Source organism: Devosia sp., from assembly GCF_035944845.1.
Taxonomy (GTDB): Bacteria; Pseudomonadota; Alphaproteobacteria; order Rhizobiales; family Devosiaceae; genus Devosia_A.
In genome coordinates this window covers 56,637-106,006 of sequence record NZ_DASZAW010000124.1, presented here as the reverse complement: position 1 = coordinate 106,006, position 49,370 = coordinate 56,637, and the positions used below count along the sequence as shown (strand labels likewise).

At 66.2% G+C, this 49,370-nt stretch carries 41 protein-coding genes (1 of these 41 only partly in view); 9 read left to right on the top strand and 32 right to left on the bottom strand.

The genetic code is table 11. The features are described from left to right. From hydA to VGV07_RS24745, 5 genes are all read left to right on the top strand, one after another. The coding region (gene hydA / locus VGV07_RS24765) for a dihydropyrimidinase (RefSeq protein ID WP_326871401.1) at positions 1-1,168 on the top strand (1,168 nt) is incomplete at its 5' end. 4 nt (positions 1,169-1,172) lie between these two features. Then, complete coding sequence (locus VGV07_RS24760) at positions 1,173-1,976, top strand: ABC transporter ATP-binding protein (protein WP_326871400.1); 804 nt, start codon at positions 1,173-1,175, stop codon at positions 1,974-1,976. A 3-nt stretch (positions 1,977-1,979) separates the two neighbouring features. Next, on the top strand, positions 1,980-2,861 hold the full coding sequence (locus VGV07_RS24755; RefSeq protein ID WP_326871399.1) for an ABC transporter permease: 882 nt from the start codon (positions 1,980-1,982) through the stop codon (positions 2,859-2,861). Between the two features lie 236 nt (positions 2,862-3,097). After that, a complete protein-coding gene (locus VGV07_RS24750) occupies positions 3,098-3,973 on the top strand; it encodes an ABC transporter permease (protein WP_414649995.1) in 876 nt (291 codons plus the stop codon). A 109-nt stretch (positions 3,974-4,082) separates the two neighbouring features. Next, positions 4,083-5,057 (top strand): ABC transporter substrate-binding protein, encoded by a 975-nt coding sequence (locus tag VGV07_RS24745; RefSeq protein WP_326871397.1) that lies wholly within the window; start codon positions 4,083-4,085, stop codon positions 5,055-5,057. 228 nt (positions 5,058-5,285) lie between these two features. On the opposite strand, the gene VGV07_RS24740 is transcribed toward VGV07_RS24745, so the two are convergent. The 8 genes from VGV07_RS24740 to VGV07_RS24705 all read right to left on the bottom strand — a co-directional run bounded on the left by VGV07_RS24740 (position 5,286) and on the right by VGV07_RS24705 (position 17,156). After that, positions 5,286-7,259, bottom strand: coding sequence for a PhoX family phosphatase (locus VGV07_RS24740; RefSeq protein ID WP_326871396.1), 1,974 nt, complete (start codon positions 7,257-7,259; stop codon positions 5,286-5,288). 289 nt (positions 7,260-7,548) lie between these two features. After that, on the bottom strand, positions 7,549-9,360 hold the full coding sequence (locus VGV07_RS24735) for a putative bifunctional diguanylate cyclase/phosphodiesterase (protein ID WP_326871395.1): 1,812 nt from the start codon (positions 9,358-9,360) through the stop codon (positions 7,549-7,551). An 87-nt stretch (positions 9,361-9,447) separates the two neighbouring features. Beyond that, the gene (locus tag VGV07_RS24730) at positions 9,448-9,930 is read right to left on the bottom strand and encodes a GNAT family N-acetyltransferase (RefSeq protein WP_326871394.1); all 483 of its coding nucleotides are present in this window, start codon (positions 9,928-9,930) and stop codon (positions 9,448-9,450) included. A 19-nt stretch (positions 9,931-9,949) separates the two neighbouring features. Continuing rightward, the gene (locus VGV07_RS24725; protein ID WP_326871393.1) at positions 9,950-11,887 is read right to left on the bottom strand and encodes a beta-N-acetylhexosaminidase; all 1,938 of its coding nucleotides are present in this window, start codon (positions 11,885-11,887) and stop codon (positions 9,950-9,952) included. Positions 11,888-11,992: 105 nt separating this feature from the next. Further along, positions 11,993-13,045 carry a D-TA family PLP-dependent enzyme gene (locus VGV07_RS24720; protein ID WP_326871392.1) on the bottom strand — a complete coding sequence of 351 codons (1,053 nt, stop codon included), beginning with the start codon at positions 13,043-13,045 and terminating at the stop codon, positions 11,993-11,995. Positions 13,046-13,109: 64 nt separating this feature from the next. After that, positions 13,110-13,445, bottom strand: a complete 336-nt coding sequence (locus tag VGV07_RS24715) for an EscU/YscU/HrcU family type III secretion system export apparatus switch protein (RefSeq protein ID WP_326871391.1) — start codon at positions 13,443-13,445, stop codon at positions 13,110-13,112. Continuing rightward, positions 13,442-15,382: a flagellar hook-length control protein FliK gene (locus VGV07_RS24710; protein WP_326871390.1), complete on the bottom strand. Its 1,941-nt coding sequence runs from the start codon at positions 15,380-15,382 to the stop codon at positions 13,442-13,444. Before VGV07_RS24710 ends, VGV07_RS24715 begins: the two co-directional genes overlap by 4 nt. A gap of 319 nt (positions 15,383-15,701) precedes the next feature. After that, positions 15,702-17,156: an alpha-glucosidase/alpha-galactosidase gene (locus tag VGV07_RS24705; protein WP_326871389.1), complete on the bottom strand. Its 1,455-nt coding sequence runs from the start codon at positions 17,154-17,156 to the stop codon at positions 15,702-15,704. Positions 17,157-17,244: 88 nt separating this feature from the next. Between VGV07_RS24705 and VGV07_RS24700 the strand changes: the two genes are divergently transcribed. Both VGV07_RS24700 and VGV07_RS24695 read left to right on the top strand, forming a co-directional pair. Then, a complete protein-coding gene (locus VGV07_RS24700) occupies positions 17,245-18,108 on the top strand; it encodes an AraC family transcriptional regulator (protein WP_326871388.1) in 864 nt (287 codons plus the stop codon). Between the two features lie 91 nt (positions 18,109-18,199). Next, complete coding sequence (locus tag VGV07_RS24695) at positions 18,200-19,984, top strand: putative bifunctional diguanylate cyclase/phosphodiesterase (RefSeq protein ID WP_326871387.1); 1,785 nt, start codon at positions 18,200-18,202, stop codon at positions 19,982-19,984. Between the two features lie 264 nt (positions 19,985-20,248). Here the strand turns inward: VGV07_RS24695 and VGV07_RS24690 are convergent, their stop codons facing one another. The 23 genes from VGV07_RS24690 to VGV07_RS24580 all read right to left on the bottom strand — a co-directional run bounded on the left by VGV07_RS24690 (position 20,249) and on the right by VGV07_RS24580 (position 46,639). Continuing rightward, positions 20,249-21,070 carry a CoA ester lyase gene (locus VGV07_RS24690; protein ID WP_326871386.1) on the bottom strand — a complete coding sequence of 274 codons (822 nt, stop codon included), beginning with the start codon at positions 21,068-21,070 and terminating at the stop codon, positions 20,249-20,251. Beyond that, complete coding sequence (locus tag VGV07_RS24685) at positions 21,067-22,251, bottom strand: CoA transferase (RefSeq protein WP_326871385.1); 1,185 nt, start codon at positions 22,249-22,251, stop codon at positions 21,067-21,069. Before VGV07_RS24685 ends, VGV07_RS24690 begins: the two co-directional genes overlap by 4 nt. Before the next feature lie 160 nt (positions 22,252-22,411). Further along, positions 22,412-24,508, bottom strand: a complete 2,097-nt coding sequence (locus VGV07_RS24680) for an ADP-ribosylglycohydrolase family protein (protein ID WP_326871384.1) — start codon at positions 24,506-24,508, stop codon at positions 22,412-22,414. Between the two features lie 101 nt (positions 24,509-24,609). Then, a complete protein-coding gene (locus VGV07_RS24675) occupies positions 24,610-25,824 on the bottom strand; it encodes an ADP-ribosylglycohydrolase family protein (RefSeq protein ID WP_326871383.1) in 1,215 nt (404 codons plus the stop codon). 89 nt (positions 25,825-25,913) lie between these two features. Next, positions 25,914-27,335 (bottom strand): extracellular solute-binding protein, encoded by a 1,422-nt coding sequence (locus tag VGV07_RS24670; protein ID WP_326871382.1) that lies wholly within the window; start codon positions 27,333-27,335, stop codon positions 25,914-25,916. Positions 27,336-27,529: 194 nt separating this feature from the next. Next, positions 27,530-27,838, bottom strand: a complete 309-nt coding sequence (locus VGV07_RS24665) for a hypothetical protein (RefSeq protein WP_326871381.1) — start codon at positions 27,836-27,838, stop codon at positions 27,530-27,532. Positions 27,839-27,901: 63 nt separating this feature from the next. Continuing rightward, positions 27,902-28,204: a hypothetical protein gene (locus VGV07_RS24660; RefSeq protein ID WP_326871380.1), complete on the bottom strand. Its 303-nt coding sequence runs from the start codon at positions 28,202-28,204 to the stop codon at positions 27,902-27,904. A gap of 66 nt (positions 28,205-28,270) precedes the next feature. Continuing rightward, a complete protein-coding gene (locus VGV07_RS24655; protein ID WP_326871379.1) occupies positions 28,271-29,182 on the bottom strand; it encodes a carbohydrate ABC transporter permease in 912 nt (303 codons plus the stop codon). Further along, positions 29,182-30,138: an ABC transporter permease gene (locus VGV07_RS24650; protein ID WP_326871378.1), complete on the bottom strand. Its 957-nt coding sequence runs from the start codon at positions 30,136-30,138 to the stop codon at positions 29,182-29,184. Before VGV07_RS24650 ends, VGV07_RS24655 begins: the two co-directional genes overlap by 1 nt. A gap of 4 nt (positions 30,139-30,142) precedes the next feature. After that, positions 30,143-31,186, bottom strand: a complete 1,044-nt coding sequence (locus VGV07_RS24645; RefSeq protein WP_326871377.1) for a LacI family DNA-binding transcriptional regulator — start codon at positions 31,184-31,186, stop codon at positions 30,143-30,145. 128 nt (positions 31,187-31,314) lie between these two features. Beyond that, complete coding sequence (locus VGV07_RS24640; RefSeq protein WP_326871376.1) at positions 31,315-31,533, bottom strand: hypothetical protein; 219 nt, start codon at positions 31,531-31,533, stop codon at positions 31,315-31,317. A gap of 448 nt (positions 31,534-31,981) precedes the next feature. Continuing rightward, positions 31,982-33,733, bottom strand: a complete 1,752-nt coding sequence (locus VGV07_RS24635; protein WP_326871375.1) for a hypothetical protein — start codon at positions 33,731-33,733, stop codon at positions 31,982-31,984. Positions 33,734-33,852: 119 nt separating this feature from the next. After that, positions 33,853-34,989: a chemotaxis response regulator protein-glutamate methylesterase gene (locus VGV07_RS24630; protein ID WP_326871374.1), complete on the bottom strand. Its 1,137-nt coding sequence runs from the start codon at positions 34,987-34,989 to the stop codon at positions 33,853-33,855. Positions 34,990-34,997: 8 nt separating this feature from the next. Then, a complete protein-coding gene (locus VGV07_RS24625) occupies positions 34,998-35,867 on the bottom strand; it encodes a protein-glutamate O-methyltransferase (RefSeq protein ID WP_326871373.1) in 870 nt (289 codons plus the stop codon). Between the two features lie 171 nt (positions 35,868-36,038). Next, the gene (locus VGV07_RS24620) at positions 36,039-36,491 is read right to left on the bottom strand and encodes a chemotaxis protein CheW (RefSeq protein WP_326871372.1); all 453 of its coding nucleotides are present in this window, start codon (positions 36,489-36,491) and stop codon (positions 36,039-36,041) included. A gap of 11 nt (positions 36,492-36,502) precedes the next feature. After that, on the bottom strand, positions 36,503-38,317 hold the full coding sequence (locus tag VGV07_RS24615; RefSeq protein ID WP_326871371.1) for a methyl-accepting chemotaxis protein: 1,815 nt from the start codon (positions 38,315-38,317) through the stop codon (positions 36,503-36,505). 128 nt (positions 38,318-38,445) lie between these two features. Continuing rightward, the gene (locus tag VGV07_RS24610; RefSeq protein WP_326871370.1) at positions 38,446-40,545 is read right to left on the bottom strand and encodes a HAMP domain-containing methyl-accepting chemotaxis protein; all 2,100 of its coding nucleotides are present in this window, start codon (positions 40,543-40,545) and stop codon (positions 38,446-38,448) included. Then, positions 40,542-41,039 carry a chemotaxis protein CheW gene (locus tag VGV07_RS24605; protein ID WP_326871369.1) on the bottom strand — a complete coding sequence of 166 codons (498 nt, stop codon included), beginning with the start codon at positions 41,037-41,039 and terminating at the stop codon, positions 40,542-40,544. Before VGV07_RS24605 ends, VGV07_RS24610 begins: the two co-directional genes overlap by 4 nt. After that, positions 41,036-43,081 carry a chemotaxis protein CheA gene (locus tag VGV07_RS24600; protein ID WP_326871368.1) on the bottom strand — a complete coding sequence of 682 codons (2,046 nt, stop codon included), beginning with the start codon at positions 43,079-43,081 and terminating at the stop codon, positions 41,036-41,038. The genes VGV07_RS24605 and VGV07_RS24600 overlap by 4 nt, the downstream gene beginning before the upstream one ends. Then, positions 43,078-43,446 carry a response regulator gene (locus tag VGV07_RS24595; protein WP_326871367.1) on the bottom strand — a complete coding sequence of 123 codons (369 nt, stop codon included), beginning with the start codon at positions 43,444-43,446 and terminating at the stop codon, positions 43,078-43,080. The genes VGV07_RS24600 and VGV07_RS24595 overlap by 4 nt, the downstream gene beginning before the upstream one ends. Further along, positions 43,443-43,775, bottom strand: a complete 333-nt coding sequence (locus VGV07_RS24590) for an STAS domain-containing protein (RefSeq protein ID WP_326871366.1) — start codon at positions 43,773-43,775, stop codon at positions 43,443-43,445. The genes VGV07_RS24595 and VGV07_RS24590 overlap by 4 nt, the downstream gene beginning before the upstream one ends. A gap of 478 nt (positions 43,776-44,253) precedes the next feature. Further along, the gene (locus VGV07_RS24585; RefSeq protein ID WP_326871365.1) at positions 44,254-45,303 is read right to left on the bottom strand and encodes an HD domain-containing phosphohydrolase; all 1,050 of its coding nucleotides are present in this window, start codon (positions 45,301-45,303) and stop codon (positions 44,254-44,256) included. 562 nt (positions 45,304-45,865) lie between these two features. Further along, positions 45,866-46,639, bottom strand: coding sequence for a glucose 1-dehydrogenase (locus VGV07_RS24580; RefSeq protein ID WP_326871364.1), 774 nt, complete (start codon positions 46,637-46,639; stop codon positions 45,866-45,868). Between the two features lie 147 nt (positions 46,640-46,786). Here VGV07_RS24580 and VGV07_RS24575 point away from each other — a divergent pair, with 147 nt between their 5' ends. Both VGV07_RS24575 and VGV07_RS24570 read left to right on the top strand, forming a co-directional pair. Continuing rightward, positions 46,787-48,007: an MFS transporter gene (locus tag VGV07_RS24575; RefSeq protein WP_326871363.1), complete on the top strand. Its 1,221-nt coding sequence runs from the start codon at positions 46,787-46,789 to the stop codon at positions 48,005-48,007. After that, positions 48,000-48,968 (top strand): GlxA family transcriptional regulator, encoded by a 969-nt coding sequence (locus VGV07_RS24570; protein ID WP_326871362.1) that lies wholly within the window; start codon positions 48,000-48,002, stop codon positions 48,966-48,968. The genes VGV07_RS24575 and VGV07_RS24570 overlap by 8 nt, the downstream gene beginning before the upstream one ends. A gap of 10 nt (positions 48,969-48,978) precedes the next feature. On the opposite strand, the gene VGV07_RS24565 is transcribed toward VGV07_RS24570, so the two are convergent. Further along, positions 48,979-49,370 carry the final stretch of a LysR family transcriptional regulator gene (locus VGV07_RS24565; protein ID WP_326871361.1) on the bottom strand. It continues 484 nt past the right edge of the window, so 392 of the gene's 876 nt are visible here — the last part of the coding sequence; its start codon lies beyond the right edge, outside the window — the gene reads right to left on this strand; the stop codon is at positions 48,979-48,981.

The window sequence follows — 49,370 nt, the reverse complement described above, 5'->3', positions numbered from 1 at the left end:
GCAGCAGTCGCTGCTCGAAGCCTTGCAGATGTGGGACAACAAGACCTCGAAGGCCAGTTGCGACTACTCGTTCCACATGGCGATCACCTGGTGGGGCGAGCAGGTGTTCAACGAGATGGCCGATGTGGTCGATCGCGGCATTACCTCGTTCAAGCACTTCATGGCCTATAAGGGCGCCCTGATGGTGGATGACGACGAGATGTTCTCGTCGTTCCAGCGCTGCGCCGACCTCGGCGCCCTGCCGCTCGTTCATGCCGAGAACGGCGACGTGGTGGCGCAGATGACGGCCAAGCTTCTCGCTGCGGGCAATAACGGGCCGGAGGCGCATGCCTATTCGCGGCCGCCCGAGGTGGAGGGCGAGGCGACCAACCGGGCGATCATGATCGCCGATATGGCAGGGGTGCCGGTCTATATCGTCCACACCTCGTGCGAACAGGCGCATGAGGCGATCCGCCGGGCCCGGCAGGCGGGGAAACGTGTCTATGGCGAGCCGTTGATCCAGCACCTGGTGCTCGACGAGAGCGAGTATTTCAACCGCGACTGGGATTATGCGGCGCGCCGGGTAATGAGCCCGCCATTCCGCAACAAGCAGCACCAGGATTCGCTGTGGGCCGGGCTCGCCTCGGGCTCGCTGCAGGTGGTGGCGACTGATCACTGCGCCTTCACCACGGCGCAGAAGCGCAACGGCATCGGCAACTTCGCCAAGATCCCCAACGGTACCGGCGGGCTCGAGGACCGCATGCCGGTGCTGTGGACCAAGGGCGTCAAGACCGGCCGGCTGACGATGAACGAGTTCGTCGCGGTGACCTCGACCAACATCGCCAAGATTCTCAACATGTATCCCAAGAAGGGCGCCATCCTCGTCGGAGCGGATGCCGACCTCGTGGTGTGGGATCCCAAGCGCAAGAAAACGATCAGCGCGGCAAAGCAACAGTCGGCGATCGACTACAATGTGTTCGAGGGCATCGAGGTCGAAGGGCTGCCGCGCTTCACGCTGACGCGTGGGCAGGTGGCGGTGACCGAGGACACGATCAGCACCGAACAGGGGCACGGTGAGTTCGTGGCGCGAGAAGCGAAGAACCCGGTGAACCGGGCGCTTTCGACGTGGAAAGAGATCACGGCGCCGCGCAAGGTGGAACGCACCGGTATTCCGGCGACGGGGGTTTGAGGGTTTGACGACTGACGGGGGCAAATCGCAGAGCGTGGTCGAGGCCAAGGGTCTCGGCCTGACTTTCAAGACGAGTGATGGCGACGTGGTGGCGCTGTCGGACGTCAACCTGAGCATCAGCCGAGGCGAGTTCGTTTCCTTCATCGGCCCCTCGGGCTGCGGCAAGACCACTTTCCTCAGGGTGATCGCCGACCTGGAGCAGCCGACCTCGGGGACCATCACCGTCAACGGCACCTCGCCGGCCGATGCCCGGGTCAACCGCTCCTATGGCTACGTGTTCCAGGCGCCGGCGCTGTTTCCGTGGCGCTCGATCGAGAGCAATGTGGCGCTGCCGCTCGAAATCATGGGGTATGGCGATGCCGACCGGAAGGCCCGGATCAGGAAGTCGCTGGAGCTGGTGAACCTCGAGGGGTTCGAAAAGAAGTTTCCCTGGCAGCTCAGTGGCGGCATGCAGCAGCGCGCTTCGATCGCCCGGGCCCTGGCGTTCGATGCGGACCTGTTGCTGATGGACGAACCGTTCGGGGCGCTCGACGAGATCGTCCGCGACCATCTCAACTCGGAGCTCCTGAAGCTCTGGGCGGCGACGCGGAAGACCATCGCCTTCGTCACCCATTCGATCCCCGAGGCGGTGTATCTCTCGACCAAGATCGTGGTGATGAGCCCGCGGCCCGGCCGGGTCACCGACATCATCGACAGCACCCTGCCCCGTGGCGAACGACCGCTCGAAATCCGCGAGACGCCGGAATTCCTGCAGCTCGCAGCGCGTGTCCGCGACGGCCTGCGCGCCGGCCACTCGTACGAGGAGTAGCCGATGCGGGGGCTGATGGGGGGCAAGACTGGTCCGGTGCTGATCGTGCTGCTGGCAATCGTCTTGTTTTGGTACGCGATGGCGATTGTGATGAATGCGCCATGGCAGAACACCCTGAACGGACGCGCCAACCTGACCGACGTTCCCTTTACCGAGTTCGCACTCCAGACCTTCGGGCAGGACAAGCCGGTACTGCCGGCGCCACACCAGGTGGTGGGCGCGATCTGGACCGGGCTGTTCGGCGCCGCCATCACGGCCCCCCGCTCGCTGGCCTTTCATGCCGGAATTACGCTCGGCGCCACGCTGCTCGGCTTTGCCTTGGGGACGCTCCTGGGGGTGCTGCTGGCGGTGGCGATTGTTCACAACAACGCCTCCGACCGTTCGCTGATGCCATGGATCATCGCCAGCCAGACGGTGCCGATCCTCGCCATCGCACCGATGGTGGTGGTGGGGCTGGGGGCGGTGGGCGTCACCGGCATGGTGCCCAAGGCGCTGATCTCGATGTATCTGAGCTTCTTCCCGGTCGTGGTCGGCATGGTGAAGGGGTTGAGGACGCCCGAAGCGATCCAGCTCGACCTGATGCGCACCTACAATGCCTCGCCGCTGCAGGTCTTCATGAAGCTCCGCTGGCCGGCTTCGATCCCGTTTCTGTTCGCCTCGATGAAGGTCGGCATCGCCATTTCGCTGATCGGCGCCGTGGTGGGCGAACTCAGCAACAATGCCGGCGGCGGGCTCGGCGTGCGGTTGCTCACCGGTTCCTATAACGGCCAGACGATCCAGATCTGGGCGGCCTTGTTCATCGCCGCGGCACTCGCCGCGATCCTCGTGATCCTCGTGGGCTGGGGCGAAAAGCTTGCCAACCGGCGGATGGGGGTGCGGGCATGAGCCGGCTGCAACGCATTCTCGCTGTCGCGGCGCTGCTGTTTGCCCTGCTGGCGCTGGTGCTGCCGACCGGCAATTTCGGCGGTGTACCGGTCGCCGCGTGGACCAGCGTGCCGACACTGATCTTCCTCGTTGCGACGGTGCTGGCGATCGGCGCCTTCCGGCTGCGCGCGCCGACACTGGCAATCGGCGCGCTGGCGGCAGCAGGCTGCGTCCTGCTGATCGTCTGGGTCGAACCGATGGATAGTGCGCTCGCCGGCTTCTGGGCGCTGCTGGTGCTCAGCTGGCTGTTATGCTGGCTGTTCGCCGAGCAGCTCTCCGCCGATATCCGCCGCGGCAAAGCCAATGACAGGCTGTTCGGCTGGCTGGTGCCGGTGGCGTTCGGCGTCGCGGTGCTGGTGGCCTGGGAAGCCATTACCCGTGGGGCGAACGTGCCGCAGGTGCTGCTGCCGCCACCGAGCATGATCTGGGCCCGGCTCACCGCCTCGGTGCCGACGCTGGCGGCCGATTTCGTCCAGACCTTCAAGGCGGTGCTGGCCGGCTTTGCGCTCGGCTGTGGCTCTGGTTTCATTGTCGCGATCCTCGTCGACCGCTCGCCGTTCCTCAAACGCGGGCTGCTGCCGATCGGCAATTTCGTCTCGGCGCTGCCGATCATCGGCATCGCGCCGATCATGGTGATGTGGTTCGGGTTCGACTGGCCGAGCAAAGCCGCCGTGGTCGTGGCGATGACGTTCTTCCCGATGCTGGTGAACACCGTCGCCGGGCTGAACGCCTCGTCAATGATCGAACGCGACCTGATGCGCACCTATGCTGCAAACTACTGGGAGACGCTGTTCAAGCTGCGCCTTCCGGCCGCCGCGCCGTTCATCTTCAACGCCTTGAAGATCAACTCGACTCTGGCGCTGATCGGCGCAATCGTGGCGGAATTCTTCGGGACGCCCATCGTGGGAATGGGCTTCCGGATATCGACCGAGGTCGGCAAGCTCAATATCGACCTGGTCTGGGCAGAAATCGCTGTGGCGGCGGTTGCAGGGTCTGCCTTCTATGGGGTCATCGCGCTCATCGAGCGCGCGGTGACCTTCTGGCATCCGTCGGTCCGAGGTGGGCGGACATGAAGTCCGCCTGGCCGAGGTGGGCGGACCAAAAGTCAGCCTGGCCGAGGTGGCAGGCATAACGTCCGCCTGGCCGTGGTGGCCGGGCGTAACAGGGGTAAGGGAAACGACAATGAAGAAACTTCTTCTTGCATTGGCCGCGGGCGCGATGGCGCTTACCGCGACCACCGCAATGGCGCAGGACAAGCTGACGCTGCAGCTGAAGTGGGTGACGCAGGCGCAGTTCGCCGGCTATATCGTCGCCAAGGCGAAGGGCTACTACACCGACGAGAAGCTCGACGTAACGATCCTGCCGGGCGGGCCGAACGTGGCGCCGGAGCAGGTGATTGCCGGCGGTGGCGCCGACATCATCGTCGACTGGATGGGCGGCGCAGCCGCGGCCCGCGACAAGGGCGTGCCGCTGGTCAACATCGCGCAGCCGTTCAAGCGCTCCGGCCTCGAGCTGATCTGCCCCAAGGAAAACAACATCAACACCGTCGCCGATTTCAAGGGCAAGACGCTGGGCGTCTGGTTCTTCGGCAACGAATATCCGTTCTTCGCCTGGATGAACAAGGAAGGCCTGTCGACGGCCGAGGGCGGCGACGTGAAGGTGCTGCAGCAATCCTTCGATATCCAGCCGATGATCCAGAAGCAGGCCGACTGCATCTCGGTGATGACCTATAACGAGTACGGCCAGGCGCTCGACGCCGGCTATGGCCCGGAAAACCTCACCATCTTCAACTATACCGAGATGGGCAACGACCTGCTCGAGGACGGCCTCTACGTCATGGAGCCGACGCTGCAGGATGCGGCCAAGGTCGACGCCTATACCCGCTTCGTGAAGGCCTCGATGAAGGGCTGGCAGTACGCGCTCGACAACCCCGATGAGGCGGCGCAGATCGTCGTCGACTCCGACGATACCGGCGCGGCCGAACTGAAGCACCAGCGCTACATGGTTGGCGAGGTTTCGAAGCTCGTCGACGCCACCGACCCGGCGCTCGACATGGCCGCCTATGAGCGCACCATCAAGGCTCTGGTCGACCAGAAGATCATCAGCAAGGCCCCGGAAGGCGCCTACACCACTGTGATTACCGACGCGCTGAAGTAAGCAGCGGTCACGGAGAGTGACGAAGGCGGGGAGCGATCCCCGCCTTTTTTGTTTTTGCTGACTGAGAGAGACGGCCCCCTCCCATCCTCCCCCATAAAGGGGGAGGTGCCCTGCCGGTGTGTTTGGCACGATAGAGGACAGAGCCTCGACTCTTCACCTCCCCCTTTATGGGGGAGGCCGGGAGGGGGCAGTCTGTTTCAGTACGCCACCCGCTTCAGTACGCCGCCCTCAGCTGCCGATCACCCCGCCATCGTCCTTGCTGATCACCACCAGTGACGGACGCGGCCCCTGGCCGTCGACATAGTCCGGCCAGTTGGTGCCGGCGTCGGCGATCGAGGTGGCATCCTCGCCGTCCTCGAGGCGGAGTTCGCCCGGGTGCTGGATGGAGAGGAACATGGTCTTGCCATCAGGGGTGAAGGCGGGCGAGCAGACTTCCGAGCCGACCGGCGGCGAGTAGAACAGTTTCGGCAGCGCCTTGCCGTCGCCTTCGGTGTCGACGGCATAGAGCGCGTCGTTGAACCCGGCATCGGGCGGGCCATCGGTGGTGACCCAGAGGCGGCCGGCGGGATCGATCGACAGGTTGTCGGGGTCGGTGAACCACCCAATGGCCGAGGTTTCGGGGTGGCAGAGGGCGTGCGAGGCCGGATCGGTGGGGTCGCCGCAAAGAATGAAGGCATCCCAGGTGTAGTCGGTCGCGGCATGATCGGGAGCGTCCGGAGCGCCCGGCGGAGTGATCTCGAGGATGTGCCCATCGGGGTTGGGGGCGCGGGTATTGGCGACGTTGACCTGCTCGCCCGCCTCGCCTTCGCCGGCCGGCAGGCGATCCTCGTTTTCGGTCATGGCGATATAGACCCGACCGGTCTTGGGGTGCGGCACAAAACCCTCGGGCGCATCCATCGGGGTGGCGCCGAGCAGGTCGGCGGCCATGCGGGTGCGCAGCACCACGTCGGCCTGGGTGTTGAAGCCGTTCTCGGGAGTGAGCGGACCCTGCCCCTGCACCAGCGGCAGCCAGCTGAGCTTGCCGTCGGCATCGAAGCGGGCGGTGTAGAGCGTGCCCTCGTCGAGCAGGTCCTTATTGGCGGCGCGGTCGGTTGGATTCCAGGGTTTGGACGTCACGAACTTGTAGAGGTACTCGAAGTCGTCATCGTCGCCCATGTAGAGGACGACGCGGCCATCGGGGGCCACCGCGACCTGGGCGCCCTCGTGCGTGAAACGGCCGAGCGCGGTGCGCTTCACCGGCTTTGCCGTCGGATCGAACGGGTCGATCTCGACCACCCAGTCGAACTTCAGCCACTCGTTGGGTTCGTTCTCGAACTTCAGGCGAGGCTCGACCCGGCCCAGCGCGTAGCCGTCATTCTCCTCTTCGTCCCAGCCCTGGCGCTCGACCAGGTCCTGGTCGGGGAGCGTCGTGTAGTCGCCGGCAAAGATATCCATGCCGCCTTCTTCGCCCGAGAGCATGGTGCCCCAGGGGGTGATGCCGCCCGAGCAGTTGGAGATCGAGCCGAAGACGATGGTGCCGGTGGGGTCGATGCTGGTCTTCAGCCGATCGTCGCCGGCGGCGGGACCGCTGAGCCGCATCTCGGTGCCCATATGGACGCGGCGGTTGTACTGGCCATCGGTGACGACCTGCCACTCGGTGCCGGTCTTTTTGACCTCGACGACGGAGATGCCGGTGGAAGCAGCGACGGCGCGGATCTGCGCATCAGTCAGCTTGTCGCGGTAATTCTCATCGGTCAGGCCGGGGAACATCAGGTAGGGCGTGGCATACTCATGGTTGACGACGAGCAGGCCGTGATCGTTCGATTGGCTGCCCTGCGGCAACGACAGGAATGCGGTGAAGTCGTTGTTGTAGCCAAACTGCTTTTCGGCGGCGGCGCCATCGAGGCTCCCCACGTCAAAGGCCGGGCTGTCGGCGAACAGCTTGTCGCCCCACTTGAGGAGAATCTGGCGCGAGTAGCCTTCCGGCCAATGGTCGGTCTTGTCGGTGACGCGGCCGAGCTCGGGGAAGGTGAGGCTCGAGGGCGAGTTGGTGGCGGCAGCGGCGCGGCTGAAGCCGAGGCCGGCGGTAGCGAGCGCCGTGCCGGCAAGCAGCCCCTTCAGCACGGTGCGGCGCGAATAGCCCTCGGCCATCAGGTCGGAATATTTGGTGGTGAACGACTGGCGGCGCGTCGGGCGCGCGCGGGATTTCAAACGATCGGTCATGGTGACGCTCCTGAAATATCGAGAAGCCGTGCACCCGACAGGCGAAGCTGCTGTGACGGATTGGTGACGGTGAGGTGACGGGCGGGCGGGTCGGGCTCGGGCAGGAGTGGCCTTGCGTCCCTCGCCCCTGAAGGGAGAGGGTCAGGGTGAGGGGTAGCCAAGCGCACTGGGCGAGCGGCTGATATTACATGCCGACCAACACCCCATGCCGGCGCGCTTGGCGCCCCTCACCCCAGCCCTCTCCCCAGAGGGGCGAGGGGGCGGTGTGGCACGGCCGGCGATGACGTGCCTACCCCGCTTCGCGCTGGTCGAGCGGGGCTTCGGGCATGGCGTCGGAGGCGAAGACCAGGCGGCGGACAGCGTCGCGGGTCATCGGGCGGGAGATCAGGTAGCCCTGCGCCTCGGTGTAGCCGGCAGCATGGACGCCGCGCAATTGCTCGGCGGTTTCGATGCCCTCGGCGGTGGTCGCCATCATCAGCCGGGCGCCGATATCGGCCACCGCGGCAACGATGGTTTCGGCGCCCTCGGCGCTGTCGAGCGCCTTGATGAACGTGCCGTCGATCTTGATCTTGTCGAACGGGAAGGCCAGCAGATAGCCGAGCGCCGAAAAGCCGGTGCCGAAGTCGTCGAGTGCGATGCGGAGGCCCAGCCCGCGCAACTGGCGCAGGGTCTCGAGGCTCTGTTCGGAATTTTCGAGGAACACCGACTCGGTGATCTCGATCTCGACCCGTTCGTGGGCGATGCCGGAGGCAGCCAGCGCCTGCACCAGGGTGGTGACGAGGCTGCCGCGGACCAGTTGCACCGAGGAGACGTTGACGGCGATCTTCAACTCGCCTGGCCAGCGCGCCGCTTCGGCAAGCGCCTCGCGGATCACCCAATCGCCGATCGGCACGATCAGCCCGGTTTCCTCGGCGACCGGGATGAAGTCGCAGGGCGGCACCAGGCCACGCTCCGGATGCTGCCAGCGCAGCAACGCCTCGAAGCCCGAAAAGGCGTGGGTGCGGAGGTTGAGGATGGGTTGGAAGTGCAGCTCGAACTCGCCGAACTCGATGGCGCGCCGCAGGTCGGCCTCGAGCCGGCGGCGATCGACGCCGATGCGGTTGAGCGCGGGCTCAAAACACCGGATGGAGCCGTGGCTGTCGCGCTTGGCAGCATAGAGCGCCACGTCGGCATTGTGCAGCAGTTCGTCTGGCTCGCTGCCGTCGGTGCCGGCGACGGCGATGCCGATTCCCACCGCGATGGTCACCACCTGGCCGTCGAGATCGTAAGGCGCGACGGTGGCGGCACAGATGCTGGCGGCGAGGTCGAGCGCGCTCTCGGCGTCGCCCCCACGATGCAGCACGGCGAACTCGTCGCCACCCATCCGCGCGGCGCTGTCCATCGGCCCGAGGCAGCCACCGAGCCGACCGGCGAACTGCTTGAGCAGCGCATCGCCCGCGGCGTGGCCCAGGGTGTCGTTGATGGCCTTGAAGCCATCGAGATCGAGGCAGAGCACAGCAAAGCCGCTGGCCCTGCCGACATCACGAAACGCGTTGCCGACCCGCCGGTAGAACAGCGTGCGGTTGGGCAGGCCGGTCAGCGCGTCGTGATAGGCGAGGTGGGTGAGCTCGGCCTGCATGTTGTGCAGTTCGGTCACATCCTTGTGGGTCGAGATCCAGCCGCCATCTTCGATGGGCTGGTGGGTCATCGAAATCACCTGCCCCGAGTTGAGCCGGTGGATACCGCCCAGGGTGCGCTGCTCGTGCACGGCGCTCAGCCGGTCGGCGACATAACCTTCGACATCGTCGCCGACATGGGTATTACCGGCGACGCGGGCCTCGAGAATCTGACGGAAGGTCGTGCCGCGCTTACCCAGTGCCGGCGGCAGCCGATAGATATCAAGGAACTGCCGGTTGCACAGCACCAGCCGGCCGTGACGATCATAGAGCGAAATGCCATGCGCCAGATTGTCGAGGATGGCGCGCAGGTGCAGTTCCTGGGCGCGCAGCTTGCTGCGCGTCGAGCTCAGCGAGCGGCTGAGCTTGAGTCTCGCCGCATCGTCCGCCGGCGCGGCGGTACCCGGGTCGGACGACGGCGCAGCGGTGTTTCCGGTCTTGGGCACGACGCGGGAGTTCCGGAAATCCTGAGGGGATGGAAGTTCAGAGCCTAGTGCCAGCGAGTAAATAGCAGGTTAGTTGCGTAGTGCGATTCACGTCGACTTGGGCGGACGCAGCATCCCCGCATAGATGCCGGGCTCCGACTTTGGGATCACCATGGCGTCGAGCCGCTTCTGGTAGAACTCGACCGGCCCGGCACCGCCGATGACGGCGTAGGCATAGCCCGCCTCGCGCATGCCGCGGAGGGTTGCGATCAGCAGGGCCTCGCCGATGCCCTGCCCGCGCGCCGCCTCGTCGACCCCGGTGGGGCCGAAGAAGCCCTTGGCGGTGGCGTCGTGGCAAGCGAAGCCGAGCAGTTGGTTGTCCTTGATGGCGATCCAGCAGGTGACCGGCAAATGGCTCATCGCCGCCTCGACCTCGGACACCCAGAACGGGCTGAAATGCCGCCCGACCCACGCAGTGACCACATGACGCTCGGGCGGCAGGGCGCGGCGGACGGTGATGCCCGCCGCCTGCACCTTGGCTTCGGAGGCAATGTCCGGCAGGTCATACAGCCGGACCAACAGATCGCCCATGGTCCCAATGGTCCTTCGCTCAGAATCCTTCGTAGCGACCGTAAAGGTTCGGCATCAGGCCGACCAGCGCCTTGAAGCGATTGAAATCGCGATTGGAACTCCAGCCGGTTTCGGCGATGGCCGACAGCCGCGGGAACACCAGCCGATCGAACACGGCGCGGTCGGTCATCGGCTCGGACCAGATGCAGGCCTGGATGCCGAGCAGGTGGCCGCGCTCGGCCTCGGTCCAGCCGGCGGTGGGCTCGAAGCCATAGCTCTTTTCGGGCGACGACCAGCCGGCCCAGGCAGCGCCGCACTCATGCCAATCCTCGGAGTTCGCCATATCGAGATAGTAGGCCTGCGCCGGGGCGACGACGACATCGTAGCCCTCGGCAGCGAGATTCTGGCTGATGGCGGTGTCCTTCCAGCCGACGAGGTAGGAACTGGCCTTGTCGATGCCGCCGCCCAGTGCCGCCTCTTCCCAGGCGCCGGTGATCTTGCCTTTCGAGGTGAGAAACGCCTGGAGGCGCTGCAGGAAATGCGCCTGCAGCGGAGCGGTGCCGGTGGTGCCGAGCTTGGCGGAAAGCGCGCGCGCGGCGGGGGAGCTCTCCCAGGCGTCATGCGGCACCTCGTCGGCGCCGACGTGGAAATAGCGCGAGGGGAAGAGTTCGGCCATCTCGGCAAGGATCGTCTCGACCACGCCATAGGTGGCCTCGACCCCCGGGTTGAGGCAGTTGTTGGGGAAGCTCTGGATCGAGAAATACGGCGCATTCTCGCCCGGGTCGCGCAAAGCCGGGATGGCCTGCAGCAGCGCGTAGCAATGGCCCGGCATGTCGATCTCGGGCACCACGTCGACGCCGACCCCGGTGGCGAAGCCGACGATGGCTCGAATATCGGCCTTGGAATAGTAGCCTCCGGTGCGCTCCGGCCCCGAGCCGAGCAAAGGCGGCACGGGCATGCCGTAGCCGCGCCAGGCGCCTTTGCCGGTGAGCTGCGGGTATGCGTCGATCTCGACCCGCCAGGACTCGTCGTCGCTGAGGTGCCAGTGCAGCACGTTGAGCTTGTTCCAGGCGAGAATGGCGATGAAGCGTTCGACCTCGTCCCTGGCGTAGTAGCGGCGGGCGACATCGAGATGGCTGCCGCGCCACGCCATCACTGGCGCATCCTCGATGCGGCCACTGGTCGGGAAGTTGAGCTGGCGCAGATGGAGGCGGGCGCCGCGCAGGATCTGGCCCAGCGTGATGAGACCATAGAGCAGGCCGGTTTCGGTTTCGGCGATGACGCGGGCGCGGTCGGCCGAGAACTCGATGGCATAGCCTTCCTTGCCGCCGGCGCCGGCCGCCAGCTCAACCGGAAAGCCACCCTCATGGGCAGGACGGAGGAGCCCTTCACCGGGGAACAGCTTGTCGGTCAGCTTGCCGAAAGCCGCGGCTGCGGCCTTGCCGACCGTCGAAGGGATCGGTGCCAGCCCCGCCGGCGCGGTGCGGCGGCCGGAGACGGCGACCTGCCGCGGCCAGGGGACAATCGACACCGGCACCGGCGGGTGCTTGGGCACCTCGTAAATGGCGGTGCCTTTCTTCTGCACCGTGTCACTGCCTTCGCGCCGGGTCGGCACGGTGCGCAGAGAACGCGGGGTTCCGTCGCCCAGAATGAGGAAGCCAGTGGTGGCGCCGTCGGTCCAGTGGCGGATCGGATAGTCGAGCTTCAGCACGTCGACGGTCCAGCTGGCGCCGGGGGCGAGCACGAAGCCGCGTTCGGGCGCCAGTTCGCAGAAGTTCGAGATCTGGGTCACCACTTTGGCGCCAACGATCTCGGCATCGTCGCTGACCCGCGCCGGCCCGGAAATGCCGAGCCGGAAATCGCGCAGCGCCTCGCCCGTATCGTTGGTGAGCGTCAGCCGGTAGCGCGCAACCACGCCTTCGGTGGCCGGACGCCACTCGGTTGCCAGCGTCAAACCATCATACCAATCAGCGACCATTTGAATACCACTCCCTTGCGAGAGGTGTTCTAGAGCATTTCACCGGTGCAGTGAAACGCCGAAATGCCCCGGATTTTCGATTTTGCCGAGTTTTCCGGAAATCGCTCAGTCGACGCGTCCTCGTGCCGCAACGGGGACCACTTCACGCACTTCGTCGCCCGAGATCAGCGTCACGCTGTCGAACAGGTTGGAGATGACGCAGGCGTGGTTGGGAATGATGCGGAGCCGCTCGCCGACGCGCGGCCAGTCCGAGGCGACAGGCAGTTCGATGACCCCATGCTCCTCGGACAACCCCTTTATGGTGAGATCGGTACCCATGACGAGGCCGAACCCCTCCATGCCGAGGAGATCGGAAGTCAGCGACTTGGATCCGGCATCGATGACGACGCGGGTGGCGGTCGGGCGGCTCACCACGGTGACGAGCACGCTGAGCGCGCAATCGTCGAGGCTGGCGGCGCGCTCCTTCACCTGGAAGCGATCGTAGTAGATGTAAGTGCCGGGGCGACGCTCGGTGACCGGGGCGCTGGCCGGCGCCCACATATCCGGGCTGTTGCCGGAGGAAACCCGCGGCACGGCGATGCCGGCCTCAGCGAACAGCGCCACCGCCTCGGTGAGCCAGGCGTTGGACTTTTCGACGCCGTGCAGCGGCGGATAAGTCATCAGGCCGCCGAAGCGGAGGCCGGGGGCCAGCGCGATCTGCCGGGCCAGCGCCAGGGCCTGGGCCGGGGTCTGTACGCCGCAGCGGCCACCGCCGGAATCGCATTCGATCAGGACGGTGAGCGGCTTGCCGTCGGTGAAGGTGGCGGCGTAACCGAATAGCGTGTCCGGGCTGTCGGCGGTGACCGACAGGGTGAGGCGCTCGTTCAACGCCTTGAGCCGCGCCAGCTTCTTGGCCCCGAGGATGTTGTAAGGCAGGAAGATATCGGTGATGCCGGCATCGGCCATCACCTCGGCCTCACCCAGCTTCTGCGCGGTGATGCCGACGGCGCCGAGCTCGACCTGGCGCTTGGCAAAGCGCGGCAGCTTGTGCGTCTTGATGTGCGGACGCAGCGCATAGCCGTGCGCGTTGGCATGCGCCTGGGCCCGCTGCAGATTGGCCTCGACACGATCGATGTCGATCAGGACGGTGGGGGTATCGAGGTCGGCAATGGTCGGCATGACGCAGGGCTCCGGAAAGTGGCGCGTCACTTCGCCCGGAGCCGGGTGGGAATGCAAGGTGGTGTCAGACGGCGCGTCTTGCTGCTCCCTCCACCGGCTTCGCCGGTCCCCCTCCCCCGCCCCGCGGGGGAGGATAAGCACTCGCCCTAAGGACAAAACCGATGATCTCGGCCACTGCTTCGTAGAGCTCGATCGGGATCTGCTCGTCGAGCTCGACGCTCGCCAGCGCCTCGGCGAGCGGACCGTTGGCTTCGATGACGACGCCGGCTTCGCCCGCTACCTCGACAATGCGGCGGGCCAGTTCGCCCCGCCCCTTGGCGACGACACGCGGCGCATCGCGGGTGCCGCGCTCATACTCCAGCGCGACAGCGAGGCTGACGGGCTTTGGGGTGTCAGTCATCGGGCGCTGTCCAACAATTGACCCGGGGCGCGGGCAGCGGGCGGCGGCGCGCCACGGCGCACCCGCACGGAGCCGACATCGAGGCCAAGACGGGCCAGCGCCGGTGCGAGCTCGGGCAGCGCGGCCTCGAGCGCATCGGCGGTCGCCGGGTCGGCGGCCCACAGCGCGACGTTGGCGCTGCGGCCTAGCAACGCCACCTCGGCGCCGACCTCGCCGGTGGCGGTGAAATTGAGGGCAAAGCGCATGCGCCAGCCGCGCTCCGTCGGGCTGCGCTTGTGCTTGCCGTCACGCTCGACCAGCAGCTGCAGGATGCCGGTTTCGGCGCCGAGTTGCATCGGCACCTCCACCCGGAACTCGGCGGCGGGAGCTGCAGTAGCGGGGCGAGCCGCATCGGCGGGGTTGGAGGCCAGCTGCAGCAGTTTTGCGCGGGAGAGTGCCGCGTCGGCGTGACCGAGCAACTGCCGGGCCGTCTCGACGGGTTCTTCAGCCGAAGGCGGCGCGGACTGGGCGGAAGGGGCGCGGACGGGTTCTCCCTTCAGGGGCGGGGGCGGACGGCGCGTTACCGGCGCGACGGCCTCGACCTCGCCACCAAGGAACCCGGATAGAGCCGAGCGCAACTGCAGCAGGGCGGATTTGGCATCGGTGGAGGTGCGGGTGCCGGGCTCGGTGATGATGCCGGTCCGCAGCACGGCATCGCGAAGCGTCTTGCCGTCGGGCGGAGCGCGGTTGAGATCGAGCCGGGTGCCGAGCAGCATGGCGATGGCTTCGAGCGCCGGACGCGGCAGTGCGGCGGCTGTGGGCGCGGCTAGCGTCGCAAGACGGGCGATCAGCGGCAGGATGCTGTCCTGTCGCGCCGCGGCCTGGACGGGATCGGCGAGGATTTGCGCAAGCGGAGGCGACGCAGGCGTCGGGCCCGAGCGCGGGATCGATATGGGCGATACAACCGTCGGCGGTGGCAGCGAGAGTGTGGGGGTTGCTGCCGGCGCGGGCGGCGGCGGTGCGGGGCTCCCTGTCAGCTGCGGCGCAATGGCTGGCACCGGACCGCCGGGGGAAACCGGTTTGGCCGACGGCGCAGCTGTGGCGACCTGGGGCTGCACCACCGGCGGCATCGGGTGGCTCGTCGCGGGGGTGTTGCTCACCGGGACAGTCGGCGCGGCTGGCGAGAGCTGGGCGGTCGCAGGCTGCGTGGGGGCGGCCGCCGGTATTGGTGGGGTCGAGACGGTGGCGGGCCTGGCCGGCTGAGCGATCGTCGCAGCTGGCGCTGGTTGGGCCGACGCCGGCTGCGCCGGTGCTGGGTGAGCCGGCGCAGGCTGGGTTGGCGTGAGCTGAGCTGGAGGCGGCTGAGCCGGCGCAGGTGCGGGCGCCTGGGCAGCCGGTGTTGGTGGGAGCGCCTGCGCCGCTGGAGCTGGCGCCGGGGCCAGTTGGACGGTGACTGGAGGAAGCGGCGTCGGCGTGCCGGATGGCTGCGCGGGCGCCGGCGGGGTGGGGATCGTTGGCGCTTGAGCCGGCAAGCCTGGCGGCTGAACCTCGGCGGGGAGCGATACCGCCGGTGCAAGCGGGACAGCTGCGAACGGCGCAGCGCCTGGTGCGAGCACTGGCGCACCGGGCGATAGCGGTGCGACAGCTGCGGGTGGTGCGCCAGCCAGCTGAACGGGTGGAGCCGGCACCGTCGCGGCGGTAACCGGCTGCGGCAGCGGCGGCAGTGCTGGTGGGGCCGGCGGAGCCGGCTGGGCGACTGCGGGTTGCGGCTGCACGGTGACGGTGACGGCGGGCTGGCCGGTCGGGGACGGGGTGATCTTCAGCGTCACCACGGTGTTGACCGGCAGCGGCGTTTCGAGCTTCAGCACGAAGGTCTCACCGTCGGCGGTGAGCTGGGTCAGGCCGCCTGCCAGTTGCGCGGTGACCTTGGCGTCGATGCTCTGGCCTAGGCGGAGCACCAGCGCGTCAAGACTGGCGCGCGCAAGCTTCACCGCCGCCAGCGCCGGATCGGCGGCGGGCTCGGAGCGGCCGATCAGTTGCAGCAGCGCGGTGGCGACATCGGACATGCCGCCACCATGCAGGGAGTCGGGTTAACGGGAGTTAACTTCTCCGAGCTCAGTGCGTGGGGCAAGGCCCCCTCACCCGGCCTTTGGCCGACCTCTCCCCAAGGGAGAGGTGGTGCTGGGGCTCGATCTCGCCACGAGCTCACCTCTCCCTCTGGGGGAGAGGTCGGAGCGCGCAGCGCTCCGGGTGAGGGGGCCTTCGGCAGCCACAATCTCAGTGATGCGCCCCCTTCATCTCGCGCAGCTCTTCGACCGAGCGCACCACCTTGCGGGCGGCGCCGGCCCAGTCCTTCGTCTTCACCGTGGCTTTCGCCAGCCGCTCCTTGGCGGCCGGGACCGCCTCGGCATATTGCGGCAGCCATTGCGCCTGGGCGACGACCATTTCGTCGACCATCTGCCAGACCTCGTCGGGGGTGCAGATGGCGCCGACCAGCGGATCGTGCAGTACGGCAAGCTTCAGCATGTCGATATTGCCGGTCATTGCCGCTTCGACGCTCATCCGCTGCACGCTGATCGATACCGAGCAGGTCGCAGCGCAGGCGATCGGCAGCTCGATGCCCTCGACCATGTTGATGCCGAAGCGATCGACGAAGCCGGGGCTTTCGATGATGGCGTCAGCCGGCAGGTTCTTGATGATGCCGTTGTTGCGGCGGTTGAAGTGGCCGCGATAAGTGCGGCCGGTCTCGCGCGCCTCGATGATGTAGCTGGCGTGCTCGGTGGTACGCTTGTGCTCCGACAGCTGCTTGGTGGCTTCGGCCTTGAACTTGGGGAAGTCGGTCTCGAACCAGTTACGGCGCTCGGTCGAGTGCCGAAGGTAGCCGCCGGTCTCGCCGTGGATCCAGTCGCTCATGTCGATCCAGCGCGAGATTTCTTCGGGGCGCTTGCGGTACCAGGGCAGGTATTCGCTCAGGTGGCCGTTCGACTCGGTGGAATAGACGCCGAAGCGCTTCAGCACGTCGATGCGGACCTTTTCCTGCTTGGAGTAGACCGGATGCTTCTCGAAGCCGGCGATCAGCTCGTCTGCCTCGATCTTGCGGCCCTTGGCACGGATATCGATGTACCAGGTCTGGTGATTGATGCCCGAGCAGACATAGTCGAGGTCGTGATCGTCGACGCCGAGCACCTGGGCAATCTGATGGGCGCCGTGCTGTACGCCGTGGCAGAGCCCGACCACATCGACGCCGCCATAGAGATCGGCGGCCCAGGTGTTCATCGCCATCGGGTTGGCATAGTTGAGGAACAGCGCGCCGGGCTCGGCCACCTCGCGGATATCCTTGCAGAAATCGAGGATGACCGGGATGTTGCGCTGGCCATAGAGGATGCCGCCGGCGCAGATGGTGTCACCGACGCACTGGTCGACGCCGTATTTGAGCGGAATGTTGACGTCGGTGGCGAAGGCCTCGAGCCCGCCGACGCGCACGCAGCTCATGATGTAGCGTGCGCCGGTGATGGCCTCGCGCCGGTTGGTGGTGGCGGTAACCTTGGCCGGCAGCTGGTTGACCGCCACGATCGACGAGATGATCTGGTGGATCATGTCGAGGTTGTGGGCGTTGATATCGGTCAGTGCGAACTCGACATCGGCGAATTCCGGCACTTTGAGCAGATCCGAGATCAGGGTCTTGGTGAACCCCACCGACCCGGCGCCGATGATCGCGATTTTGAACGACATGGCGTTCCCTCCCTTTGCAATTGGGCTCCATCTAGCGGCAACGCTGCCCGACGGTGTAGAGGAAAGACATGCGATCGCGGGTAATTTCATGCTGTCTGACCTGATTGCTCACGGGCACAAGATCCAGACCATCGCGCCAGCCCGCGGACCGTTGGGCTTTCATGCCATGGCAACGGGCGCCGGCTTCGAAAAGCGCGCCAACGAGGTCTACAACTGGGAGGGGCTCAAGCGCGGCGACGTGCCGTTCGTCATCATCCAGCACACCATCGCGGGGCGCGGCGAGCTCGACTATGCCGGGGCGCGACACGTGCTGCTGCCCGGATCGACCATGGTGCTGAGCTTTCCGCACGCCAACCGCTACTGGCTCGATCGCGGCCAGACCTGGGAGTATTTCTGGATCGGCGCCAATGGACGCGAGGCACTGCGGCTGATCCGGGCGATCATCGACCTCAAGGGGCCGGTGGTGCTGCCCGCGTCAGGGGCGGTGGACCGCATGGCGGATGCCTGCCTCAGACTGATGCGTTCTTCCGAGCTGCTGAGTGGCGAGGCGTCGGCCGCGGCTTACGAGGCGATGATGGCGCTGCATGACGGGCTGTTCGGCGCAACCCCGGCCACCACCGCGATGGCGCCACCTATTGCGCGGGCGCAGAGCTTCATCACCGAGCATCTGGGCGAACCGCTGGGGGTCGATCGGCTGGCGCGGGTGGCGGGGCTGAGCCGGGCGCATTTCGTCAGGCGGTTCAGCGGCGAGACCGGCCAAAGCCCGTCGGATTTCGTCTTCGCCGTTCGAATGGAACGGGCAACCCGGCTGCTGATCGCCACCGACCAGCCGGTCGCCGCCATCGCCGCAGCAACCGGCTTTGCCAATGGAAACTATTTCGCCAAGGCATTCCGACGGCTCAATGGCATTTCGCCGAGCGACTACCGCGCTGCTGCTGCGGCGGGGCGCTGACGGCAGACTTGTACTTAGCCACGATTAGGAGTTGCTTATCGATTGCTGCCTAGCATGATAGTCGCCCGAACTATCCGGCTCCGAGGCCCCGATGGTCGTGAAGCGGTCTCTCGTCCAGCACGTCGCTCACCCCGAGCCGTCGGAATCGCTTGCCGCATTGGTGGCGGCGAACGAACGGCTGCAACGCTTTGCGGCGGAACTGGCCGGCGAGCAGCAACGGGCCCAGGTCGAGCGCAGCTGGCTGCGCACCATGATCGACCAGGTGCCGGACTACCTCTACATCAAGGACAGGGACGCCCGCTTCGTCATCGCCAATCGGGCGGTCGCAGCCGACCTGGGACATGGCGACCCCAACACGCTGATCGGCAAATCCGACCTCGACGTGCACCCGCTGCCGCTGGCCCGCCGCTACTACGAGGACGACATGAGTGTCATCCGCGGCAAGGCGCTGATCGACCACGAGGAATATGTCATCCGCCCTGACGGCACGCAGCTGTGGCTATCGACTTCGAAGCTGCCGCTGCGCAACCCCGAGGGGGCGATCATCGGGCTGGTGTGCAGCGCCCGCGATATCACCGAGCGACGCCGAGCCGAGGCGCATATCCACTTTCTCGCCTACCATGACTCGCTCACGGGGCTGCCAAACCGGGCGCAGTTCGAGCGCGACCTTGCGGCGCTGGCGACACGAGCCGCAGAGGGAAGGCCGGCGACGCTGGTGTTGATCGACCTCGACCGCTTCAAGCACATCAACGACACGCTTGGGCACGTGGCGGGCGACGACCTGCTGCGGCAGCTGGCCAATCGGCTGTTCCAGCTGGTAGGCCCGGCGGGCACGCTGGCGCGAGTGGGCGGCGACGAGTTCGCGATCCTCCTTTCCGGCCCGGCGGCAGCGGCGGCGGAATCGCTGTGCCGGGCGATCCAGCTGCAGTTCGGCCGGCCATTCCGGCTGTTCGACGATCCGGCTTTCATCACCGCCAGTTTCGGCATCGCACCGTGGCAGCCGGGCTCGGACGCGTTCCGTATGCTGCGTGAAGCCGATATCGCGCTCTATGAGGCCAAGGCGCGCGGGCGGAGCCGCTGGGAAGTGTTCGCGCCGCCCATGGCCGAGACGGTGGAGGAGAAGCGGCGGGTCGAGCAGGATTTGCGCCGGGCGCTCGACCAGGGCGGCGAGCTGACGCTCGAGTACCAGCCGATCTTTGCAGCCGACAGCCGCACGATTGCCGGCGCCGAGGCGCTGGTGCGCTGGGACCACCCGGAGCGCGGCCGGCTGGCGCCGGACGTATTCATCGGCGTGGCCGAGGAACGCGGGCTGATCGAGAAACTGGGCGAGTGGGTGTTCGGCGAGGCCTGCAGCATGCTGGCGCGGACGACGATCCCCTGGGTGGCAGTAAACGTGTCACCGGTGGAGCTGAAGAGCCGGCGCTTCGTCGACCGGGCCATCGAAACGCTGCGTGAACGAGAGATCGATCCGAACCGACTGCAACTCGAGATCACCGAGGGGGTGCTGCTCGATACCTCCGAAGCCACCGAAGCCGGACTGACGCGGCTGCGCGAAGCGGGGATCCGGCTGGCGCTCGATGATTTCGGCACCGGCTATTCGTCGCTCAACTACCTGCGCCGCTACAATGTAGATAAGCTGAAGATCGACCAGTCCTTCGTCGGCCAGTTGGGAGACTCGGCGGACGCCGAGGTGATCGTCCGCACCATTATCGACCTGGCCCGTTCGCTGAAGATGCGGGTGACCGCCGAGGGCGTCGCGACCGAGGGGCAGCGCGATTACCTGGTGGCGCATGGATGCCACGAGTTGCAGGGGTTCCTGTTGTCGCAGCCGCTCCCGCTCGAGGCGTTCCTCGAGTTCATCGGGATTGCGGCTTAGCCCAGCGTGTTGTGATCGGGCCCCAATCACCGGCCGAACACCCTCCCCTTGACGGGGAGGGATGGGGTGGGGTGTGCAGCACGCGCGATGTTGGTTGGGGTCCGTATGCCTCAGAAACCAGATCGGGTCGACCAGAGGTATCGAGGTCCCCCACACCCCCTCCGAGCTACGCTAGATCGCTTCGCTCACAAGCTTCGCTTGCCTCCCCCATCAAGGGGCAGGTGGGCATCGCGTCTTTGGCACGTACGGCCAGCAAACACCAACTTACCCCTCAAGCAGCTTCCGCGCTCGCGCCACGATCGGGGCATCGACCATTCTGCCGTCGAGCTGGAACGCGCCCGGGCGCTCAGATGCAGCAGCAACGACGCGCTCCGCCCATTCACGCTCCGCCTCGCTCGGTGAAAAACCTGCATTGAGCACCGCGACAGCTGAAGGATGAACGCAGGTGGCGCCGTCGAAGCCGTGTGCCCTGGCTTCCGCGGCGGCGGCGGCGAGGGCGGCGAGATCGGTGTAGTCGGCGCTCGACTGCAACAGGCCGAAGCTCAGCTTGCCCTCGGCCTTCGCCGCATAGTGCAGCAGCAGCTTCGGGTGGCGCAGCACCTCGGGGCTCGGGGTGGCGCCGAGTTCGGTGACGAGATCCTCGCTGCCGAGCAACAGGCCGATGACGCGGTGATTGGCGGCGATCAGCCGGGCGTCGAGCAGCGCCGCGGCGCCTTCGACCAGGGCCAGGAAGCTCATCGCTGCTCGGCCAAGTTTCGCCTCCTCGGCGCGAAGCGAGCCAGCGAGGGCATCGAGCGCGGCGGAGGAACTGGCCTTGGCCACCATCACGCCGACAGCGCCGGCCCGGCAGGCGGCAAGTGCATCCTCACGCTGTCGAAGGGCTGGATTGATGCGGACGAATACTGCCGCGCCGTTGCGACCAACGGACGGGACGGTGCTCACGAGGTTGGCTCGCGCCGCGTCCTTGTCGGCTTCCGGCACCGCATCCTCGAGATCGAGGACGATGGCGTCGGCGCCGCGCTCGTGCGCCTTGGCGACGAAGCGCTCGGAATGGGCCGGGACATAGAGCAGCGAGCGAAGCTTCATCCGAGCACCGTAGCAGGATCGACGCCGGCCTCGCGCAACACTTCTGCGGTGTGCTCGCCAAGTTGCGGCGCCGGGCGGCGGAAGGTGCCTGGGGTATCGCTGAGGCGGGGCAGGATGTTGTGCACCGGCAGGCTGCCGAAATCCTTGTCTTCAACATCGACAATGATGCCGCGGTCAATGAAATGCCGGTCATGGGCAATCTCGGCGATCGAGTAGATCGGGCCGACCGTGGCGCCGGCCTCGCGCATGATGCGCAATGCCTCGTCGTGGCTGTGACGGCTGAACCACTCGCCGACCGCGGCGTCGACGAGGTCGCGGTGCTTCACCCGGTCGGAGTTGGTGGCAAAGCGCGGATCGCTGTTCATTTCGGGCTTGCCGATGACCTCGAAGATGCGACGAGCCACCTGTGGGGTCGAACCGGATAGCGCCACATACTTGCCATCGGCGCAGCGATAGACATTGCGCGGCGATGCGGTGTTGGAGGCAGAGCCGGAGCGCTCCTTGACCTTGCCGGTCACCGCGTAGATCGCGGCCTCCGGGCCGAGCACCGAATACATCGGCTCGAGCAGGCTCAGGTCGATCACCTGCCCCTTGGCGCGCCCACGGAAGCGGGCAAACAGCGCGGTGACGGTGGCATTGGCGCCATAGACCCCGGCGATCATGTCGGCCAGCGCCAGCGGCGGCAGCACCGGTTCGCGATCGGGGAAACCGGTGCGGTAGGCAAAGCCGCTCATCCCTTCGACGATGGTGCCGAAGCCGGGGAACTGCGCGTAGGGGCCGGTCTGGCCGAATCCGGAAATACGGACAATGATCAGGTTCGGGTTGGCGGCAAGCAGAGTGTCGGGCGCGAGGCCCATCTCTTCGAGCGTGCCGGGGCGAAAGTTCTCGATGAAGACGTCGGCGGTCTGGAGCAGCGCTTTCAGCGCCGCCATGTGGGGGGCTTCGCGAAGGTTGAGCTGCACCGAGCGCTTGTTGCGGCCGTAGGTCTTCCAGTAGAGCGAGTGCCCCTCATCGCGCCACTCGCGCAGCGGATCGCCCTGTGGCGGCTCGATCTTGATGACGTCGGCGCCGAAATCGGCGAGCTGCAGGCTCAGCATGTTGCCGGCAACAAGGCGGCTGAGGTCGATGACGCGGATGCCGTCGAGCGGGCCGGTTTCGAGGGGGTTGAAGGGGATGGTCATCTGCTGTTGGTGCCGACTGAAGCAGACGGCCCCCTCCCGGCCTCCCCCATAAAGGGGGAGGTGAAGAGTCGAGGCTGTGGCTGGATCGTGCCAAACACTGGAGGCGGCACCTCCCCCTTTATGGGGGAGGATGGGAGGGGGCCGTCTGTCGAGGCCTGTCTCACAGCTCAACCACGTCCAGCCGGCTGACCGTCATCCGCCCGGCCGCGGCCATGCGCAGGCCGGCCTGGCCGTAGCGGAAGTGGCTGTCGGTTGCCGAGAGCAATTCCTTGCCGTCGACGCTGAGCGTCAGCTTGTCGCCCGCCACGGTCAGCGCCAGCTTGTGGGCTTCACCGGGCTTCACGGCGAATGGCGCCTTGGCCAGCACGGTGGTGCCGTGGTCCTGTTTCAGGATCACTGCCTCGCCATCCTGGAAGCCGGCGGCATAGAAGCGGCTGGTGCCCTGCACGCGGGCGGCAACGAGGTGAGATTTGCCGGCCAGCGGGGTCACCTCGGCGGTGACCGTGGCATCGCGGAGGTAGCCGTTGCCGGTCCAGGCGTCGGCGTCCTCGGCGGTGTGGGCGTGGATAACGCCATCCTGCAGCGACCAGTGCCCGCGGTTCCAGGTGAAGCGGGTGATGCCGCCCCATTCCTGCTTCTCGACTTTCGGATCGATGCCGAGCTTGCCTTTGCCCGAGATCGAGAACTCCGACAGGTAGAGCCGGCCGAGGAACTTCAGGCGGCCGAAATACTCGACCAAGACACCGATCTCGTCGATCGCTTCGTCGCCTTCGGGAATGGTGAACTCGTAATCCTGCCAGCCCGCGGAGCTCGGCACATGCCAGGCGCCGGTCTCGACGATCTCGCCGGAGATGGCGCGGCGGACATAGGGGGCGACGCGGAGGTTGCCGTCGCCGTTCCAGGGGTCGAGCTCGAGCTTGAACTTTACCGTCTGGCCGGCATCGGCGAGCGGGGTGAACATCGGGCGGTAGCGCTCGTCGTCAAAATCGGCGCGGCGGTAGAACGGCTTCCAGAAGATCCGGCCGCCCTGCCCGCGCTCGAGCCGGTCGAGCAGCACCTCGAGCGCGCCACGCGAATTCGGCCCCTGCTTGTCCGTGGCCGACTTCACCTCGATCTGGTTGAACGGCTCGGTGCGGAAGGCATGGGTGGCGCCCGGCGCATCGAAATCGAAACGCACGCCGCGGCGCTCGAAATCCTCGAGCCAGAGCGCCGGCGGCTCTTTGCCGTCGAGGCGGAGGGCGAGGACGGTGAGTTCGCGGGCAAAGCTCGGGATATCGACAACGTTGAGCGTGCCGATGACGCCTGAGGCGATGACGAAGTCGTTGATGGGCTTGCGATACTTGTCCCAGCTCGGCTGCACGCCCTGGAAGGTGCCGACAATGGCGCAGGCATTGCCGGCGTTACAATCGGTGTCCCAGCCTGCCATGGTGGCGATCTCGGCGGTGCGGGTCAGTTCGCCCTCACCGTAAAGGATGGCCATGACGGTGACGCCGGCATTGGGGATGATGTGGCAGACGCCCGGGTAGCGGTCGTAACCCCACTCGGCGGTCAGCATGTCGCGACAGGCGCGCCAGTCGGACGGGTTGGCCTTGTGGAAGTCGATCACCGCGCGAGCGACGCGGGCATAGGTCGAGTTGGCATCGATAGTCGAGAGGCCGGTTTCGACGATCTCGCCGATGGATTTGCCGACGAATGCCTGGGCGATGGCGGCGGCACAGAAGCGGGCGCCGTTGAGGCCGTCGCCGTCATGGGCGACCGACGCGGCCATGGCCGACATCTGAGCGGCGCGCATTGGGTTGCCCGGGTTCACCCAGCCCCAGCTGTCGATGAATATCTGTCCGCCGATCTGCTCGGCGACGGTGGTGCCGTTGGTGGCGATCGCACCGGATTCCGGCGCCTCCATGCCGGATTTGAGGTTCTTGTAGGCGGTGTGCTCGGTGGAGTTGCCGAAGCCGCCCCACCAGTACATGCCGTGTTCCTCGGCCGCGTAGTTCAGCCAGGTGCGGCCGACATCGGCAGCGGTGGCCCTGAGCCCGTAGTCGCGCAGCGCGCGGATGAAATAGACCGGACCGTTGGTGTCGTCGTCGGCGGCGAAATTCTTGAAATCGCGGAGGTACTGGGTGACCTCGCCATAGGTGTTGCGGATGCGCTCATAGCTCCAGATGGTCGGCTCGACCGGGGCGCCCAGGCGGACGCCGATGGCCTTGCCGATGAAGCCGGCATAGATGCGATCGAAGATTTCGGTGGTGGTCAGCATGGTGGTCCTTGGCGTCGGAGTAGGCAAAAGGCCCCCTCACCCGCTGCTGCGCAGCGACCTCTCCCCCGAGGGAGAGGTGGGGCATGGGCGATATCGTGCCGCTACACCACCTCTCCCTGGGGGGAGAGGTCGGCCGGAGGCCGGGTGAGGGGGCCTTGTTCCAAGAGCGCATCGCGGCTGCGCTCGGCGGCTTCGCGGGCCCGCCGGTCGGCGAGAAGGATGTCGGTGGCGGTGACAGTGAAACGGTCGGCCGCAGCCGTGAGATCGAGGCGGTTGGCGCTGTCGAGGGTTTGGCGGTCGGCGTCGCGGATGACGCTCTCGCCGTGCAGCACGCCAAGGATGGCGCCGGCCATGACGCCGATCGAATCGGTGTCGCGGCCGGAATTGATGCCGTCTTCGATGGCGATACGGAAATCGCCGCCATTGACCAGGGCGAAGCCCAGCGCCAGCGGCAGTTCCTCGATCGAGCCCAGCCGCGACGGCTGATAGGCTTGCGAGAGCCGCCCGGCGCGGGCCTTGGTGTGGTTCACGTCGTCGCCCATCGGCGAGAATGGCGCGATGGCGGCGTGAAAGGCGGCAACCACCTCGGCGTGATCGGCGCCCTTAAGGCCGGAGGCGACATCGGCGATGGCGCGGATCGCCTCGCGCGTGCCGTCCTTGCTGAGGGCAATGACCCGTTCGACGATCGCTTCGATGGAGATACCAGGTATGAAGGCGGCAGCGACGGCAGCGGCAAAGGCGCCGGCGGCCTCGAGCCCAAAACTCTCCTGGTGGCCCTGGGCGAAAGCTATCGCCTCGTCATAAGCGGCCTTGGGGTCGCAGGCGTTCACCACGCCGACCGGGGCGATGTACATGGCGGCACCGCAATTGACCATGTTGCCGATGCCGCCCTGGCGGGGGTCGCAATTGGCCAGCTGGTGGCGCTGGAAGATCCATTTTTCGGGGTAGAACAGCCGGTCGATCAGGTTGGCTTCGCGCTGCATCTCGGGGATCCAGCGTGGCGTCCAGGCAATCTGGCGTACCATGCCGTCGGCCATGTCCCAGGCGTCGAGATGGCGGTTGGCTTCGGCATAAAGATCCATCAGCGCCAGGGTCATCAGCGTGTCGTCGGTGACGATGCCGTTGCCCCGCACGCGATGGTTCCGCTCAGCGGGCGGCAGGTCCATCTTGTGCCAACGCGCCTCGAGCGAAGTGACCCGGCCATAGCGGGCGCGGATATCGGCCGCCGAGAGCTTTTCGACCGGGGCGCCGAGCGCATCGCCGAGGGCAATGCCGTGGAGCATGGCGCGGACACGGCCGCGAAGGGAGGTGGGCATGATGGTCTGCTTCCGCTTGTCTAGTTCAGGCACCGCACCCGCCCGTGGCCGTGGGAGGACGCCACGGGCGGGATGCGATGGTCCGGGCCTTAGCCGTTCAGCTTGGTCCGGGCATACTCGTTGAGGCGGTCGCCACCGGCGGCCTTCCATTCGGCGACGAAGGCGTCCCACTGGTCCATCGAGGCTTCGCCGGAGATGAACTTGTAGACCCAGGCGCGGTAGACGTTCTCGGTCGCATCGAGGTCGGCGGCATAGTCGGCGGGCCAGACGAAGGCGTTGTCCGGCTTGAACCACTCCGCGATATTCTTCAGCGACTGCTGCGCAGCTTCAGACTTCCACTCCACCGGCGGGGTGAAGTTGGCAGCCGCGAAGAAGCGGGCATACCAGGTGCTCATCTTGTCGGTGATCTCGTAGGTGTCACCGGACTTGGTGTATTCCTCACCCTCAAAGCCCATCCGATCAAGCATCTGGCCTTCAGTCGAAGCCATGAAGTCGAGCAGTTTGGCCACCTCTTCCTTGTGCTCAGAGGTGGTGGCGATGGCGAAACCGCGGGCTTCCTTCGACACATCGACCGCCTGGAGGCCCTGGCCGCCCGGACCCGACGGGATCGGCAGCAGCGCCAGCTCGATGTTCGCGTCCGGATGCGCCTGGCGCATCTTGCCGCCATAGATGTCGATGACTTCCGCCGAGGAGCCGAAGATCACGCCGGCCTTGCCGGTGTAGAATTTGTCTTCCTTCACATCGAATTTCGAGGTGACGTATTCCTTGTCGTAGAGGCCCTCGGCGCCGAGCTTGGCGTACCAGGTGAGCTTGGCCTTTTCCTGGTCGGTGATGCGCGAGCTTACCCACTCGCCGGCTGCGTCCTTCATCCAGGTGCCGGTGATGCCGAAGGCCTGGTTGAAGATCGAGTCGAGCTCGTTGGTGTTGTCGGCAGTGGTGACGCCGTAGGTGTTGCCCGGGGTGCCGTCGCCATCGAGATCGGCATCGTGGATGGCCTTGAAGAAGGCTTCGTACTCATCGACGGTGGTCGGCGCGGCGATCCCGAGCTTATCCAGCCAGTCCTTGCGGAGTACCGGCTGCGGGGCGCGCGGCGGATAGACATAGAGCAGATAGGGATAGTTTTTCAGGCGCTCGACATTGTGCGGCCAGAGCGCTGCCTTGAGGTTGGGCGACTTCTCGATCCAGGGGTTCAGATCTTCGAGAATGCCCTGATCGGCCATCTTGGCGTCGCCGCCCTGGAAGTAGATCAGGTCGGGGATATCGCCCGAGAGCAGCATGACGCCGAGCGCATCGGCATAACCCGATGACGGCAGGTCGACGATCTGGATGTCGAGATCGGTGCCCTGCGCCTTCAGTGCCGCCTCGATGCGCCCGATATGCGCAACATCGGGCGGGTTGGTCGAGAGCAGGTCCTTGGACACGAGGCGGATCACCGTCTGCGCGCTGGCGGGCATAGCCAGCGACAGGCTGAGCGCCAGCGCGGTTGTGGTCAGAAGCAGGGTCTTAAGCATGGATTCTCCTCCGTTATGCTTGTTTTCGTTGAGACTTGGATGGCCGGCGCGCCGGCGCGTGTCGCGATGTGGGCGCGCCGGCACGAGGCTGCGGTAAGGCGGCCGAACGGCGATGACTGAAGGTCAGCCTGAGGACAGCCATCATGGCGCGTACCCTCCGCTGAAGGCGGCGGGTTGGGCCAGTGGCGAGGTGGCTAGCGGAAGTTGATGAGCGCGATGAGCCCGGATACCGCGAGGATCGGCAGCACCGCGAGGACCAACGCCAGCACCAGCCAGCGATTGAGGATGGCGAGGAGCAGCGCCGGGATGGTCAGCAGCACCAGCGGCAAGATGAGCAGGATGGCGAAATCCTGGTTCATCGACCGGGTGATCGTGTCCATCTGCGAGGCGCGCTGGAGGAAGTCTGCCTCGATGACGACGAACAGCGCAATCTGCAGCCCGACGAGGACGAAGATGGCGTAGCGCAGCCAGGGTGTCTTCGGGCTTGCGCCGGTATCGTTCATGCGGCTCTCCCGTGCCCTGCAGCGGGAGGATGACCAGATATCGGGCGGCAATAACAGGGGAATCTACGTGAAGCGACTGAGAGCCACCGGCACCGCAACTGCGAGAATTGCGAAGAGCAGCGCAGTTTTGAGCCAACGCCCGCGGATGCCGAGAATGAGCGCCGGGAGCGTGAACACTGCGAACAGCGCCGCGGCCGTGCCGGTGATCGCCCAGCCGATCGAGCGGCTGAGCTGCTCGTTCGAAAACAGGGCCTGGTAGGAAACGAAGAATACGACGACGGCGACCAGCGCCGTCTCGATGCCGGCCAACGTGAGGACTGCGATCTGCAGGCCGCGATTGACAGGACGTGCCGTGCGCTCGGTCATGACGCTCTCCCGTGCCGCATGGCGAGAGTTTGCCTACATCGGGCGCAGCAATGACAGCGAAATCCATCATCCCTTCAGCGCTCCACTCATCGTGCCCTTGGTGAAGAACTTGAGGATCAGCGGGTAGATGGCGAGGATGGGCAGGATGGTGATGATGATCATCCCGGCCTTCAGCGCCTTCAGGTTGATCTGCGCCACGCCGATATTGTTGGCGGCATTGTCGGCGCCGACGATGGCGAGCTTGTCCCCCTCGACCACGAACTGCCTGAGCACCACCTGCAGCGGGTACTTGGTCTGGTCGTTCAGGTAGATCATCGCCCGGAAGAACTCGTTCCAGTGGAACACCAGGTAGAACAGGGCGATGGTCGCCAAGGCGGGCTTGGCCAGCGGCAGCACCACCTGGAAGAAGACCTGGAAGGCGTTGGCGCCGTCGAGTTCGGCTGCCTCGAGCAGTTCTTCGGGGATCTCCTCGAAGAAGCGAACCAGGATGATCAGGTACCAGGCGTTCACGGCTTTGTAGAGGATGACGCTCCAGTAGCTGTCGAGCAGCCCCATCCGCTTCATCAGGAAGTAGTCGGGGATGATGCCGGGCTCGAACACGATGGTGACGAGGACGAGCAGGAAGATGATGCGGCGGCCCGGCAGGTTGGGTCGGCTCAGGCCCCAGGCCATCAGCGCGGTGCCGACGACGCCGATGAAAGTGGCGGTCGCGGTGATGAAGATCGAATTGAGGATGCCGCGCTGCACGTTGGGGTGTTGCAGCAGCAGCATCCAGACATCGAGTGAGAAGCCCGAGGGCCAGATATCGAGGCCACTCTTGCCCGCCACCTGGCTGGGGTCGGAGAACGACACGGCCAGGAGGTTTAGGATCGGTTGCAGCATCACCACCACCATCGCCAGCAGCGTCGTAACGATGATGGCGTACTCGATGCGCTCCAGCGGCGTGCGGCGGATCGCGGTGCCACGAGGCGCGGCCATCACCACACTCCCTTGCCGGTGAGGCGCTTCGAAACGAAGTGCGCCGATAGGATGAGGATCATGCCGAACACTGCCTTGAACAGGCCGGCGGCCGTGGCCAGCGAGTATTCGCCAGTGCGCAGACCGATGCGGTAGACGTAGGTATCGAGGATATCGATCTGGCCGCGGTTCACGTCGTTGAGGAAGTTGATGACCTGGTTGAGATCGGCCGAGAGGAACATCCCCATGTTGAGAATGAACAGCGTCGCGATGGTCGGGACGATCCCCGGGATGGTGACGTGCCAGACCTTCTGCCAACGGTTGGCGCCGTCGAGCTCGGCTGCTTCGTAGAGCGACTGGTCGATGCCGATGATGGCGGCGAGGTAGAGCAGGCTGTCCCAGCCGGCCGACCGCCAGATCTCTGAGAACACCAGCACCCAGCGGCTCGAGTTGCCATCGGTCATGAAGGCCACCGGCTTGATGCCGAAGAAGCCGGTGATCTGGTTCACCGCGCCATCGGACGGCGACAGGATGGCGATGAACACGCCGGCGATCACCACCCAGCTCAGAAAGTGCGGCAGGTAGATCGCCGACTGCACGAACTTCCTGAGCCGCCCGCTCCGCACCTCGTTGAGCAGCAGCGCAACGATGATCGGCACCGGGAAGACGAAGAGGATCTTCAGGGTCGAGATGATCAGCGTATTGGCCAGCACCTGATAGAACACCGGCGAGGCGAACAGGGTCTGGAAGTGCTTCAGCCCGACCCAGAGATTGGGCGGGATGATGCGCACCTGCTCGAATGCCATCTTGGCTTCCCAGATCGGGAAATAGTGCCAGACGAGGAAGAACAGCAGGCCGGGGGCGAGCATGACGTAGTAGGGCCACCAGCGGCGGACGCCATTGGCGAAGCGCTGCGACTTGGGAACGTTCCCGGCAACACGTGCAATAGCCGTCGCGTTTTGCTCGACGCTCGACATGCTTCTAGCTCCTCCCCGCTCCTGCGACGCGCAGGGGCGTTTGCACGCTGAGATCGGCGAGTGAGCCTCGCTCTATCAGGCGGCATGGCAAATAGGTGCGGCCATCCTGCGGACGACCGGCAATTTCATCGAACAGCGCCTGGGCGGCGCGGCGGCCGAGCTCGCGGGCCGGCTTTTCGATAGTGGTGAGGCCGGGCCAGGAAAAGGCGCCGGCCGGCACCCCGTCAAAGCCGAGGATGGAGACGTCGCGTGGGCACTCCCGCCCGGCCTCACGCACCGCCAGCATGGCGCCGAGCGCCATCAGGTCGTTAGCGCAGAACACCGTGAGGTGACCACTGGGCTGGCGCGCCATCAGGCGCTGCATGGCGGAGTGACCGCCCTCGAAAGTGTAGTCGCCATCTTCGACCTGCAGCACCGCCGGATCGATATCGCGCTCGAGGCAGTGCTCGTGCACCGAGCGCAGGAACCGGGCGCGCGCCAGGCGGGATTTCGGCCCGAGGATCAGGGCGGGCGCCGGGTGACCGCGGGCGACCAGATGATCGAGCCCCAGGCGCACCGCCTGGCGGATGTCGGAGCCGATGCTCGGAGTATCCGGGAAGCGTTCGGCACTCGAGCCGATCAGCGAGAAGGGCACGCCGAAGCGGCCGAAATCCTCGGCATTGTCGGAGACGGGATTGACGATGGCGCCCTCGACCCGGGCCTGGCGCAAGGCGCGCAGGTGGCTGGCTTCGCGGTCGTGGTCCCAGTCGGAGGAGAACACCAGCAGCGAAGCGCCGTTCTCGCCGACGATATCCTGCGCGCCGCGGGCGACCTCGGCCCAGAACGGGTTGGTGATATCGGGGATGACCAGCCCGAACAGACCGGAACGGCCCGACCGCATGCCGACGGCGAGATGGTTGCGCTCATAACCGCTGGCAATCGCGGCCTTGCGGACCTTGTCGCGAGTGACCTCGTTGACATCGGGGGAGTCGGAAAGGGCCCGTGCCGCGGTGCTTTTCGACACCCCGGCAAGCTTTGCCACATCAATGATGGTGGGCCGTCTGCCCATACATCCTCCCCGTGCCGTTCCCGGCATCTATTGGGAACGTTACCGGAAGTGGCGCCGGGAGTCTAGGTGGGATGGAGATTGCGGTTTTGGTAGCTCGCCGCCGACGCCAGCGCGCTTGAGCGCGCCCTTCAGTGGTCGCGCGGCAGCAGCCCGCGGCGGCGCAGTTCTTCACGCACGGCGACGAAGCTCGGCACGTTGGTCACCAGGCGGTCGTCGCCCAATGGATGGAGCACCTCGAGCAGCGTGGCGTCGGAAAAGCCGGAAAGGCGGCTAGGATCGACGTGCTCGTCGCTGTCGCGCAACATCGCCAGCAGCTCGCCAAGCTCTCGGTCGTCCAAGTCACTCATCGGAACGGCCCCCGACAGACTTACACAACTAGGGCCCGCCGCCCTGTATACGTGTAAATGCCTATATGTCGGACCAGTTCTGGTTACGTCAAATCACATGTTGAGCGCCGTGAGCCTCCCGCGTCTTTCGCTTGTTCGCGCTCAGTTATGGTCTGCCCCACCCACCGGGTCATTCCCGCGAAAGCGGGAACCTCTGTTTTCTTGGCCGGCCGCACGATCGCAAACGGAGTTCCCCGCTTTCGCGGGGATGACACCGAGCTTGGGGGACTTGCGGAGCCTCGGTTCGTATGACCAGCATCACCCCGTTCTGGGGTCAGGTCGGCGTGCCTAGCTCAGCGCCTATGAGCTTTCGCTGGGATGACAACCGGTGGGTGGGTACACTGGAGTGCCCTGATCCTCGCCGGCGAACGAGGGCAGAGCCAGCGCAGCGGGACCTGGACAGCACCGCTCAGAAGAACAGGTCGTCAAGCGCGTCGGCGCTTTCCGGGGCGGGCTCGGGGGCGACTTCGATGCCGGTGAAGGCATCGTGGACGCGGCGTTCGGCGTCCATGGTGTAGCGTTTGCGGAGCGTCATGAGGAAGTCGGTGAGTTCAGATGCGTCCTCGCCCGCACGCTCATTCCCCTCCGGGGAGGACGAACACAGCGCCGCGATGCCCAACTCGACATCGCTCAGCGCCTCGGAGATGGCGCCGTGATTGGCGAGGCTGTCGACGGCCTGGTGCAGCCGCTCGGCGACCTTGGGTCCATCGTCATAGAGTTCGAGCAGCGCCTTCTTCATGCGCATACCGACAGTTTCGAGCTGGGTAAGCGAGGCGGCGGCCTCGCGCTCGAGATCGCCGACCCGACCGGCACCGGCGCCGGTGGCGTTGGTAAAGGCCGCCGAGTATTGCGCTGCCTCGTTCAGCCGCTCGACCGCTGCGTGGGCCGACACGACGGTCTCGCCGGTGAGGGTGCGCAATTGCTGGGCGATGACATCGAGGGCGCGACCGCGCGGGCCGAGCTGCGCGCATTTGACTGCCGCGTTTAGCGAGACCAGCCGCATCTTGTACTCGATCTCCTGCACCGCCTCGACGTGGTTGAGCAGGACGCCGACCGTCTCCGAGACGGCGACGGCAACACGATCGAGCTTCTCGCGTTCGCTTTCGCAATCACGCAGCACGGTGACAGCGCGGCGTACGGCGCTGTGCAATTCGGAGAGGGCCGAGCGGCTTTCGGCCGAGCCGTAGACCTGGCGGGCATGCTCGAGCACGGCCTCGACATCTGTAGCGAGTTGGGTGAGGGCGTCAGCGCCGGATGCCATTTCGAGGACGAGGGTTTCGCGAGCGCCGGAGAGCTGCTGGCGCTGCAGTTCGGTGATCGGGGAGGCTAGGGCAGTCGGGTCCTGACCGTGAGTCTGGTCGCCCCCTCCCCCATGCTCCGCATGGGTCCCCTCCCCCGCCCCGCGGGGGAGGATCAGGGCGGAAAGATCTCGTAGTGCGGCCTCGACGTGTTCGACGCGCTGGCGGGTGGCGTCGCCGACCTGCAAGGCCATGACGGTGGTGGCGACCTTGTCGGCGATGGTACGGGACATCTGCCCGGTGGCGGCACTGGAGCGGACCGAGGTGAGGCGCTGCTCGGTGACTTCGGCGAGATCGCGTTCGAGTTCGGCGGCAAGGCTCGCGAGGGTGTCGCGGTGCCCCGCTTCGAAGCTGGCGCGGGCGCTGGCGGCCTCGCCGACCACGATGGTGAGCGCTTCGTAGGTGCGCGAGAAGCGCTGGATGGTGGTGGCGGCGGACTCCGACAACTGCGCGATATCGGTGGTGAAAACGCCGAAATCCTCGGTGTCGCTGACCACGCTGGCAGCGACGACCCGGGCGTTGATGGCGACGATGCCCATCATCTTGACGGTGCGCCGGAGCTCGGAAATCGGGTGTGCGGCGCCGCGCAGCGCCTCGACCAGCCGGTTGAGGTCGGCCTGCTCGGCGCCCAGCGTGACGGAGATCTCGCCGGCCCGGCGACCAACCACCGCGAGGCGATCGGTGGCTTCGGTGAGGTCGTGGCCTTCGAGGTCGACCGGCAGGGTTTCGAAGGTTTCGGTCAGGCGCGCCAGGATCTCGGCGCATTCGGCGAGGCGACCGCCGACCGAGACGAAGGCGCCATCGATGGCGTCGCGCGGCGCAGCGAGGTCGGACGCGAGGGCGAGGATGCGACGCGCGAGCATGTCGGCGTCTTGGACGTGCGATCCGAGGGGCTGGCCGCCCCCTCCCCCATGCTCCGCATGGGCCCCCTCCCCCGCCCCGCGGGGGAGGATCACGGAGAGCTCGGTGGCTTCGAGGGCGGTCATGCGGTGTCCTTTTGCGGGGCACGGGCGGCGTAGGTGGTGATTTCGGTGGCGACACGGCGCAGCGCGACCACCTTGTCCGCAGCGCCGAGTGCGATGGCTTCCTTGGGCATGCCGAAGACGACGGAGCTTTCCTCATCCTGTGCCAGGGTGGTCGCGCCGGCCTGCTTCATTTCGAGGAGACCGCGAGCGCCATCGTCGCCCATGCCGGTGAGAATGATGCCGAGCGCGTTCCTCCCCGCGGCATAGGCTGCGGTACGGAACAGCACGTCGACCGACGGGCGATGGCGCGACACATGCGGGCCATCGACGATGCCGACGGTGTAGCGCGAGCCCGAACGCTGCAGCGTCATGTGATGGTTGCCAGGGGCGATCAGCACGCGGCCGGGCTCGACCACGTCGCCATCCTCGGCTTCCTTCACCTCCATCTGGCAGAGGCCGTTGAGGCGGCGGGCGAAGGCGGCGGTGAAACGTTCCGGCATGTGCTGCACGATGACGATGCCGGGCGTCGCTACCGGCAGCGCTTCGAGAACGTCGCGCAGCGCCTCGGTGCCGCCGGTGGACGCGCCGATGCAGATAATCGGCGTGGTGGTGGGCATTGAGGCGGCAGACGAGGCCGCGCGCGCCGCCGAGCGCGGCGGGATCACCGCATCGGCGGTGAGCTTCTTTTCCACGGCAAGCTTCGGTACTGGCGGCCGGACGCGCCCCCTCAGCCCGGCATGGGCGGCGGACCGGGCGGCCTCGCAGATGCGGATGCGGGAATCGTGGAGGAACTGGGCGGTATCGACGCGCGGCTTCTCCACCACGTCGACGGCGCCGGCCTCCAGCGCCTCGATCAGCGTGTCGCTGCCTTCGCTGGCGTGCGACGAGCAGATCACCACGGGGATCGGCCGCTGCGACATCAGCTTTCGGAGGAAGGTGATGCCGTCCATGCGCGGCAGCTCGATATCGAGGAAGATGACATCAGGCACTTCGGCGCGGATGCGCTCCACCGCGATATACGGGTCGGCCGCCGTCGCCATCACTTCGAGCTCGGGATCGGAAGCAATGATGTCCGAGAGCGTGGTGCGCACGGCGGCGGAATCATCGACGATCAGCACGCGGATCTTGCGGTCGGTTTCGGCGGGGTCGGACATCTGAGGTCTCAGAGCTTCTGGAACACGGCGGGGGCGACCTGCCGCACGGCGAGCGAGGTGCCGATCATCGACTCGGAATGGCCGAGGACGATGTAGCCACCAGGCCGGAGGTGATCGACGAGGCGGGCGACCACCGCATCCTGGTCGGCCTTCTCGAAATAGATCAGCACGTTGCGCAGGAAGATCACGTCGACATCGCGATCGAACGGGTAAGCCAGGTCCATCAGGTTGAGATGGGTGAAGCGGACCAGTCGGCGCAACTCGGGCACCATGCGGACCTCGCGGCGAGCGCCGGGGCGCCGAGCGTGCATGACGTAGCGCGCCTGCAACTCGGGTGGGACCGGGGCGATCATTTCGGCCGGATAGACAGCGCGCCGGCCCTGCGCCAGCACGGCGGTCGAAATGTCGGTGCCGAGGATGGCAAATCGGAAGTCGTTGCGCTGCGCCTGGAGGTCGTCGAGCACCATGGCGAGCGTATAGGCCTCGGCGCCGGTGGAACTGGCAGCACTCCAGATCTTCAGCAGCGGGTTGCGCTCGCGCGCCTTGAGCAAGGTCGGAACCATCTCAGCGACGAGAAAATCGAAGTGTTCGGCTTCGCGAAAGAAGTCGGTTTTGTTGGTGGTGACGGCATTGATCAGGTGGGTGAGCTCGCGTTCGAGCCCGCCCTGCTTGAACAGCAGGTTGCAGTAGCTGGCGAAATCGGGCTGGCCGAGCGCCCGCATGCGCTTGCGCAACCGGCCCTCGACCATCAGGCGCTTGCCGGGCGGCAACTTGATGCCGGCCTCGCCCTCGATCAGCTTGGCGATGCGGCCGAAATCGAGCGCGCTGAGATGATCGTCGGCGTCGTCGGGCGGGGTTTTGAGGGCGAGGTTAGGCATTGGCGCGTTCCAGATAGACGACTGTTAGAGACGGCCCCCTCCCATCCTCCCCCATGAAGGGGGAGGTGCCGCATCGAGTATCGGGCACGATCGAGCCACAGACTCGACTCTTCACCTCCCCCTTCATGGGGGAGGCCGGGAGGGGGCCGTCTCTAACAGTCATTCCCACCATCACGCTGCCTCAGCCACGCTGCCCAATAGCCGGTCGAGATCGAGCACGGTGACGAAACTGCCGTTGCGGCGGCCGATGCCGGCGACGGCATGATCGCGCCAGTTGCCTGAGATGGCCGGGGGCGGCTCGAGCTCGGCGGCATCGAGCACGGTGACTTCGAAGACCCGGTCGGTGCGCAGGCCGACCGTCATCGGGCCGGCGCCACTACTGACATTGAGCACGACGATCCGGGTGTTCTCGGTATCGTCGGCGGCGGGCAGGCCGAGGGTCAGGCGCAAATCGAGCACCGGAATGCCCTGCCCACGCACATCGGTCATCCCCAGCAGGTTGGCGGGCGCCTGCGGCAGTCGCGCCACCGGGCGCATCTCGAGGATCTCCTGCACCTTATGCACCGGGGCGGCGAACAGTTCGCCGTTGACCCCGAGGGTCACGTATTGGGTTTTCTCGGCCATCGCGGCTCTCCTCAGGCTGCACCGCGGCGGGTGAACTCGCTGTCGAGTTCGTCGCCGGCGTCATCGATATCGAGGTCGAAACCGCCATTGCCATTCAGCTTGCCGGCCGGGCGGGCGCGGGGTGCGAGGTGCGGCGCCTTGACCCTCAGTTCGCTGCGGATGGCATTGCTGCGCTTCGTCGCCGGCTGCTTGGGCGCCTCGGCGACGACTTCGCGGGTCGCCTCGATACGGAAGTAGCTGATGGCGTTCTGCAACTGCTCGGCCTGACTCGCCAGCTCCTCCGAGGTGGCCGACATTCCTTCGGCGGCGGAGGTATTCTGTTGCGTCACCTTGTCGAGTTGCTGGATGGCGGTGTTGATCTGGCTGGCGCCGGCATTCTGCTCGCGGGCCCCGGCAGTGATCTCCTCGACCAGTTCGGCAGTGCGCTGGATATCTGGGACCAGACGGGTCAGCATTTCGCCGGCCGACCGGGCGGTCTTCACCGTGGTGTCGGAGAGGGTCGATATCTCGGCAGCGGCGGCCTGGCTGCGTTCGGCGAGCTTCCGCACTTCCGAGGCGACCACCGCGAAGCCGCGGCCGTGCTCGCCGGCGCGGGCGGCTTCCACCGCCGCATTGAGCGCCAGGAGGTCGGTCTGGCGGGCGATCTCCTGCACCACCATGATCTTTTCGGCGATGGTCTGCATGGCGGTGACGGCATCGTTGACTGCGGTGCCCGAGGCGATGGCGTCGGCCGCCGACTGGCGGGCGATCTTTTCGGTCTGCAGCGCGTTGTCGGCCGACTGCTTGATGGTCGCCGCCATCTCCTCCATCGAGGCCGAGGCCTCTTCGGTCGAGGAGGCCTGTTCGGTGGCGCCCTGACTCAGCTGTTCGGCGGTCGCCGACAGCTCCTGCGACCCGGCCGAGACGTTATTGGCCGACGAAATGGCTTCGGCGATGACATCGCGGAGCTTTTCGACCATGCGCTGCAGCGCGAGGCCCAGGGTGTCGCGATCCGAGAGCGGCTGCGGCTCGACGGTGAGATCGCCATCAGCGACGCGATCGGCAACCGCCGCAGTGCTGCGGAGGTTGGCGGTCATGATATTGACAGTATCAACGAGATCCTTGATTTCATCATTGGACTTGATCTCGAGGTTCTGGTCGAGGTCGCCAATGGCGACGGCGCCGACCACCTGTTTGATCTTGCCGAGACCACGGCTGATGCCGACGATGATAAAGGTGGCCGCGCCGATGGCAATGATGGCCGAGCCGACCAGCAATGCGGTCAGCAGCAGCGCGGATGAGCCGTAGAGGTTCTCGGCCGCGGTGATCGCCTCCGCGAGCTGCGCATTGTTGAGGGTGACGATCTCATCGAGCTCGGCGACCGAGGTGGCGCGCACTTCTGCGGCTTTGCCGGAAGCGAGGGCGGAGGCGTCGGCATCGAGATTGAGCATGGCGAGGCGACGGACCTCGGCGTGCTCGGCCAGGTAGGCGTCGTAATGGGTGACGAAGTCTTCGACCAACGGCTTGGCTTCGGCGCTCGACAGGTCGAGCAGGGTCTTGACGTCGGCATGAACCACGTCGATCTCGGCGTCCATCTGCGCAACGAGGGCGCTGAGCGCGGCGGCATCCTGGGCGAGGATCAGGTTTTTCTCGTCGCGCGCTACCTTGAGCGTCGAAGCCTCGAGGTCGGCCGCGAGCTGGATGCGCTTGACGTTGCCTTCCATAGCGGCGCTGAACGAGGCGTTGAGCGCACCCAGATTGAGCAGTGCAACAGCCATGCTGATGGCACTGAGCACGATGACCGTGGCAAATGTCGCGATCAGCTTGGTCTTGATGGTCAATCTCATTTGGCGTGGCCCCCTAGTCCACAGGCCGCTTCCCACGGCCCGCTGCCCAAAACTTGCAGTCAGTAAAATTGGCGTCCTGCGATCTGCCGGAGCGCGGGCGCCCCGGCAGATGCTCGGTCGATGTCGGCTCAGGCGGCGCCGCGGCGGGTAAACTCGCTGTCGAGATCGTCGCCCATGTCATCGAGCTCGAGATCGAAGCCGCCGCCGGTGGTGCGCGCCGGCGTCTTCTTCTTCGTCAGGTGCGGCGCCTTCGAAAGAATTTCGTCCTGCAGCTGGGCGGTGCGACGGGCGCGCTGCGGGGCGCGATCGTTGGCAGCCGCCACACCGGCCTGCTGGCCCTGGTCGATGCGGAAGTAGCTGATGGCGCTCTGCAGCTGCTCGGCCTGGCTGGCCAGCTCCTCGGATGTCGCCGACATCTCCTCGGCGGCGGAGGTGTTCTGCTGGGTGACCTTGTCGAGCTGCTGGATCGCAGTGTTGATCTGCGCCGCGCCGGCATTCTGCTCACGCGAGCCGGCGGAGATCTCTTCCACCAGTTCGGCGGTGCGGCGAATATCGGGCACCAGCTTGCTCAACATGTCGCCGGCCGAACGGGCCGCCTTCACGGTATCGACCGACAGGGTGGAAATCTCGGCGGCGGCGGCCTGGCTGCGTTCGGCGAGTTTCCTGACTTCCGAGGCGACGACAGCGAAGCCACGGCCGTGTTCGCCGGCGCGGGCGGCTTCCACCGCAGCGTTCAGTGCCAGGAGGTCGGTCTGGCGGGCGATCTCCTGCACCACCATGATCTTTTCGGCGATGGTCTGCATGGCGTTGACGGCGTTGCCCACGGCTTCACCCGAGGCGTTGGCGTCGGCAGCCGACTGGCGGGCGATCTTTTCGGTCTGGCTGGCGTTGTCGGCCGACTGCTTGATGGTCGAGGCCATCTCTTCCATCGAGGCGGAGGCCTCTTCGGTCGAGGAGGCTTGCTCAGTCGCGCCCTGGCTCAGCTGCTCGGCGGTGGCCGAGAGTTCCTGGCTACCGGAGGCGACGTTGCGGGCGGCAGCGGTGACTTCGCTGACCACCTCGCGGAGCTTCCGGGTCATCAGGTTGAGCGCGTCGATCACGTCCTTGATCTCGTCGTTCGACTTGACCCTGGCCTCGGCGCTGAGGTCACCGCCGGCGACGGCATTGGCGAGGCCGAGCGCGGCGCCGAGCGACTTCGAGATCGAGAAGATTATCCAGAGGGCTGCGGCGATGGCGATGACGACTGAGCCGACGAGCAGGCCGATCAGCAGGGCCATGGCGCCGTCGTAAAGCTGGCGAGCCTCATCGTCGGCGGCGTTGAGCAGTTCCTTGTTGCGGTCGATCATGCTGTTAAGCACGGTATTGACCTCGCGACGCTGCTCGGCGGCGACGTCGGCGGCGGCAAGCGCGTTGTAGTCGCCGCGCTGGATCGAGATGTCGACGGCCTTGTCCATGGCGATGACCATGTTGGCATAGGCATCGCGTGCCGCAGCCAGCAGCGGCGCTTCGGTGGCGGGGACGGTGCGTTCGAGCGTCGGGAACAGTTCACCCAGACTGGCCACGCCCGCCTTGTAGTCCGCGTACCACTCCTCCTGCTTTGCCGGCAGGGTCGAGGCGAGCAGCACGTTGCGCTGCTGGCGGAACACGTCGGTGAGGGTCATGAAGGCCTCGGACGACGCCTTGAAGGCAGGGAAGGCTGTGAGATCGCCACCCGAGACGCGGTTGGCGAGCGCGCGGGTCAGGGCCGTCATGCTCTCTTCGACCACCCCCAAGGCGCTGCTACCGTCAGTGGTGGTGACGGCGAGAGCCGCAGTATCGGTGTTGAGTGCCGCCAGTTCCATCGCCTTGGCCATCTCGGCGCGATAGGAAGCGGTCTTGGCGGTGTATTCCGGCAACTGGGCGCGGACCTGTTCGTCGGCAACGTTGCCGTCGAGCCGGGTGAAGAGTTCGTCCATCTGGGCGTACTCTTCGGTGATCTTCTTGGTGTAGTCCTCGATCACCGCGGGATCATCGGTGATGATCATGGCGCGGATGCGCGAGCCGAGGCTTTCGAGATGCGTCTGCATCTCCTGCATGGTCAGAGTGTTGGCCGACCGCACGTTGACGATGGTGTCGAGCGACTGGTTCAACTTGTCGAGATTCTGCAGGGCGATCAGCATGCTGACGCCCGACATGACGATGACGGCGCCAAACACCGCTGCCAGCTTTGCCTTGATAGTTAGCCTCACGATGCGGCCCTTTCTTCTGATGGTAGAGGCGAGCCGCTCCTGCGGCCCTCGAGTTCAAAGATGCGATGGATGTCGGGAATGATGATGAAATCGCCCCGCCGCTTGCCGATGCCGCGCACATAGTCGGGGCGCCAGCGCATGCCGACGCGCGGCGCCTCCTCGATGGCGGCAGGCTCGATGTCGGTGACGTCGTAGACCTTGTCGGCGAGGATGCCGACAACGCTGGGCTCGCCCTCGATCTCGGTTTCGATTACGACGATGCGCGTATCCTCATCGGGCTCGGCGCCCTGCATGCCGAAGGCCACCTTGAGATCGGTGAGCGGCACGACCCGGCCGCGCACATTGATCAGGCCTGCGGCAAAGGGTGAGGCGTTGGGCACCTCGGTGACCGGCCCCAGATCGAGGATTTCGCGCACGCTCTGCGCCTCGATGGCGAACAGCTCGTCATCGAGCCTGAGCGTCAAGGCGCGCATCGGTTCGGTGAAGGCGGTCATGCCGCGACCCTCCCCTGGGTGTTGCGATACTTCTCTTCATGCGCCTGGCCGTAAGAGACCAGCCGCGAGGTATCGAGGATCAGCGCCACGGTACCGTCGCCGAGAATGGTGGCGCCCGAGAAGGTCTCGAGGTCGGCGTGGAGCTTACTGAGCTGCTTGATGACGGTCTGGTTGTTGCCGATGATCTGGTCGACCACCAGGCCCGCCCGCCCCTCGCCCGACGAGATGATCACCACCTTCTGGTGGGTATCGGCTTCGCCCGGCGTGTTGAACAGGTCGCGCAGGCGGAGGAACGGCACGAGACTGCCGCGGATATCGAGGAAGTTGCGGCCACGCGAGTGGGTCGCCACCTCGGCCGGCAGCTCGACGCATTCCTCCACCGCCGAGAGCGGGATCGAATAGCGGCCATTGCCGACGCGGACCAGCATCCCTTCGATGATGGCGAGGGTGAGCGGCAGGCGCAGCGTCGCCGTGGTGCCTTCACCGGGTTTGGTGGAGAGCTCGATCTTGCCGCGCAGGCCATCGATGGTGCGCTTGACCACATCCATGCCGACGCCGCGGCCCGAGAGCGAGGTCACTTCCTTCGCCGTCGAGAAGCCGGGAGCGAAGATCAGCTGGAACAGATCGTGGTCTGCAATGCGGGATTCCGGCGTCAGCAGGCCCTGCTCTTCCGCCTTGGCGCGGATGCGGGCGGCGTTCAGCCCGGCGCCATCGTCGGTGACCGAGATCGCCACCTCGGCGCCGGCATAGACGGCCGAAAGGCGAACCGTGCCCTTCACCGGCTTGCCTGCCTTGATCCGCTGCTCGGCGGTTTCGAGCCCGTGGTCGACGGAGTTGCGGATCAGGTGGACCAGCGGATCGGCCAACCGCTCGATCATGGTCTTGTCGAGCTCAGTGTCCTCGCCCGTGGTGATGAACTCGATCTCCTTGTCGAGATCGCGCGAGAGATCATGCACCAGCCGGCGGAAGCGCGAGAACAGCGAGCCGATCGGCACCATGCGGATGCCCATCGTGGTATCGCGCAGGCCGGACGACAGGCGTTCCAGCTCCTCGGCGATGGTCTTGAGGTTGGCGTCGGAACTCTGCGCGGCCATCTGCGACAGGCGGGCCTGGGCGATGACCAGTTCGCCGACGCGGTCCATCAACTCGTCGAGCCGTTCGGCCGGCACGCGTAGCGAGGTGGACGCACGCTCGGTGGTTTCGGCCTTCGTCTCCCTGGGTTCGCGAAGCGTGCGGACCGGAACTGCTTCGGCGACCGGTTCATCGGTCTCGGTCGCTGCGTCATCCTCGGCGAGGATGTCGAGCACCGGGGAGGATACCGGCTCGGGCGCGACGACAGCGGCCAGCGGTTCGATCGACAGCTCCATCCCGTCTTTCAGGAACAGGAAGACGTCGTCGAGCGCGCCGGTCGGGTCGGGGTGAGTGAGATCGACCTGCCAGGCCAGATGGCAGGCTTCGGGGTCGAGCTCGTCGAGCGTAGGGACGCCGTCGATCAGCGCCGTGACCTCGCACGGGCCGAGATCGGCGATCTCGCCGAGCAGCAGCAGCGGGTTGGTGCCATGAACCAGCGCGTCCTCGGGCAGCCTGAAGCGGATGCGCCAGCGGCCAGTCGGCTCGGGCGCGACGTTGGCGGCAACGGTGGCGCTTTGCGCCATCGGTGCCGCCGGGAAGCTGTCGGGCTCGACGATGCCGCGCAGCGCAGTGAGGATGATCTCGCCCGCATCGGTCGTGGCGTCCGGCGTTTCGATCAGGTGATGCACGTGGTCCTTGGCGTCGAGCGCTACGGCGACCAGTTCGGGGGTGATCGGCGACTGGCCCTTGCGCACCTTGTCGAAGGCGGTCTCGAACTCATGCACGAACGCCGCAACATCGGTGAAGCCGAACATGGCGCCCGAGCCCTTGATGGTGTGCAGCGCCCGGAACACCGAGTTGACCAGGTCGGCATCACCAGGGTTCTGCTCGAGGTCGAGCAGTCCCTGCTCGAGCTGCTCGAGCAGTTCGCGGGCTTCCTGCCGGAAGGTATCGGTGGGATCGGAACTCATGCGCCGGTGACCTTCCTGATCACCGCCAGTAGCTGGTCCTGCTTGAACGGCTTGACGATCCAGCCGGTGGCGCCGCTTTCGCGGGCCTGGCGCTTCAACTCCTCGTCGGACTCGGTGGTCAAGAGGATCACCGGGATGCCCTTGCCGGCCGGGTGCTGGCGGAACTTCTTCAGGAATTCGAGCCCGTTCATGACAGGCATATTGAGATCGGTGACCACGGCGTGAACCGTCTCGGTGGTGGCCTTGTTGTAGCCTTCGAGCCCGTTGCCAGCCTCGAGCACGTTGAGGCCGGCGCTCTTCAGCGTCATGGCGACCATCTGCCGGATGGAGGCGGAATCGTCGATGGTGAGGATGGTCTTGCTCATGCCGCCTCGCGCGTCAGGATCCAGGATGAAAGGGCTGCCACCAGCGGTCGGCCATCCCCGGTGAAAAAGCCGGCGCGTACCAGAGCGCGGCCCATCGGTGTCGCGGCACCGGCGACCAGGCTCAGCGTGCGATTGTCCGCCGCTGCGCTGGTGGTCGCCGAGACCAGCAGCTGCAGCGTGCCGATGTCGACGCTCTCCACGGCAACCGTGTCGAGATCGATGGCACGATGCTCGACTAAAGCTTGCCTGAGGCGCGCATGCAGTTCGGAAATATTGCGTAAGGAAAGGTCGCCGCTCAAATGGAGCGGGTGCGCTGATGGTCGCGACATGGGTTCGTTCTGGCCCCGGGCAAGTATGCTTCTGCGATACGTAACGTCTTGTTTTCAGAGGCAAAACGGCAGCCTCGGCGAAACGACAATCCTGTCGTCCCGGCCCGAAAACAGTCCCCGCGTCCACGGAATTGCTGTTTGCCCCTGATGACCACGATGATCAGGGGTATTTGTTAAGTCTCAATTACCACTAAGCAGTATTTGGTAGAATTATGGCGATAATGTAATCGCAAGTATTAAATGCGTCGTATTGAATCACCCGGACCGGCCGGCGTGACTCATGGGAATCGTCACGCGACTCCGAGCGAGTCGTCAGATGCTTGCAGGGAGTCATCGACCACGGCCGCGGAACGCTGAATACTGCTGATCGTCGGCTGCGACTGTCGGCCAACAGCCGTCGGCGCGGCAACGTGTCTGACATCGTCGGAACCGGGCGGCGATCGCCGGATTGCAAAGACTTGTGACAGGAGGAACCGGTTCAGCCGGCGAGGCGAGTGTCCTCGGGGACGGTCGACATCAGGGCGAGGATTTCCGGCCAGCGGGTTTCGAAGGCCGCCACGCAGGCGGGGTCGAAATGCGTGCCTGCCAGCGACAGGATCTCGCGGCGCGGCTCTTCGATCGGCCAGGCGCGCTTGTAGGGACGCTCCGAGCAGAGCGCGTCGAAGACGTCGGCGATGGCAACGACGCGTGCTTCGATCGGGATGTCGGTGCCGGAGAGACGATCGGGATAGCCGGTGCCGTCCCAGCGTTCATGGTGGCTCTGGGCGATCAGCTCGGCGGTGCGGATGACCTCGGACGACCCGTGCTCGAGAATGCGGGCGCCGATCGAGACATGGGTGCGCATGATGCGGAGCTCGTCCGGCGTGAGCTTACCGGGCTTGCTGAGGATAGCGTCGGCGATGCCGATCTTGCCGATATCGTGCAGCGGCGCTGCGAGGTAGATCATGCGGCAACGTTCGGGGCTGAGCCCGATGGCGGCAGCGATCATCGAAGAGACCTGGGCGACGCGCGAGACGTGCTCGCCGGTGTCACCATCGCGATACTCGATGGCCCGGGCGAGGCGCCAGATGATCTCTTCCTCGCGCTCGATCAGGTGGCGGGTGGCACTTTCGACCTCGCGGGCCAGCCAGGCGGCGCGGTCGGCCAGCTCGCTCTGCGAGCGGCGCAGCGCCAGAAGGTTGCGGACGCGGGCCTGCAACTCGGTGGAATCGAACGGCTTGTTGACGAAATCGGTGGCGCCGGCGGCGATGGCCCGGACCCGCAAGGCCGGGGCATTGTCGGAGGTAACCATGACGATAGGCACCAGCCGATAGGCCTCTTCGGCCCTGAGCCGCCGGGTCAGCTCGACGCCATCCATTTCCGGCATGACATGGTCGACCAGCACCAGATCGAACTGCGTGGTGGCGGCGAGCGCCAGGGCCTTGCTCGGCAGCAGGCACGCGGCGATTTCAACATCCTCGAGCGCACCGATCACATGGCCGATAAAGGCCAGGCTGGAACGCGAGTCATCGACAATTAGCACACGCACCGACTGAGCCCCAAAGCGGTGGTTGGACCACCGCACCTAAGCGGGCCGAAGTTAACAATATCAAAAACTGCGTAGGCACCCGTCGACGATGTTACGCTTGGTTACTGATTTCTATTTGTTCCTCAAAGCTTAGGCCCGGCATCGCGAAAGTTGACCGACTGGTCAAAGCTTGGCGCGCTTCATGATTGGACGGCACCGGCGCCACGCTCGGCCTGTACCCAGCCACCGGCTGTCATCCCTGCGAAAGCAGGGACCCAACTCACAGCCCGCGCATGCGGATAGATGGCTCCCAGCTTTCGCTCATGTGCGCCGAATTATGGCCGTGCCCCACCCACCGGGTCAGTCCCGCGAAAGCGGGAACCTCTGTTTTCTTGCCTGCGGCACCATCGCAAACGGAGGTCCCCGCTTTCGCGGGGATGACACCGAGCTTGGGGCGCTTGCCGGTGGCAAGCTCACCGATAGGTGCTGCATCAGAAGCAGTGGGTATCCGTAGCTTAGCGCATATCAGCTGTCACTGGGAGGACACCGAGCCTGGGGTGGCGTCGGATGCTCGTGACATGACCTAGCGCGAGGTCCACCCACCATCGATGATCAAGGTCTGCCCGGTGATCAGCGAGGCAGCGGGCGACGCGAGGAAGGCAACGGCGCCGGAGACTTCCCTGGGCTGGCCGACGCGATGCAGCGCGGCGATGCGCTCGATCACATCGTCGCGGAAGCCGGGGCGGCCGAGCGCCTCGGCGGTGCCGTCGGTTTCGATGAAGGTGGGAGCGACGGCGTTGACGGTGATCTTGTGCTTGCCCCACTCGACCGCCATGCACTTGGTCATGTGGGCCACAGCGGCCTTGGAGAGGCAGTAAATGCCTTCGCCGGGCAGTGCGATGAAGCCGGCCTGCGAGCTCATATTGACGATGGCGCCGCCCAGGCCGCGGGCGATCATGTGGCGAGCGACGCGCTGGGCGATGAAGAAGCTCGCCTTGACGTTGAGATTGATGGTGAGGTCGAACTCGTCCTCGCTGAATTCTTCGATCGGCCCCTCGGTGCCGCCGCCGACATTGTTGACGAGGATATCGAGATGGCCGAGGGCGGCGATGGCGGCATCGACCGCGCTGTAGGCTTGCGGCAGATCGAGCACATCCATCTGCAGCGGCACGGCGCGGCGGCCAAGCGCTTCGATCTCGGCGATCACCTCGCCGCCGGACGCCTGGTCGCGGAGGCCCAGCGCGATATCGGCGCCGGCATTGGCAAGGGCCAGCGCGATGGCGCGGCCGAGGCCGCGGGCGGCGCCGGTGACCAAGGCGGTCTTGCCGGTAAGGTCGTAGCTGGGCAGGTCGGTCATCTGGTTCCCCTCATGATGCGACGCGATCCTATTTGAGGTAGCGCCAGTTGCGTACTGGGATAACGTTGGCAGGATTTGATAGTTTGTTGTCATTGCCGCCACTGGAAGTTGCCGCGATGCTGCGCCGGCAACAACCAGAGAAGCGCCATGACTGCTGCACCACACAACTCGATCGGCATCCGCAATGCCCGCGTCCTGGCGCTTTGCCAGGGGCTCTATGTGTGCGCCATCTCCGTCGACCTGACGCTGACCGGCATTGCCGGGTACCAGCTGGCGCCGGACAAGGCGCTGGCGACGCTGCCCTTTGCGCTGATCACGGTCGGCGCGGCAGCGGTGACGGTGCTGGCGGCGTTCATCATGGCGCGGTTCGGCAGCCGGCTCGGCTTTGCGCTCGGCGCCGCGTGCGGAGCGCTGGGTGGAGTGGTGTCGGTCTGGGCGATCGTGCTCGGCGACTTCTGGCTGTTCTGTCTCGGCACGGCCGGGGTGGGTGCGTTCCAGGGCTTTTCGCAGTTCTATTCGATCGCCGCGGCGGATGGCGTCGAGGCCGGGCGCAAGAGCCGGGTGATCTCAACGGTGCTGGCCGGCGGGGTAATCGCTGCCATTGCCGGGCCGGCGCTGGCCAACTGGACGCGCGACCTGCTGCCGACGGCGCCGTTTGCCGGGGCCTATGCCATGGTCGCAGCGCTGGCCTTCGCCTCGACGCTGATCTTCCTCGCAGTTTATCGCGACACCGAACCGGTGGGTGCCACGGCGGCTGCCGACACCGGCCCGGCACGACCACTGGGCGAGATTATCCGGCAGCCAATACTGCTCGCCGGTGTCGCCACCACCATGGCCGCTTCGGCTTCGATGCTGCTGGTGATGACGGCGGCTCCGCTGGCGGCGCTGGCCTGCGGCTTCACCATCGACGATGGCGCCGGCATCATCCAGTGGCACCTGATCGGGATGTTCGCGCCCTCGTTCATCACCGGCCGGCTGGCCGCGCGCTTTGGCGTGCCGGCGGTGCTGTTCGCCGGGCTGGCGTTGACGGCGGCGGGCGCCGCGACGGCCCTCGCTTCCACGGCGCTCGTGGCGTTCTATGTGGCGCTGTTTGCCATCGGCATCGGCTGGAACTTCATGATCGTTGCCGGCACTACGCTGATCTCGCAGTCGTATCGGCCGAACGAGCGGGCCAAGACGCAGGCGCTGACCGGCCTGCTGGGCAACCTCGCCGCGACCTGCTCCACCCTCTCGGCCGGCGCGGTGCTGACGAGCTTCGGCTGGGAGATCATCAATATCGGCGTTGCGCCGCTGCTGGCGATCGCCGCGCTGGTCGTGGTCTGGTGGCTGACGGTGCGGACGCAACAAGGGAGGGCCGAGCTTGCCTGAGCGCCTGATCGTGATGCTGACCTATGCCGGCGTGAACGCCATCGATGTGTGCGGACCGCTGCAGGCCTTTGCCACGGCGGACCGGCAGCGGTTGCCGGCAGCGCCGCACTACCGGCTGGTGACTGCCTCCGCTGAGGGTGGGCCGGTCGAGACGGCGCCGGGGTTCGCGGTGGTCACACGGTCGCTGGCCGAAATCGATCCGCGAGAGATCGATACGCTGATCGTGCCTGGCGGGGTGCGAGAGTTCCCACCCAGCCTTGACGGATTGCTCGATTGGCTGCGGGCGCATGGGGGATCGGTGCCGCGGCTCTGCTCGGTGTGCACCGGGGCGTTCTTTCTCGCCCAGGCGGGATTGCTGAACGGCCGGCGGGTCACCACGCACTGGTCGGGTAGCGACGAACTCGGGGCACGGTTCCCTGGCCTGTCGGTCGAGCCGGACTGCATTTACGTCAATGACGGCCGGGTCTGGACCTCGGGCGGGGTGAGTGCCGGGATCGACCTGGCGCTGGCGCTGATCGAGGCCGATGTCGGACCGGCGGTGGCGCTGGCGGCGGCGCGCCAAATGGTCGTGTTCCGGCGCCGTCCGGGCGGGCAGAGCCAGTTCAGTCCACCGGCTCAGCCACGCGGCGGTCCGTTCGACGGGCTGCACGCGTGGATGGCGGAGAACCTCTGCGCCGACCTTCGGGTCGAGCGACTGGCGGAACGGGCGGGGATGAGTGCCCGCAACTTCGCCCGGGTCTATGTCGAGGAAACCGGCGCCACCCCGGCACGGGCGGTGGAAGCGCTGCGGCTCGCCGCTGCCTGCCGGGCGCTCGAGAACACCGGGTTGCCGCTCAAGGTGATCGCCGAACAGGCAGGACTCTCGACCGAACAGAACCTGCGGCGGGTGATCCAGCGGCAGTTCGGCATCGGCCCCAGCGACTATCGCATCCGCTTTGGGCAGGGCGAGCCGGTAGCCTGATGCGATGGTTTCACGCGGCGAACTCGCGTTCGAACCAGCGCTTCACCAGGTTCATGACGCGGATCGAGCGATCGTTGCGCCAGGCGAGGTACCAGGAGCCGGGGCGGGTGACGAGGCCGAGCGGGGCGAGCATGCGGCCCTGCTTGATGGCGTCTGATACCGCAGGACCGGGCCCTATGGTGACGCCGAGCCCGGCTTCGGCCGCCTGCAGGGTGTAGAACAGCAGGTCGTAGGAGATGAACTCGCGCGGCTCGAGTGTCACGCCGGCTTCACGGGCCCAGTTGGACCACATGTCGGGCGGCCAGACGGTATCGAGGCGCGGCAGGCTCCACAGATGCTCGAGATCGGCCTCGCGGCCTTTCATCAGCATCGGGCTCACCACCGGGCCGAACGTTTCCGGGG

What these genes read in the sequence shown, in the direction of transcription:
- VGV07_RS24695 (WP_326871387.1), top strand. Translation starts at nt 18,200, where the DNA reads ATGGTCGTGAAGCGGTCTCTCGTCCAGCACGTCGCTCACCCCGAGCCG.
- VGV07_RS24700 (WP_326871388.1), top strand. Translation starts at nt 17,245, where the DNA reads ATGCTGTCTGACCTGATTGCTCACGGGCACAAGATCCAGACCATCGCG.
- VGV07_RS24680 (WP_326871384.1), bottom strand. Translation starts at nt 24,508, where the DNA reads ATGCTGACCACCACCGAAATCTTCGATCGCATCTATGCCGGCTTCATC.
- VGV07_RS24660 (WP_326871380.1), bottom strand. Translation starts at nt 28,204, where the DNA reads ATGACCGAGCGCACGGCACGTCCTGTCAATCGCGGCCTGCAGATCGCA.
- VGV07_RS24715 (WP_326871391.1), bottom strand. Translation starts at nt 13,445, where the DNA reads ATGACTGACACCCCAAAGCCCGTCAGCCTCGCTGTCGCGCTGGAGTAT.
- VGV07_RS24590 (WP_326871366.1), bottom strand. Translation starts at nt 43,775, where the DNA reads ATGTCGCGACCATCAGCGCACCCGCTCCATTTGAGCGGCGACCTTTCC.
- VGV07_RS24645 (WP_326871377.1), bottom strand. Translation starts at nt 31,186, where the DNA reads ATGGGCAGACGGCCCACCATCATTGATGTGGCAAAGCTTGCCGGGGTG.
- VGV07_RS24630 (WP_326871374.1), bottom strand. Translation starts at nt 34,989, where the DNA reads ATGTCCGACCCCGCCGAAACCGACCGCAAGATCCGCGTGCTGATCGTC.
- VGV07_RS24745 (WP_326871397.1), top strand. Translation starts at nt 4,083, where the DNA reads ATGAAGAAACTTCTTCTTGCATTGGCCGCGGGCGCGATGGCGCTTACC.
- VGV07_RS24675 (WP_326871383.1), bottom strand. Translation starts at nt 25,824, where the DNA reads ATGCCCACCTCCCTTCGCGGCCGTGTCCGCGCCATGCTCCACGGCATT.
- VGV07_RS24580 (WP_326871364.1), bottom strand. Translation starts at nt 46,639, where the DNA reads ATGACCGACCTGCCCAGCTACGACCTTACCGGCAAGACCGCCTTGGTC.
- VGV07_RS24750 (WP_414649995.1), top strand. Translation starts at nt 3,098, where the DNA reads ATGGATAGTGCGCTCGCCGGCTTCTGGGCGCTGCTGGTGCTCAGCTGG.
- VGV07_RS24690 (WP_326871386.1), bottom strand. Translation starts at nt 21,070, where the DNA reads ATGAAGCTTCGCTCGCTGCTCTATGTCCCGGCCCATTCCGAGCGCTTC.
- VGV07_RS24740 (WP_326871396.1), bottom strand. Translation starts at nt 7,259, where the DNA reads ATGACCGATCGTTTGAAATCCCGCGCGCGCCCGACGCGCCGCCAGTCG.
- VGV07_RS24595 (WP_326871367.1), bottom strand. Translation starts at nt 43,446, where the DNA reads ATGAGCAAGACCATCCTCACCATCGACGATTCCGCCTCCATCCGGCAG.
- VGV07_RS24600 (WP_326871368.1), bottom strand. Translation starts at nt 43,081, where the DNA reads ATGAGTTCCGATCCCACCGATACCTTCCGGCAGGAAGCCCGCGAACTG.
- VGV07_RS24720 (WP_326871392.1), bottom strand. Translation starts at nt 13,045, where the DNA reads ATGCCGACCATTGCCGACCTCGATACCCCCACCGTCCTGATCGACATC.
- VGV07_RS24705 (WP_326871389.1), bottom strand. Translation starts at nt 17,156, where the DNA reads ATGTCGTTCAAAATCGCGATCATCGGCGCCGGGTCGGTGGGGTTCACC.
- VGV07_RS24685 (WP_326871385.1), bottom strand. Translation starts at nt 22,251, where the DNA reads ATGACCATCCCCTTCAACCCCCTCGAAACCGGCCCGCTCGACGGCATC.
- VGV07_RS24650 (WP_326871378.1), bottom strand. Translation starts at nt 30,138, where the DNA reads ATGTCGAGCGTCGAGCAAAACGCGACGGCTATTGCACGTGTTGCCGGG.
- VGV07_RS24665 (WP_326871381.1), bottom strand. Translation starts at nt 27,838, where the DNA reads ATGAACGATACCGGCGCAAGCCCGAAGACACCCTGGCTGCGCTACGCC.
- VGV07_RS24640 (WP_326871376.1), bottom strand. Translation starts at nt 31,533, where the DNA reads ATGAGTGACTTGGACGACCGAGAGCTTGGCGAGCTGCTGGCGATGTTG.
- VGV07_RS24620 (WP_326871372.1), bottom strand. Translation starts at nt 36,491, where the DNA reads ATGGCCGAGAAAACCCAATACGTGACCCTCGGGGTCAACGGCGAACTG.
- VGV07_RS24575 (WP_326871363.1), top strand. Translation starts at nt 46,787, where the DNA reads ATGACTGCTGCACCACACAACTCGATCGGCATCCGCAATGCCCGCGTC.
- VGV07_RS24725 (WP_326871393.1), bottom strand. Translation starts at nt 11,887, where the DNA reads ATGGTCGCTGATTGGTATGATGGTTTGACGCTGGCAACCGAGTGGCGT.
- VGV07_RS24605 (WP_326871369.1), bottom strand. Translation starts at nt 41,039, where the DNA reads ATGACCGCCTTCACCGAACCGATGCGCGCCTTGACGCTCAGGCTCGAT.
- VGV07_RS24730 (WP_326871394.1), bottom strand. Translation starts at nt 9,930, where the DNA reads ATGGGCGATCTGTTGGTCCGGCTGTATGACCTGCCGGACATTGCCTCC.
- VGV07_RS24655 (WP_326871379.1), bottom strand. Translation starts at nt 29,182, where the DNA reads ATGGCCGCGCCTCGTGGCACCGCGATCCGCCGCACGCCGCTGGAGCGC.
- VGV07_RS24615 (WP_326871371.1), bottom strand. Translation starts at nt 38,317, where the DNA reads ATGAGATTGACCATCAAGACCAAGCTGATCGCGACATTTGCCACGGTC.
- VGV07_RS24635 (WP_326871375.1), bottom strand. Translation starts at nt 33,733, where the DNA reads ATGCTCGCGCGTCGCATCCTCGCCCTCGCGTCCGACCTCGCTGCGCCG.
- VGV07_RS24755 (WP_326871399.1), top strand. Translation starts at nt 1,980, where the DNA reads ATGCGGGGGCTGATGGGGGGCAAGACTGGTCCGGTGCTGATCGTGCTG.
- VGV07_RS24670 (WP_326871382.1), bottom strand. Translation starts at nt 27,335, where the DNA reads ATGCTTAAGACCCTGCTTCTGACCACAACCGCGCTGGCGCTCAGCCTG.
- VGV07_RS24625 (WP_326871373.1), bottom strand. Translation starts at nt 35,867, where the DNA reads ATGCCTAACCTCGCCCTCAAAACCCCGCCCGACGACGCCGACGATCAT.